Raw genomic sequence first — 57671 nt, forward strand, 5'->3', positions numbered from 1 at the left:
GCGTTTTTCACGCATGCCATGAGTCGAACGCATGCGGGTTTGCCTGCGCGCCCACTCGTGCGCGCATAGCCGATCGCGTATGCTGTGGGCTTGACGGGCAGGGCGGCGAGGGGCGCTGCCGCAGCCACGCAATGATTTTTTCTGATCCTGGACATCCGATGCGACGCCTACCGCCGCTCAACGCGCTGCAGATTTTCGAAACCGTCGCGCGCCATCGCAGCTTCACGCGTGCCGCCGACCATCTGTGCCTGACGCAAGGCGCGGTCAGCCGGCAGATCATCGCGCTCGAGGAGTACTACAAGTTTCCGCTGTTCAAGCGGCACGCAAAGGGGCTGACGCTGACCCCCGAGGGCGAAATGCTGCTGCCGGCGGTCAAGGAGAGCTTCGCGCGGATCGAGGAAATGTCGCTGCGCTTGACGAGGCAGCGCACCGATCTCGCGCTCAAGGTGCCGACCTGCGTGATGCGCTGGATGCTGCCGAAGATCATGCGCTTCCAGTCCGACTATCCCGATCTGCACGTGCAGATCACGACCACCTGGCAGCACGACGTCGATTTCCAGAGCGAGCCGTTCGACGCGGCGATCATCTACGGTTCGTCGCCCGGTGCGGACGTGCAGGCGGTGTCGCTGTTCGAGGAACGTCTGACGCCGGTCTGCACGCCCGAGCTGCTGAAGGACAAGCCGCTCGCGCAGGTGGCCGATCTCGGGCGCCACACGCTGCTGCATCCGACGCGCGATCACCGCGACTGGAAAATGTGGCTCGCGAAAGTCGCGGAAGCCGATTCGGCGGGTGCCGCGACGATCGACGCGGAGCTCGGCCCGAGCTTCGATACGCTCGACATGGCGACCAACGCCGCCGCGCAGGGCTTCGGTGTCGCGATCAGCGACCTCGCGCTAATCGACGAGGACGTCGCCGCCCGGCGCCTCGTGCGGCCGTTCGATACCGTGCTGAAGACCGGCTGGCGCTATTACTTCGTGTATCCGGATTCAGTCGCGCAACAGCAGAAGCTGAATCTGTTCCGCGACTGGATCGCCGAGCATTGGGAAGATTGAGGCTGCCGTCCGCCCGTGCCGGATAAGGCATCGCGTCACGGCGCGAACGACAGAAACAGATAAGCCGCGAACAGCGACAGATGCACGGCGCCTTGCAGAATCGTCGTGCGCCCGGTGCTGAGCGTCAGCGTGGCGACCACCAGCGTGAGCGCGAGCAGCACCATGTCCTTGCCATCGATGCCGAGCACGATGGGCTGACCGATGTACAGGAACACGCCGGCGACGGTGGGAATGGTCAGGCCGATACTCGCCAGTGACGAGCCGAGCGCGAGGTTCAGGCTGGTCTGCAGACGGTCGGCGCGCGCCGCGCGCAGCGCCGCGAGTCCTTCCGGCAACAGCACCAGCGACGCAATCACGATACCGACCACCGCCGGCGGCGCGCCCGCGCTCAGCACCGCGGACTCGACCACCGGCGACAGCACTTTCGCGAGCAGCACGACCGCGACGAGGCTCACGAGCAGCAGCACGCCGCTGATGGCGGCGAGGCGCGCGCCGGGCGGCTCGGCGTGGACGTCTTCGTCGGGCACGCCGGCGAGGAAGTAGTCGCGATGGCGCACCGTCTGCACGAACACGAACACGCAGTACAGCACCAGCGACGACACGCCGGCAAACGCGAGCTGCGACGGCGACAGGACAGGCCCGGGGCTGGTGGTCGTGAAATTCGGCATCACGAGCGTCAGTACCGACAGCGACGCGAGCACCGCCAGCGCGGCCGCCGCGCCGCGGCTCTGGAAGTCCTGTTCCAGATGGCGGATGCCGCCCACCAGCAGACACAGCCCGACGAGCCCGTTGCAGACGATCATCACGGCCGCGAATACCGTATCGCGCGCGAGGCCGGCTTTCTCGGGACCGGACGTCAGCATCACCGAGACGATCAGCGCCACCTCGATCACCGTGACGGCGACCGCGAGCACCAGCGTGCCAAACGGCTCGCCGACGCGATGCGCGACCACTTCGGCATGATGCACGGCGGCAAACACGGCCGCGCATAACGACATGCCGGCCAGTGCGAGCAGCAGCGTGTTGCCCGGCATCGCGTAGGCGGCGCCGAGCACGATCCAGCTAACGATCGGCGCGACGAGAGTCCAACGAGGCAAGACGGTCGCGGACGAAGTCATGCGGCCTTCCTTTCGGTACGTGTATGAACTTGAAGTAATATCTTAACAAGTGACGTTAAGCTATTAAATTATCGGGGATAACTCGTTACGAGAAGCCGTCGCCACGCGGTCGGGTCGTCATCGCGACGCGCGTAGCGCATTAAAAATATCGCGGTTTCGGGGGCGCGGGGAATCGCCGCGTCGGATGGTGCGATGGTGTCGAGCGCTGGATCGGAGGGGAATTGGCGTCGCGGCGGAGCTTTCCGCCGTCGACGCCAGCTTGCTGCTGTTACCGCAACTTCTTCGGCCGTTCGACCGGATTACTGGCCCATCGCGCGGATCGACAGCGCGCTCTTCACCGACGTCACGCCTGCCACGCCTTGAGCGGCGTTCGTCGCGAGTTCGATCTGAGCCTGTTCCGGCACCGAGCCTTCCAGCGTGACGGCGCCTTCGCGTGCGCGCACGGTGATGTTCCCGACGGTCAGGCCCTTCGTACGTGCGAGCGTCGCGCGGACCTTCTTCTGCAGCGCGCGATTAGCCGCGCGAGTCTGCTTGGCGGTCGGTGCCATTGCCGCCGGCGCTGCGCTCGCGGCCGCATCGCTGCTTTGCGCGTACGCGTTGAGGGAAGCGAGAACGACCAGCGCGCCGCCGATCATCTTGATTGCCGAGAATGCTTTCATTCAACCATCTCCTGTTGTCGTAGAACGTCGATCCCCGGATGGGATCGATTTTTTTACACCAGCGGGTACGGCGGGATTCCATGCCAATGGAACAGGTACAGCAGTCTGCGAACGCTTTCAGCCGACACGCGGTTTCAGCGAGCCGCGAAGCGCGCGCCGAAACATGCAAACGGCCGTGTGACCGGCCGGATGGACACAATACAACAATTGGTGCCATGTTGACTTCCATGGCGCAGAAAATGAGGCTTCGGTACAACGAATTTGTCGAGCGCAACCGGTCGATGACGTGGGAGTGGGGCGACTGCGCGCTTGCCGCGAGGCCGTAGGTTTCAGCACCGATTTCAGCACCGACTCAAGGACACCCAGCGCATGCGAAACGAAGCTCTTTCGATCCGACCGTTGCGCCGCGAGGATCTGCCGATCGATACCGTGGAACTCGCGCGCTTCATGGTCGGCAAATATCTCGTGCACGATCTGCCCGAAGGACGCCTGAGCGGACGCATCGTCGAGACCGAGGCGTATCCGCTCGGCGACTCGACGAGCCATGCGTTCATCGGACGTCGTCCGTACAACGGGTCGATGTTCCTCGCGCGCGGTCATGCTTATGTGCGGCTGACCTACGGCGTGTCTTACATGCTCAACATGTCGTCCGAAGCGGAGGAGGTCGGCGCCGGCATCCTGCTGCGCGCGATCGAACCGCTCGAAGGACTCGTGCTGATGGAAGCGCGCCGTCCCGGTGTGCCGCTGCGCGATCTCGCGCGCGGACCCGGACGGCTGACGGTGGCGTTCGACATCGGCCAGGCGTTCGACGGCTGCGATTTGTGTACGGGGCGGGGGTTATGGATCGGTGTGATCGAGACAGGCGACGCACCGATCGGCGTGACGACGCGCATCGGCCTGTCGCGCGAGATGCACCGTCCGTTGCGATTTTTCGAGCCGGGCAGCGCGTTCGTCAGCGGCCCGCGCAAGCTACTGACGATTCCGCATTCGGGCGCATGACGTCGCAGCTACGCGCGTACATCGATTCAGACGTTTCGGCGTGCGGGCGGGCGAATTTTTTCTTCGATCAGACGTATTTCGGAAACATCAGACGCAAAGGTGACGATCCGGGCAATTGTTACCCCGAAGATCATGCTCACGGAGGCGGTTCCACGATATTTCCCGAGATCGTTGCGAACTGAGCAATTTTCTATCTCGAAATTAAGGGTTTTCCCTTGGCAGTGCGGTGACTAGACTCAAGTGAATCGCTGGACACCGAGGTGTCGGCGATGCAGATAAAACCACATTGGAGGGAAGTCACCATGAAATCGCTGATCAAGGCAGTTGCCATTGCGGCCCTTGTCGCCGCGCCGGTCGTATCGTTCGCGCAGTCGAGCCAGCAGCCGGTCACCCGCGCGGAAGTCCGCAGCGAACTGATCCAGCTGGAGCACGCGGGCTACAACCCGTCGACCTCGAGCGACCCGAAGTATCCGGCCGACATCCAGGCCGCCGAGCAGCGTGTGCAAGCGCAAAATCCGGCCGTCGCGCAAACCCAGCCGAGCGCTGATACCAGCGGTTACGGCGCGCCGATGAGCGGATCGACCCAGGCGGGCGGCGTGAAGCAGCCGATGAGCGGCCCGAAGAGCGTCTATTTCGGTAACTAATTTCGGTAACTAAGCAGGCAGCAGAATCTGTGTGCGCGTCGTTTGACGGCGCACACAGCGTTTCATACCCGGTACTGTTTCAAACGAGCGCGCCGCACTCATGCGCCCGAGAGCGTGTCATCCGCGCGCGTTGCGTTCCTCTTTCCGAAGGAACCTCCGCTGCCGCAAGGTAGCTTGGCCCAAGCTCTTGGAGGTTTGGGCTTTTTTTGCGTCTGGTCCCACGCGGATGATCGATGCGGTGTCGCTCAGCGAAAACCGTGCTGCCTGTCAGAGCCGTTCGCCGTGAATATAGAACTCGAGTTGCTGAATCGTGAACTGCTGCTCCGCGATGATGTCCTTCACGAGGTCGCCAATCGACACCATGCCGACCAGCCTCTCGTTGTCGATGACAGGCAGGTGACGCATGCGCCGCTCGGTCATCAGCGCCATGCACTCTTCGGTCGTCTGGTCCGGACGAACGAAGCGCACCGCCTTGCTCATGATGTCGCGCACCGGCGTCGCCTTCGACGACCGGTCCATCAGCACGATCTTGCGCGCGTAGTCGCGCTCCGTGATGATGCCGGCGATGCTGTCGCCGTCCGTCACCACCAGCGCGCCGATGCTTTTCTCGGCCATCAACCGGATCGCCTCGTAGACGGAATCGTCGGCGCCGATCGTATAGACCTCGGAGGGGTTCGGTTTCGTTTTAAGAAGCTGTGCAACGCTTGTCATGGAGCGGCTCCGTTTCGCAATGCAGCACGCCGAAGTGGCGCACTGTCGTGAGGGACAGGCGATACCAGTATAGGCGCGACGTGCGCCCGCGGTACACCGGGAATACCTCGGGCGCGCCGGACGATGCTCGCTGGATTGACGCGGTCCGCGCGGGCTTGTTTCGGGTCTCGGGGTCGTGTTTCGCGTGATGCGCGTGTGCCGGGTGCGGCTTGTCGCGGGGCAGCGTCCCGTGCAAGCGAAGGGGCATCCACGTGCTGCATGCGGATTAGCGGTAAACTCGCAGTCCACACCTTATCCCCGGCTCGACCGGGTTCATGCCAGCACCATTGTTCAACGCCATGCTCACGTCTCAGGATCCATCGCCCGCAGCGGACGGCGCCGTCACCGGCGAATGCGTCGTGCTCGACGCCACCGCCACGCTGCCCACGCGCTACGGCACGTTCACTTCCTATGTGTTTCGCGTGGTCGACAGCGGCGCCGAACATCTCGCGCTCGTGATGGGCGATGTCGCCAACCAGTCGTCGGTGCTGACGCGCCTGCATTCGGAATGTCTGACGGGCGACGTGCTCGGCTCCTATCGCTGCGACTGCGGCGAGCAGCTCGATCTCGCGCTGCGCTATATCGCGGCAGAGGGTTGCGGCGTACTGCTGTATCTGCGCGGCCACGAAGGACGCGGCATCGGTCTGTCGAACAAGATCCGCGCGTATGCGCTGCAGGAGCAGGGGCGCGATACCGTCGAAGCCAACCTCGATCTCGGCCTGCCCGACGATTCACGCGAATACGATTCGGCCGCGGGCATCCTGCGCACGCTGAAGATCACGTCGGTGCGCCTGATGAGTAACAATCCCGAAAAATTCGACACGCTGTCGAAGCACGGCATTCCGGTGTGCGAGCGTGTCGCGCTCGCGATTCCGATGCGCGAGGAAAACGAGCGGTATATCCGCACGAAGCAGCTGAAGTTCGGGCATTACTTCGACGAGAACGAATAGCCATGTTTTCAGGCTTGTCTCGGTAAGCCCAAAGCCTTCCCAGGATATACCGCAAGTATCTGAATTTTAAGAAAAATATTAACGCTTCAGGCCCATCGGTTGGGGTGTCGATGCGTGTCTCCGCTTACCCAAACTTGTGATGCTGGCGTAGGTTTTTGTGCCGTTATGCAGAAAACCTGCGCCGGGTATGCTTGTCTCGGAAAAACCTGCGCCGAGGGAAGAATGCGCTTTGATGCACGTGCCGTGCCCAAGCTGCCGAGCGGCGAGCACATGACGTTTGAGGGATTTCCAGACCTACGCCTACCAGGCTTCAACGAGCCGCAAGTCATGGACGTATCGCTATAAGTCGCCGATCGACGGTCGCATGCGACAGGTGAAGCTCGTGAGTGGCCGTCGACCTCATTTGCCGCAGCGATCGCTGCGTGGCAAACGAAGCGCGTCGAACGCGATTCCGGTGCCGAACCTTCGACACTGCGGAGAACGGGAATCAGCGGCTGCGCACCCAGGCGATTACACCGTCAGACAGCCGTCCCGCGACTATCTGGAAGGGTATGTAGAAGTAAATCGGAAGACAAAGTGAGCGGTCGAGGTCGCACGTATATTCAAGGCGATGCTGGGGCCTATAGGGGATATGCGCGTCACAGCCGTCACACGCGCCCAGGCTTTCGATTTCCTCGAGTCGTATCCCCGTCTTAAGCATCCTTTCAGTTTCGTCTGCATACCATAAGATTATCCATTTCGTCCGGTGGCGCAGCCGATGTCCACGTGATTTGGTGGCGGTCGAGTTGATCACCAGGAAAAGAGTCCAGGGGCACTTTCATGACCTTCGGGGACTTTCGTGTTCCGCCTGACTCGCGGCGGTTCCCATGATCCATAAAAGTTCGACCGTTAGCGTACCGGCCGTGACCGATGTGCCGCGGCACATTGCAATCATTATGGACGGCAATGGCCGCTGGGCGGCGCAGCGCAAGCTGCCCCGAGTGGCCGGTCACGTGAAGGGTGTCGAAGCGGTCCGCGCAATCGTCGAGGGCTGCGCGCGGCGCGGCGTCGAATTCCTGACGCTGTTTGCATTCAGTTCGGAGAACTGGCGCCGGCCGGAGGACGAAGTGTCGTTCCTGATGCGTCTGTTCGGGGCGACGCTACAGCGTGAAACGGCACGGTTGCACAAGAATGGCATCCGCTTGCGCGTCGTTGGTGATCTATCGGCGTTCGATGCGCACCTTCGGGCGCTCGTGAAGCGAGGGGAAATCAGAACCGCCCACAATACACGTATGACGCTGACCATTGCGGCGAATTACGGCGGTCGCTGGGATATCCTTCACGCTATAAGCGAGCTACCCGCACGGAGTGCCGTCGATGGTCACGCCGTGCCGGTCGACGAAACCAGCTTCGCGCAATATCTGGCGATGGCGTACGCGCCGGAACCCGATCTGCTGATCCGGACCGGAGGTGAGCAGCGCATCAGCAACTTCCTGCTATGGCAGCTCGCGTACACTGAACTCTACTTCACCGACATATTCTGGCCAGATTTCGACGAAGCCGCGCTTGATGCCGCACTCGCATCATATCGGGCGCGCGAACGTCGTTTTGGGCGCGCAAATGCATGACAGAGGTGTGAAGTATTCACTCATGCTAGACGCCTACTTTATCGGGAGGAGATGGGTCACTCAGACAATCTCCTGCTGTACGAAATGGCCGGTGCCATTCTGTCAGCCGCGCCGCGATCGCGGCACGCCACTGGCGTTCATTCGGCGATCATCGCAGACCGCGTCATTTACCGGGAAGGCATTGTGACGTTGTTAGCAGGGTTAAGGGGGGCGGCGACAATGTCGTTCATGAAAGCAGCCGCCCAACAGCACGCCACTGCCGTCGACAACCCGCGCCCCTATGTTGGCTATCGATTTCCGCTTGACGTGATCAGCTACGCGGTGTGGTGATATTACAGTTTCCCGCATCCGGTCCACCCCATTGGCCCCAGGCGACAGGTGGCACCTCGACGAAGTGGTGGCCACGATCAACGGAGAGAAGCACTGGCTTTCCCCCAAGGGGACTTCATTCGGGGCGTGGCGCGCGATGGACCAGCATGACGGGGTGCCCGACGTGCTGGTGCAAAGCCGCCGCGACAGGCACGCAGCCAGGCGACTCATGCGCAAGCTGCTCAGCAGGCACGGCCGCGTTCCGCGCGTGCTGATCACCACCAGGTTCAAGAGCTACGCCGCGGCGTCGATTTCATGAACGCCTCCAGTTGGGTTGGTCAGTGCAATGAGAAGAACGTGAGAGAAGTCCAGGATGCGAAGCTTATCTGATGCTTGGCGAAGTCATGTTTGGGATGACTGAGCAAACCAGAGCGATGCTTCGAGCCGTGGAATTTCTCATGTGCATTGCGTTACGCGAACAGCCGCTACCGTGACCTCGATTGCGATAGTTCAAGTTTCAGTGGAGAAAAATGGCTAACTTGCTTCAATCGACGGTGCGCGTGTTGGTCGCGTAACGGTCGTTTGTGACCGGGGTAAGCGTCAGGAACAGGCCCAGCCGGCATCATTGTGACTGTGGAGTACAAAGCAGGCAAGAATTGGAAGCGGGCCCATGACAACGACATCCGGCAGCACGTCGCATTTGGGGCTGACCAGCGCGCAAGCCGCGCGTCTGCTGAGCGAGCGCGGCAGGAACGAGCACAACGAGCATCGCATCGGAGGGCCGACGCGTCTCGCGGCACGGATTTGGGCGCCCGTACCCCGGATGCTCGAGGCGGCGATCGCCCTTCAACTGATCAGCGGCGAACATGTCGTAGCGTGCATTGTCGGCGCGCTATTGGTGTTCAATGCCGCGCCCGGCCTCTTTCAGGAAGAGCAGGCAAATGGTGTCGTCGATGCATTGAGGCAGCGCAGAGTCGGCTCGGTGTCGATCCGGCTCCCGCGTTATCGTGATGATGTGGGCCGCCGGCCTTCAATGTTTCAGGCAAGTGTCGGCGTTCTTCCATGTGCAGACGTCGAGTCCGGTGTGAATGACCGGAGGTACCGACTTCCCTTCCGCGAGGTCACGCATGACCATCGCGGCGCGGTAGCCCATTTCCTCGGGCCGCTGGCCGACGAGCACATTCACCTTGTGGTCCTTGAGCGCTTGCAGTTCGGGCCCGAGCGTATCCGCCGAGACGATCACGAACTTGCCGTTCTTGATCTTGTCCATTATCGGCGCGACAACCTGCGAAAAGGCCTGCGGCGCAAAGAGAGGCCAGCCGCCCGCTAGCAGAAAGGCGTCGAGACCGGTAGGGTGGGCGGTCAGCGTGTCCTGCATCATCTGGTTCGCCTTGGCGGCGTCGTCGTTCACGTAGAGCGGACAGCCACTGATCTCATGCCAGCCGTTCTCGCCAGCGAGCTTCGTGATCCCTTTCTTCCCGGAGAGCACATCGCGCGCGCCCTGGGCCCGCTGGTTGATGTTCTCCGCTGCCGGATTGCCCATCACCAGGCAGACATTGCCGCCTTTCGGCATCAGCATCTTCAACTGCTCGCCAAGCTTGGCGCCCAGTTCGTAGTTGTCGGTGCCGACATAGCTCTTGCGCAGTGACGCATCCTTCGGCAGCAGATCGGCATCCGCGGTGATGATCGGGACCGATCCGCCGCGGCGGCGCAGCACCTCCGCCACAGCCGGCGCGTTCGCGGGCGAGATCGCCATGCTCGCGACGCCCTTGGTCAGCAGGTCGTCGATGATCTGCACTTGCGCGCTCTCGTCCGCGGCGGTCGCGGGACCGGTGTAGTAGCAGTTGTAGCCTTGCTTGTTGAGTTCCTTGTTCGCCCGTTCGCATCCTTGATGCATGAGGTCGAAGTACGGGTTGTCGAGACCCTTCACCACCAGCGCAAGGGTCTTATCGGCCGCGAAGCCCGAGGACGCCAGCATCGCAAGTCCTCCAGCCGCAGCAAGACACATCCACAGTTTCTTCATTGCTTCCTCCTGTTCGGCGCCGGCTCTACGGTGCCCATGTCGGCCTACACAGTCTTCATAACGATCCAACGTCAGGCCCGAAATCGGAACTCGGCCTTGGAGCGGATCCTCGCGGTCTTGTGAACCCATGCGTGCGGCAGTTCCGCGTCCGATCCGGCCGCACCCGCTTCCCGCGGCACCGGCCGGGAAGCGGCCGGTGCGTCCAACGACATTTCAATCTCCTTGCCGCTCGCCACCGAGCCTGTTAAAGAGCACCGCGACGACGATGAAGCTGCCGACGACCGTGCCCTGCCAGAACGCGTCGACGCCAAGCAGGATCAGGCTGTTGCGGATGACCTCGATGAGTGCCGCGCCGACGATCGTGCCGAAGGCGCTGCCAACCCCGCCGGCCAGATTGGTCCCGCCGACCACGGTAGCAGCGATCACGCGCAGTTCGTCGCCCGTGCCGAGGCCTGTCGTCACCGCGCCTAGCCAGCCGACTTCGAGAATCGCCGCGACGCCCGCCATGAGGCCGCAGAGCATGTAGACGGAACAAACGATGCGGCGCACCGGTACGCCGGTGAGAGTCGCCGCATGACGGTTGCCGCCGATCGCGAACACATAGCGGCCCCAGCGCGTCCAGCCGAACGCGAACCAGAACAACAGCCCAAGCAGGATCAGGAACCACACCGGATTGGCGACGCCGAGCGTCGCGCCGCCGCCGAGCGCGAGGAGCTTGCTCCCGTCGGGGCCGAAATCGAAAATGGTCCGGCTGCGGGAGATCACGAGTGCGAGGCTGCGGCCGACGCTCAGCATGGCGAGCGTCACGACGAAAGGCTGCATGCCGAGATACGCGATGAGCAAGCCGTTGACGAGGCCGACCAGCCCGGCGGTCAGTAGTCCCATGCCGATACCGGCCCAGATCGGGTAGCCCGCGTTCATGACGACCGAGAGCACGATACCGCTGATGCCGATCGTCGAGCCAACCGAAATGTCGATGCCGCCCGTGACGATCACCGCCATCATTCCCAGCGCCACGATGGCGACGAAGGCGAAGTTTCGCGTAACGTTGAAAAGATTCTCGGAGGTCGCGAAGGTCGAGGTCGCAAAAGACAGGGCGATACAGGCGACGGTCGTTGCCAGCACGACCCAGAACACCTGGCTTGCGAGCAATCCCGACCAGCGAGTATGCGTCCTCGCGGATTGTGGATCATCGAGCAATGGCGGCACTGTAGGGGGCCTTCGCGGCGCGTCGTTCAATGTGGTGGCTCCGATGCGAGGCAGGTTCAGGCAGCGGCGAGGGCGCCGGTGATCAGTCCGGTCACTTCTTCCGGGGAGGACTCTTCGGTCTTCTTGTCCGCGACCTTGCGCCCGCGCCGCATGACAACCACCCGGTGGGCGACGGCGAATACGTCAGGCATGCGGTGGCTGATGAGGATGACGGCGATACCGTGTTCGGACAGGCGTCTGATGAGATCGAGCACCTCGACGACCTGGCGCACACTGATCGAGGCGGTCGGCTCGTCCATGAGAACGAGCCTCGCTTCCGAGAGGCGCGTGCGGGCGATGGCCACCGCCTGCCGCTGTCCCCCCGACATTTGCCTGACGAGGTCGCGCGGGCGCGTCTCGGACTTCAGTGCATTGAACAGTTCACCCGCACGCCGATACATGGTCGCGTGATCGAGCACGCGGATAGGCCCGAACCCGACCCGCAGTTCGCGGCCAAGGAAAACGTTGGCGGCTGCCGTCAGGTTGTCGCAGAGCGCGAGATCCTGATAGACGACTTCGATGCCGCGCGCGCGCGCGTCGACCGGCTTGTTGAAATGCACGGGATTTCCATCGATGAGAATTTCGCCGTGCGAAGGTGGAAAGTTGCCGGCGACGACCTTCACCAAAGTCGATTTCCCGGCCCCGTTATCGCCCATGAGCCCCACGACCTGACCTGGCTCCAGACTGAGCGTCACGTCGGTCAGGGCCTGAATGGCGCCGAAATGCCTGGAAACGCCTCTGAGCTCAAGAAGACTCATGGACAGTCGTGCTCGCTGGGTGGGGGCGTCCATGGCATTGGCCGGACGGCCAGTAGACACGCGAAGGAAGTAAATGTTTTTTAGCGCACGATAGGGCATTTAGCAAGGCACTTTGGCCACCTGTCGAACGTGCCGCCGAATCGGAAGGCGCGTGCATTGCGGCTCCACACGAAGCGGCGAGCGGTGGCCGCTGAGGGGCGTCGAGCCACTCGCGTCCATCGGAAAATGTCATCCAGCGGACTTCGCGCCACAGGCGCCGCTCCTGGCATGACAAGTACGATCGCCCCAATTAAGGCAGGCCTGAAAGCTTCTGGCGCGTCCGTGCGAGGGTAATCACCCATTAGCCCAAGCGGTCTTGGATGTCTTGAGAATGGGTCGTACGGACACGGGCTAAAGGGCTGGCACGCGGAGATCGTCGCTGGCGCGCCGGCCGTCGACAAATGCTCATCCCTGGCGACGCTGCATGATCACCAATCCGGCGATTTGGCCGCTCCGCCAACCAGTGGTGTTTGTTGAACCTGAAACTGCCCCAGCGCCCAACCGAATGACTCGATTTCCCGCTTGTGCAGCATCGCGAGCTTCAACAGGGACCGCTCGCCTTTTTCCGTCAAATGGACCTGCACGAGTCGCCGGTCGGAAGCGTCGGGGCGACGCTCGACGAGCCCGGCGGCTTCGCAGCGGGACACGAGCGCCGCGGTGCCGTTGGGCGCTGCCTGCAACCGTTCAGCCAGTTCGCCGATACTGGCCCAGGAGCGGTCGGGAAATCCCCTGACGTGAAGGAGCATCTGATATTGCAGAGGCGTGACTCCTTCCGCGTGAGTAATTTCTTCCGAATACCGCAGGAACCTGCGTAACTGGTAACGGAATGCCGACATGGCTTCGAGATCCTGCTTGTTGGGCATGCCGACCCGGATGTGCGGTGATGTTTGCTTCACTTTGCTACCTGTCTCGTTCGGAACATGGACCAGGCGCCTGAAACCGGATTCTCTGCAGCCTTGCTGAAATCCTGTTGCTCTATCGCAAAGCGCACCGGCAATGCGGCGTGACGGGGTGACAGCGCAAAATCGTATCAGATGGATTGCGTGCCCGCGCCGGATCGAGATGCAGTGAGCGTTGGGTGTTCCGTATCGCCACGACCATCAAGGTTGGTGAACACGCGTTGATAGGACTATAGTGCATGGCACGGCATGACATGATTGCCGAGGCCTGTCTACCCGGTCGCACCGACCGATTCAGGCGGGCGGTGCGATGTTCGATCATCCCCCCCAAGACCGCTCGGCTTCTTTCTGCGTGGACCTTGTATTGCGTGCATGGGACCGCTCGAGGCTCCCGCGCCGAACGGTGACGCGGTGTTGTCATGCGAGGAGAGGCGGGATATGGCCCCCACGAAGCTCGACGGCAAGGAAGGAGATTCGGCGCCTCCTGAAAACGCCCAAGAAGTCGCGAAGCCGCTCGACCTCTATCGCATGAGCATGCTGGGGTTCTGCCTCGGGATCGTGACCGGTTTTGGCGCGGTCGTGTTCAGGTTGCTGATCGGCACTATCCATAATGCGGCGTTTCTCGGACGCCTTTCGCCGCTCTACGACGCGAGCCAGTTTACCCCGCCGTCGCCGTGGGGCGCATGGGTGATTCTCGTGCCGGTAGCAGGCGGCTTCGCGGTCACGTGGCTGGTAAGCCGCTTTGCACCGGAAGCAAAAGGGCATGGCGTGCCAGAAGTGATGGACGCGATCTATTTCGGGGGCGGCGTGATCCGTCCGGTCGTGGCGGTCGTCAAGTCGCTCGCATCGGCGATCGCGATCGGCACCGGTGCGGCGGTGGGCCGGGAAGGTCCGATCATCCAGATCGGTTCGGCACTGGGCTCGACGCTGGGTCAGTGGCTGCGGATGCCCGCCAGTCAGCGGATCATTCTCGTTGCGAGCGGCGCGGGGGCCGGCATTGCCGCGACGTTCAATACGCCGATCGGCGGCGTACTGTTCGCGACCGAGCTGATGATGCCGGAAATCAGCGTGGGGACTTTTCTGCCCGTCGCACTGGCAACGGGCACCGCCACGTTCGTGGGACGGCTGTTCTTTGGCGGAGCAGCGGCTTTCCTGGTTCCCCCTCAGCTCGGAGCGCTCGATAACCATCTCGCGAGCGGCTTCACGCTGCTGCTTTACGCGCTGCTCGGGGTCGTGGCCGGCGTGGCGGCCGCGTTGCTGATTCGCGTATTGCACTGGGCGGAGGACGCCTTCGAGCGCGTTCCGGGGCGTTTTGCGCGCCACGCGCTCGGCATGCTGTTCGTCGGCGCAATGATGTATCTGCTGATGCGCTACGCAGGCCACTACTACGTGGAAGGCGTGGGCTACGCAACGATCCAGGCGACGCTCAATGAACAGTTGCAAGGTGGCCTGTTCCTGCTGCTGCTTGCGCTGTGCAAGATCGCCGCGACGTCGGTTAGCCTCGGCTCCGGCTCGTCGGGCGGCGTGTTCTCGCCGTCGCTGTTCATCGGCGCGACGTTGGGCGCCGCGCTGGCGTCCCTGTTCCATCTGCTGGTGCCGGCCGCTCCGGTCAGCGTGCCTGCATTCGCGATGGTCGGCATGGGGGCGGTGGTCGCGGGCGGCACGGGTGCCGCGATGACGGCAGTGGCGATGATCTTCGAAATGACGCGCGATTACGACATCGTGCTGCCGATGATACTTGCGGTTGCGTTCAGCATCGGCACCCGCCGGCTCCTCTCGCGCGAGACGATCTACACGATGAAACTCGTCAGGCGCGGTCATGTCATTCCGGATGCGTTGCACGCCAATATGTTTCTCGTGCAGAACGCGGCGGCGATCATGGAGGCCGACATACTGGTGCTCGACGCGGACGTGCCGTTTCGCGATCTCCTCGATCGCATGGGCGTCGCGCCGTTCCGGCACATCGTCGTCACGAAGGCAGGCATGCTGTACGGCGTGCTGCGCATCAACACCGGCCTGCGCCGCGCGGTCAGCCATGACAATCCGACGGTCACGATCGGGCAGCTCGCGCATCGCAACTTCATCGTCGTGAAGCGATCCGATGCGGCGTTCGAAGTGATCAGCGAACTCCGGCAGCGCCGCGCGGTGATGGCGGTGGTCCTCGTCGATACCGCTGTCGATGGCGCGTTCGACGTGTCCGGCGTGATTGCGAAGGAGCATATTGCGGACGCCGTCGCGCGCAGTATCGATATTTTCCAGCCCCGGGCTCGCGCAAGGACCGCCACGTCGACGCAATCCGTGCGCGTCAACGACGCTTCGTATGCCGTGCACGGCAGGGGTCTCAAGGTGAGCGACCGTGAAGCTGAAAACTGAGTGGCGGACGTTGCGCGAGCGGCTCAAGGCCGCAGCGCACCTTGCGGATGCCGGGAGCACACGGGAAGACCGTTCGCCCGACGCAACCCCCGACCCGCGCGAGTGGGTGATCGTGTATCGCACCGAGCGCGGGTTCTGCTGCATGTACCGGGGCGAGCCGGTCGAATTCGACGAGATGCTGGACGTGCAGATATGGTCGGAGGAAGAGGACGTGCGGCTCTGGTACTTCGGGCTTTGAACTGGTCCGCGCGTCGTGCGCTGCGCAATTAGCGGTACACCAGGTCGGCGCGGCGATTCTGCGACCACGACGCCTCGTCGTGCCCCAGCGCCACCGGTTTTTCCTTGCCCAGGCTGACGGCTTCCAGTTGCGTCCCGGGCACGCCAAGCGTTTCCAGCTCACGCATGACGGCCTGCGAGCGCCGCTCGCCCAGGGCGAGATTGTATTCGGTGGTGCCGCGCTCGTCGGTGTTGCCCTGTATCAGCACATGCTGGGACGGATGCCGGCGCAGATAGTCCGCATGTGCCTGGAGTAGCGCCTGATAGTCATCCCTGACCGTATAGCTGTCGAAATCGAAATAGATGCTTCGCTTTGCAAGCGGACTGTTGGGATTGTTCAGTTCGTCGATCGTCGAGGGACCGGTACTGAGCGCCGACGCATTGGCAGCCTGGCCGCTCGATGTGACCGTTTGCGGCGTTTTCGTTTCCGAATGACATCCGGCGAGCAGCGCGAGCATCACGAACGTGAGCCGGATCGTGCATTTTTTCATTCTGTCTTCCAGAAAAGTGACGACGTGGAGCAGGACGGTACGTCGAGGGAAGCGACGTCTTGAAGTCTATGTGGCGTTTGCGTGGTGTGCCTCCGTATTTTCCCAGGCGATGCCGCCATCGGAGCAGCCGCCGTTATCTCGCGAAGGTCATCTGAATGAACTCCTGCCGTGTTCCCCCTTCCTGGTTTTACGAAAAAGGTGAAGGAGTCGCTTGAATAAATGTCACAACGTGCTTATCCTACGGGATAGTGGTGTGGGACCTGGCGTGCCGATATTGCATGTTATGGCGTATGGTCCGGCAGCAAGCCCACTCGTTTTCAGGCGACAGAAGGCGATTCCCCTCCGCCCAGCTTCACGGCTGGGCTTTTTTTGCGTTGATCCATATCTGACGTTGAAACCGTCTGCCACTTTCTTCCGCGTCCTGAACAGAAGAACGCTGCAACATGTTCGGCGGCTTTGGTTCCACTATGGAATCTTCTGGGTGAGCCCGTTGGTCACCGCTCTCGTCGCAGTGCTGGAAGCGCATCTGATTGACGCAGATCGTGACATATTACGGCGTACTACCACCGTCTACTGATGGCTGCCTCTGCTGCTCACGCCGGCTATCGGCGCAGCCGGAGTTTGGATCACAAGCCGGTTCATTCCCGGCGCGGAAGGCAGCGGCAATCCTCAGGTGATCGCCACGCTGTATGGTCGCGGCAGACTTGCGCCGCCGCTTTCGGGATCCTGATCGGCAAGATCGTGGCGTCATTCCTGCCCATTTTCGGCGGCATCATCCATCGGCCGCGGAGGGACGACGATCCACGTCGGCGCATCGCTGATGCTTAACCTGCGGCACTTCCATCCCGCGCGACTTCGGACCATCCGCGGCGTCGATCTCGAGCACAGGCTCGCGTTCGCCGGCGCCCCCACAGGCCTGTCGGCGGCGTTCAATGCGCCGCTTGTGAACGCGGTCTTTGCCATCAACGAATTGACCCGCAGCTTCGAGGCACGCATGAGCGGCGTGATCATTACGGCCATCGTTCTCCCCGGGGTCGTTTCGCTCAGTTTGCATGCTCAGTCTGCAGGGCAGCTACAACTACTTCGGCGCAATCGAAGTAGGCAATTACATGCCCGGTCTACTTGCCGTCGCGGTGCTGCTGATCAGCGTCATCTCCGGGTTGGCAAGGCCTTCGTGATTGTCATCGCGATGATCAATAGGGACGCACTGGTCATTCGCTGATGGCGACCGCGCTGATTGCCAGCCCAAACGCATTACGTGACGGCGTGTACGCCGCGTTGGCGCAATCTTTGACAACCGGATCGGTTGCGAGCGCGACCACTGCCGACGATGCTGCCAGATCTCCCAACACCCGGCGCGAGCATCGGAGTTGTTCCAGATGCCTCAATGGAGGAAGGGTTCTTCAGAGTGGAGGTTTTCCCGAGTCTCTTTCATGCGCATCCCGGGACATTTACTGAAGCGCTTTACCCGCGCACCGCGCCGGTGTGCGTTGAATCACCGCGATAGACCGGCTGGCACTCAGATGTTTCGTTACATCTCATGGAATTATGTCATATCGTGCACTAACATTTGATATGCGTTGGAAATCCGAAGCGTAGAAATCGGAACCAGCTTTCCCAGGAGGAGAGCGCGAGCATTGCTCGGACGTGTCCATTCTGTGGGAGACCGAAATGGGAAGACTATCGACCGCGGGCCGACGGCATCGCCGGCTCGTACTGAAGGCTGCTGCCGCAGCCGGAATTGCGCAGATCGGCGCACCCTTCATCATCAAGGCGCGCGGAGAGGTTCCAATCAAATTCGGGCTCGACGACCCGTTGACAGGTACGTACGCCGAACTCGGCAAGAACGAGCAAATGGGTTGCGAATACGCGATCGATCAGATCAATGCGCGCGGGGGCATATTGGGTCGTCCGGTTCAGCTCATCGTGGAGGATTCCACCAGCGCGGATACTGGCGCTGCTGTACAGAAGGCGCGCAAGCTGATCGAACGTGACAAGGTGGACTTCCTGCTTGGCAACGTCAACTCGGCTATGGCGCTTGCGATCGGGCAGGTTTCGAACGAATTGAAAACACTGCATATTGTGACGGGTGGGCATACCGACGCCGTGACCGGTACAGATTGTCACTGGAACGTCTTTCGGGTCTGCAATACGACGAGGATGGAAACCAACTCGGTATCGAAGGTCCTGTTCGACCGGTACGGAAAAAAATGGTTTTTCATCACCCCCGATTACGCATTTGGCCACACCTTGCAACTCGGCTTCGAGGCGAGCCTGAAGAAGTTCGGAGGGGTGGAGGCTGGAGCCGCGTTGGCGCCGCTTGGCACCACCGACTATTCGTCATATTTGATCAAGGCGCAGGCTGCCGATCCTGACGTCATCCTGTTTCTTACCGCAGGTCAGGATGCTGTCAATTCGCTTAAGCAGGCGGTGCAGTTCGGCCTTAACAAGCGTTTCCACATCGCCGGGGCGCAGCAGGAACTGGAGGTGCTCGAGGGCTTGCCGCCGGATGCGCGAATCGGTACGTGGGTATTCGAATGGTACTGGGACCAGCCCAACGTACCCCACGTAGCGGAGTACGTGGCCGGCATCCGTAAGAAGGCCGGGAGAGTGCCGACTGCCAGACACTGGTTCGGGCACGTCGCTGTCAATAGCGTTGCACTCGTCGCTAATCAGGAGAAGACGCTTGACGCAGTGAAACTGGCGCGGGCGCTCGAAGGCTTCAAGTTGCCGCCGGACGTAGGGCTGATGCCGGACACACCGTTCTATCGGGCCGGCAACCATCAGCTCATGCCGGATCTCTATGTGGGACATGCGGTAGCGCAGGGACCTAGACCTGATGATCTATTCCACGTCGATCAGCTGGTAAAGGGCATCGACGCGGCGCTGCCGGTCAGCGAAACCGGCTGCCATCTCACATGGGCATGACCGGTTCGGGAAGCCAGACAGGGGGCTGAGTGCCTAATGACGTCGCGCTGCCGCAACTGCCGCGCGACCGATGAGCCGGGACATCGGAAGCGGACGTCGGCAGCACAGGTAACGGTATGACGCAACTGATCCTGTTCAACGTATTCAACGGTATCGTCATTGGCGCGTTTTACGCGCTAATGGCGCTTGGCCTGTCGCTGATCCTGAATCTGAGCGGTGTCATCAACTTCGCGCACGGCGGATTCCTGGCAATTGGCGCTTACCTCGCCTACACGATCATGCCGTATGTCGGCTTTTGGGCGGCGCTTGTTATTGCACCCTTGCTGACGGCTGCTATCGGACTGCTGATCGAGCGGGTACTGATTCGCCCGCTGTATGGAAGAGATCCCCTATACAGTCTGCTGCTCACGTTCGGGCTCGCGTTTCTGCTGCAGGACGGTAGCCGCTATATCTGGGGGCCTCAGACATTGCCATACCAGATTCCGGACGCGCTGAACCAGCCATTGACGTCCTCGTTCTTCTTTCTAACGGGCTATCGTGTGTTCATGGTCGTACTGGTTGTGATCGTCGTGGCGGCGCTCTTCATGTTCCTGAAGTTCACTCGATCCGGCATTCGTATCCGCGCTGGTGTCGGAGACCTCGAAACGGTCGCGACACTGGGCGTGAATGTACGGTGGCTTCGCAGCATGAATTTCGGCCTCGGCATCTTTCTCGCGGGGCTGGCTGGCGTACTGGCAGCCGGCATGCTCGGACTGCAACCGACCATCGGTGATTCGCTCATCATGCCGAGTTTCGTTGCGATCATCGTCGGGGGACTGGGCAGCCTGCCGGGTACGCTGCTCGGCGGCATTCTCATTGGCGTCGCTTCTGGCCTGACTTCTGTCTTTTTCCCGTCCGCGACCGAAGCGGTGATTTACGTCCTGATGGGGCTAGTGCTGCTCGTACGTCCGCGCGGACTGCTGGGTGAGGAAGGGAGGGTCCAGTGAGATCATCACTGCAACTCGCGGGGAATGCGGCGGTCTGGCTGGCGCTCGCTGCCATGCCGTACTGGATCACCTGGCTCGGCGGCTATACGGCACTTGGTACACGCGTAGTAGTAATGGCATTGGCGGCGATGGCGCTCAATTTTCTACTCGGTTTTACTGGCGTGTTGTCGTTCGGTCACGCGGCATATTTTGGTCTCGGCGCGTATGGCGTTGGTATGACGATCCGTTATCTGGTGCCGAATACGCCGCTTGGTATCGTCATTGGGGTCGCGGCCGGCACGCTGGCGGCGGCGCTCATCGGCGCGCTGATTGTCAGGCTTCGGGGCGTCTATTTCGCGATGGCGACGATCGCATTCGGCCAGGTGTTCTACTTCGTCGCCTTTCGCTGGAACGCCGTGACTGGCGGCGACGATGGACTCTCCGGATGGCATCGCATGCCTCTCCACTTTGGCCAGCAGAGAATCGACATTCTTGGCAACAGCACCGTGTTTTACTATTTCGTTTTGCTTTGCTTTGCCGTGTCGGTTGGCGTCATGACTGCGCTGTTGCGCTCTCCGTTTGGCCGTACGCTTCTGGCGATACGCGAGAACGAAAAGCGGGCGCGCTTCCTCGGGCTGCCGGTGGAGCAGCATATCTGGCTGTCGTTCGTGATCTCCTGCTTTTTCGTGAGTTTTGCCGGTACCTTGTACGCGCTGCTCAATAACTTCGCCGATCCGCATGATCTGCGGTGGGACCAGTCAGGCGATTTTGTGATCATGGCCGTGCTGGGGGGAATGCGCTCGTTGTGGGGACCGCTGATCGGCGCGGCCGTCTTCGTGCTGGTTCAGGATTACATCTCCACACGGACTGAGAACTGGATGTCGTTTATCGGCCTGCTGTTCATCCTCGTCGTTCTGTTCTTTCCCCGTGGCGTGCTGGGCATCCGGACGGGCGGGGTGCGTTCATGAGCCTGCTCGTAGTCGATCACGTATCTCACCGGTTCGGCAATCTTCGCGCGGTTAGCGATGTTTGCCTGACTGTGGAAGCCGGTGAGCTTCGCGCGGTAATTGGGCCTAACGGTGCAGGAAAGACGACGTTCTTCAACCTGATCAGTGGGTTCTTTCCGCCTACGTCGGGGCGTATCGTGTTCGACGGACGCGACGTGACCCGGCTTGCGCCTCATCGCCGCGTTGCCATGGGAATGGCGCGGACTTTCCAGATTACGGAAGTTTTTCCTGAGTTGTCCGTTCGCGATAATCTGCGGATTCCGGTCGAACTTCGGGCCGGGCACAGGCTCTCGCCGTGGCTCTCGAGGGCGGCGCGCACGACCGTCAACCAGCGGCTGGAAGAATTGCTCGTGCTCGGCGGACTCGAGCAGCGTGCGCGCCGGTTGGTGGGTGAGCTGTCGCTTGGCGACCAGCGAGCCACGGAAATCATCATGTCGCTCGCACTCGAACCCAGGCTCCTGCTCCTCGACGAACCGACCGCGGGGATGGGAGATCAGGAAACCTACGACGTGACGCAACTGATACGACGCCTGCACCGCGATCGATCGCTGACGATGATTCTGATCGAGCACGACATGCGCGTCATCTTCCAGCTGGCACAGCGCATCATGGTGCTCGCCGAAGGCAGGATTCTGGCAGAAGGAACGCCCGAAGAAATCACCGGCAATCAAGCCGTGCAAGCAGCCTATCTGGGAACAGCAAAATGAGTGCCCTGGTTGCCGAGGGACTGCAGACCTGGTATGGCAAGAGCCACATTCTGCATGACGTATCGGTGGACGTTGACGACGGCCAGATTGTCGCCCTGGTAGGGCGCAACGGCGCCGGCAAGACGACAACCATGCGAAGCCTGATGGGATTGACCCGGCCACGCGCGGGAAGGGTGAACATTCTAGGCCGCGAAACGACCGGCTGGCCGCCAGACCGGGTCGCGTCGCTCGGTGTCGGATATGTGCCGGAGGGGAGGCGCATATTCGCGGGTCTCAGCGTGGAAGAAAATCTGCTTGTGCCCAACGGGCGCACCGGTCCTTGGACGATCGCACGTGTGTTTGAGCTTTTTCCCCGGTTACGCGAGCGTCGGAACAGCAAGGGCCGGCAACTCTCCGGAGGGGAGCAGGAAATGCTCGCGATCGCACGCGGCCTGCTGCTCAACCCACGCGTACTGCTTCTCGATGAGCCGTCTCAAGGTCTCGCACCGTTGATGGTGCAGGAAGTGTTTGAAGTTATCGTCAGAATGCGCGCCGAAGGCATGTCGGTGCTTCTGGTTGAGCAGAACGTTCGAGCGGCTGTCGAGATTGCCGACGCGGCTTGCGTGCTCGACGATGGTCGGGTCGTTTTTTCCGGATCCGCGCAAGAACTTGCGCGCGACGAAGCTCGTGTGCGTACTCTGGCCGGGGCCAGTGCGAGCGATTGGCGCATGCTCGACGATGCTTGAATCGCATGAAGCCATGCCACGAATCTGAAATGGCACAGTGTGAACTAACGCTCGTCGAAGCGCACAGGCATTTCCAAGCCCTTTAATTGTCGCTTCGGTTCACGGCGGGGATTTTATCGCCGTCTTTACGGTCGAAGCGTTCAGGGTGAGCCGTTCATGTATGACGGTGCGCGGATGCGCACCGCCTCTTTCGCGCAACGCCGGTTCAAAAACCGAACTTCGGGGCAGGCGCAAGGAGACCAGAAATGAGCACGATTTCCGACCTGACGCTATCGGGCAAACTGCGTCGCGATGCTGGGATAGTGGGGTTGCTGTTCGCAAGCACCACTAGCATGATTGGTTCAGGGTGGCTGTTCGGCGCCTACCATGCATCGAGAATAGCCGGTCCGTTGAGCATAGGCAGTTGGGCGCTTGGCGCTGTCATCATCATGCTGATTGCGCTATGTTTTGCGGAGCTTGCCGCCGTTTTTCCTCGTAGTGGGGCGCTGGTTCATATGAGCCACGCGAGCCATGGCGACGGACTTGGAAGGCTATGGTGCTGGCTGCTCTTCCTCGCCTATGTCCCGGTGCCTGCAGTCGAAGCCGAAGCAATCGTCACTTATGCAAGCAACTATCTGCCATGGCTAATCCGTCCTGGCTCCGCCGGGGTGCTGAGTTTGGCGGGCTTCTTCGTGTGCGCCGGTTTGCTCGGAATCACCGCGCTGCTGAATCTGATGGTGATCAGATGGCTGCTCAACGTCAATTCAACCATTACGTGGTGGAAAATTCTGGTGCCGATACTGACCATCGTCGGCTTGATGGCAGCGAGCACCCACTGGGATGTCGTGCGTGCGGCGCCTGACACCTACAAGCTCTCCGGCATGTTCACGGCACTTCCCGCAGCAGGTATCGTTTTCAGCTATTTGGGCTTCCGTACTGCGATCGACCTCGGTGGCGAAACGGCCAATCCACATCGCGACATTCCGCTAGCCGTGATTGGCTCGGTCGTGCTCGCTGCAGTGGTTTACATCATGTTGCAAGTGGCCTTTATCTGGGCGCTGTCGCCGGTCGATCTCACGCACGGATGGGCACACCTCAGCTTCAAGGGGGAAATGGGACCGTTCGCTGGACTTGCCGCGACGCTCGGGCTCGGCTGGATGGCGACGCTTCTATATATCGACGCCTATATATCGCCCGGCGGCACGGGGCTGATGTATGTAACCGGCGGATCGCGCGTCCTCTTTGCTACGGGCGAAATGGAGGCAGGTCCCCGCATGCTGACAAAGCTGAACCGCAACAAGGTGCCATGGCTGGCGGTTCTCGTGATGTGGGTGGTTGGCACCATTTTCCTGCTGCCGTTTCCTGCATGGCAGAAGATGGTCGACTACATTACGTCGGTTACGGTGCTGACATATGGTCTTGGTCCGGTCGCGTTGCTGGTGTTGCGCCGTAACCTTCCGGAACTGCATCGTCCATTTCGCATGTGGGCCGCGCCCGTGCTGGCGCCAGTCGCATTTATCTGCAGCAACCTCGTAATATATTGGACTGGCTTTGCAACGAACACCTTTCTGTTTGCGCTGGTGGCGATCGGTTTCGTACTCTACGCGGCGTATTACCACATCGTCTTGCGCAAAGCTGCGAAAGACTTCGGCTGGAACAACATTGCGTGGCTGTTGCCATGGTTTGGGGGCATCTGGTTATTGTCTTGGCTCGGCGGCATCGGTGGCGGACTCGGTGTGATCGGATTCGGTTGGGACATTCTTCTAGTGGCGCTCTGGAGCGTGATCGTGATGAGGCTCGCAATGCGCTGCGCGTTGGGCGTCGAGCAGACGCGAGCAATGATGGAGCGAATGGACGCGACGAGTTGACTGGCAACGCCATCGTTCAGCGAAGGAGGAGTCAACGGAAGCTCTATCCGTTAGCGGGGCGCTTGAAGGGACTACCCGAGTACCTGCCTGAACTGCAAGCCAGACTTCCAACGGTGAGATCTGGTCAGGGAGTCGCGCTCATGTAATGAGCGGGGATCGAGCAAGACTTGTCTAACCGGAAGCGAAGGGCAGAATGAGCGCCCTCTTCATGCATACCCCACCGTTGTCGAGCACGGCAGACCACCGCAGCAGAGGCGGCCAGCGTGCACACTCTCTTTGTTCGCCCTCCACGACAGTCGGACTCGGCGCCTCGGACGCGTGCGGTGGTTGGAACGCGATGCGCTGCAAGTAAGAAGGTTGTACGGGCTCATGCCTGACTATGCCTCGCCTTGTTCATCTTTCCCGATAGTAACGGTAGTGGGAAGACGCAAACATGTAGCGGGGCACATCAAGATTCTGGGGGGCGGGTTTGTCCCTGAACACACGGCCGGCCAGGTCATATGTCGAGCCGTGATGCGAACGCTAACTGGCGAGGTCCGGTTCTTCGCACTACCCAGTGCTGCCGCCTTGCGTCCGGATGGCTCCTTCTTAAGCGTCCTTTAAGCACCAAGGCCTAGCTTTAAAGCGTCAACTGTTCGAAGTTCAAGCCCTGTGAAAGTCTCGCATGCCATATGCGCCGCCGATGTGAGCGCGCAAGGCCGCATGGGACGTCTGGAACTGGACACTCGCTGAGGAGAATGAACCATGAAAAGGCATCAGGTTATCGCTGTCACGTGCGCGTTGCTCTCCGCCGCCTATTGTGGTGCGACCGTGCAGGCCGCCGAGTCCCCGCGGGCCGTCGCGTCGGACATGGGCAAAGTCTCGGGGAAAGGAAACGAGGCCTTCCAGCAGATCGAACTTGCGCGACTCGCAATCTTCAACGGTAACGGTTCGGAGGCCGCCACGCTTGTAAAAGCCGCCCAGAAATCACTGCAGGAAGCGCAGGCTGACAATACTGCTTTTACCAAGGCTGAAAAAGTCTTGAAACTTCCGCCCACGGCTTCCAGCGCGCCGCATGTCCAAGCGGACGTCGCTCGCGCTTCGCAGGAACTGATGTGGCTTCCAGTTGGCGCTGACGTAACTATCACCGACAATCTCGCCCAGTCTTCCGAGAAATCCAAAGCGGTGGCATCCGCGAATGAGCACATCAAGCAAGGTCAGCGGGATCAGGCGCTCAACGCCCTGAAGGTCGCGAATATCAACGTTGCCTACACCATGGAACTCGTTCCGCTAAAACTGGTGATCGCGGACGTCAATGACGCTGCGAGGCTGATCTCTCATCACCAGTACTATCAGGCAAATGACGTCCTCCGGCAGGCGGTGGCGAGCGTGCGGTATGGCTGGGTCGACCTGGACGCCATTCCTCAGCACGCACAAACCGCACAAATGGCTTCGAAGCCTGCCGAGCATCCCGCCTCGTCCGCGAGCGCACGATGAATCTGTCCGCGATGCCAAAGCGTCCCTGGCGGTACAGAGGGACAATTTAGCGTTAGCTTATTCTGAAGGGGCATCACGCCCCCAAAGAGCAGTCGATCATGGCATTTATTGCCTCCGCTTATGCCACAACAACGAGCGTCGTGCGCAGCTAATGAGCGCTGCCCGCGAGTTAGATTCATGTCGTCCTGCCTGTTCGCCGGTAGGGTATGGTCCCCGCATCTGATCTTTATATAGCACAATGTGCTACATTGGCCTCCACTTTGGATATCGGGATTCGCGCAAGCCTCGTTGCTGGTTATAAGCGTCGATTGCATCAGGCGGCCGTCTCGGCGGCCGTCGCAACGGCACAGTTGTCCTTCGCGGAGAGGTCTGTATGCTTGCTACGTTCAAGTGCCGTTCAACTCCGGACGTCGTCATGCTGCGGAACCTCGCGGAATATCTCCTCGCAGCCATTGGTAAGCAAGTCGCCACTCGTGGCGTCATCAGCCACGACGAACTGGGTACGGTGATAACGCGACTTGAACGCGCTATCGAAGATCAGGCACGCACTGAATTAGCCCTCAACGTCCTCCATCACGTGCCGAACGACCATAGTTCAAACAGTGCGGCCGCGACCGTCGAACATCGCGCCTGGCCATTGCTCGACATGATGCGCGAGGCCCATCGCCATGGCGACGATATTCTCTGGGGTATTTAGACCGTTGGAGCGCTGCGACGCAGGCGCATGTCTTCGTTATCGCGAGACAGCGCCGATGCCGTTGTCAGCGCAAGGGCGTTCCAGGGGATAGACGCGATAAGTCTGCAGATGCGACCTGACGTTCAAAGGATCATCGTCGCCACGCGCATCGAACCCGGCGCCGACGCATCATTTATTAGCGACCTGCCGCATCGGACCAATAATTCTCGACATGTCGCGAAGCTAGATGATTGCGATCCGACGTAATCTGCGCGAGCGGTAAATCGCGCGTGCCCTTCGTCGTGCGGCCGTAGGACGAGAGGTCTGGCCGCATCCGAACCGCTTCCGGGAGCGGGAGCCCTCGCGGCGCTCAGGGTTCCAATGACCGTCTGGGGATCGTTGAAGGCCGCATAAAAGAGCGCGCGGTCCCAGATCACCAGGGTCTCAAGCAGCACGCCGGCGGCGGTGCCGCGCGCGACGCGAGCGAGGGCTCACGGGCCGGGTTTTAAGTTTCGTTTAAGTTTTCGCGTCTAAATTCCGACAAATGTCATGTCGTGCCATAATATTGCGCCAGGCTTTCAGCGGGTGCGCCGCGGAATCGCGTGACTTCGACGTGTCCTCAGCTTGCCGGTCAAGCACGTCCGACTGCAGCATCGGCAGCTATCTTCACCCAGCGACTGCTGGGTTTTTTTTTGATTACACGATATGAGCGCAACTTCCACATCGGCCACTTCCCGCTCGCGCATGAGTGCGCTCGAGCTGCGAGCGACGCTGTCGCTCGCAGCGATCTTTGCACTGCGCATGCTCGGTCTCTTCATGATCATGCCGGTGTTTTCGGTGTATGCGAAAACCATTCCCGGCGGCGACAATCTCCTGCTGGTCGGCATCGCGCTGGGGGCGTACGGCGTCACTCAATCGCTTTTCTATATCTTTTACGGCTGGGTTTCCGACAAGGTTGGCCGCAAGCCAGTTATCGCGACGGGTCTCGTAATATTTGCGATCGGCAGCTTCGTCGCCGCGGGGGCGCACGATATTGTGTGGATAATCGTCGGTCGCGTGATCCAGGGAATGGGCGCCGTTTCCTCCGCGGTGCTCGCTTTTATTGCCGACCTCACTACCGAGCAGCACCGCACAAAAGCAATGGCGATGGTGGGTGCCTCGATCGGCATTTCTTTTGCGGTGGCGATCGTGGGTGCGCCTCTGGTGTTCCACTGGCTCGGGATGAGCGGCCTGTTCTCGCTGGTCGGCGCGCTCTCGATTCTCGCGGTGGGCGTGGTGATCTGGGTCGTGCCGGATTCGCCGAACCGGCCCGTCCACTTGCGGGCGCCATTTGCCGAAGTGCTCCACAACGTCGAGCTGCTGCGCCTGAACTTCGGCGTGCTCGTACTGCACGCCACGCAAACGGCGCTGTTCCTTGTGGTGCCTCGCCTGCTCGTCGACGCAGGGCTGCCGGTCTCGTTGCACTGGAAGGTCTATCTGCCGGTCATGGGTATTGCATTCGTCATGATGGTGCCGGCCATCATTGCCGCGGAGAAGCGGGGGAAAATGAAGGCCGTGGTCGTTTCTGCAGTCGGTCTGATCCTCATTGGCCAGCTATTGCTTGGCTCGCTCCAACATACACTCGTTATCGTGCCCGCCGTGCTGTTCGTGTATTTCCTCGGCTTTAACATCCTCGAAGCGTCGCAGCCCTCGCTCGTCTCGAAGCTCGCGCCGGGCGATCGGAAGGGTGCGGCCACGGGCGTGTACAACACCACGCAGTCGATCGGCCTTGCCCTCGGCGGCGTGGTTGGCGGCTGGCTTCTAAAACACAATGGCGCGAACGCGGTGTTTTACGCGTGCTCCGGGCTCGTATTGTGCTGGCTCGCAATCGCGTTCAATATGAAGGTTCCGTCACCGCGGAAAGTCTGAGTCGCGCTTCCGGCGCGAAATGCAGCGGGTGAGGGCGTCGCCGGAAAAAACCCAGAAGAAAAACAGGGGAACAGATCGTGCGCATTCTCGCGCTGATGGACCGTCGAAAGCTGCAGCGCATCAACCGGTTATGGCTCCACTATGGCGTGTTCTGGTTGGGGGCGATCGCCGTAGGCCTGGTCGCGGTGCTTTACGCGAAGCTGATCGATTTCGGCTACGCTGTGTTCCTTCGCTATGCGGCTGACCGGTTCTGGCTGCCTCTGATTGTGGCGCCCGCAACAGGCGCCGTTACGGTGTGGCTTACACGGCGCTTCTTTGACGGTTCCGAGGGCAGCGGTATCCCCCAGGTGATCGCCATGCTGCACGGGCCGAACGAACTCGGGCCACGGCTGCTCACACTGCGTATTCTCGTTGGGAAGATTCTGGTCTCGTTCCTGGCCCTGCTCGGTGGCTTTACCATCGGCCGCGAAGGTCCGACCATTCATGTTGGCGCCGCCCTGATGTTCAGCCTGAGGCGCTTTTACCCGAGGCGTTTTCTGGCGATCCGGCCGGGCGTGCTGGAGCGCAGACTCGCGCTCGCGGGTGCGGCCGCCGGTTTGTCGGCGGCGTTCAATGCTCCGCTCGCAGGCGTGGTGTTCGCCATTGAGGAACTCATGCGCAGCTTCGAGGAGCGCGCGAGCGGCGTGCTGATCACGGCAATCATCTTCGCTGGCGTCGTTTCACTTGGGCTTCAGGGAAACTATGTATATTTCGGCACGATCGATATCGGGTCGGGATTGCCCCGATGGATCAGCCTCGCCGTGGTGCTGATCGGTGTCCTTGCGGGCGCGCTAGGGGGATGCTTCTGCTGGCTGTTGCTCAACACGAAGCGCTGGATGCCCGAAGTTCTGCTCGAACTGCGCGTGAAGCGGCCTGTGCTATTCGGCGCGCTATGCGGCCTGGTCATTGCGGTCGTCGGCGTGAGCGCAAATGGCCATACATTTGGCAGCGGCTATGCCGAAGCGCGGAGCATGCTGGAAGGCAGCGCGCATGTCAGCGCGGCATACCCGCTCCTGAAGATGGTCTCGATGGTGGGATCGTATCTGCCAGGCGCGCCCGGAGGCCTGTTCGCCCCGTCGCTCGCGATCGGGGCTGGCATCGGCAACACGGTTCACATGGCGTTCTCGCAGATCCAGCTTCCGATGCTCATCGCGCTCGGCATGGTCGGCTATCTGGCGGCGGTCACCCAGAGCCCAATCACGGCGTTCGTGATCGTCATCGAGATGATCAACGGGCACGCGCTCGTTATCTCGCTGATGGCCACGGCGCTCATCGCGAGTCGCGTCTCGCGCTTGTTTGCGCCACCGCTGTACGAGGCGCTCTCGGAGCGTTATCTGCGCAAGCCGTGAGGCAAAGGCGACGGTAGGTCGAACAGACATCGACGGAGTTCATATGGGGATCGCAGACAGAATCGAAAAGCGTCTATTGGGCATGGCGCGCGTGCTATGTCTCATCGCGCTAGTTGGCGCCATCCTGGCGATGATCGCATTAATGTTTGCGCTTGGCGTTCCGAGGACGGCAGCTGTTATCACAGATCCGCCCGTCAGCGCGAGCGAGGTACTCTCTTCGATAGCGGGTTCGGAGGCGGCCAATGACGGTCTGAAGATCGGCAGCGCGAACGGCAACGCCATGGCGGATGTCGCTGGCGCCGCGGGATTAACTATCCCCGCTCCGCTTAATGCCCTGTTGAACCAGAATAATGCAAGCCAACCGCTGCTCAAGGCGTGGCTCGAGCGTATTCCCCAAGCCGACCGACAGCAGTTCCTGGATGAACTGTCCGACGTTGTTGCGGCTGCCGGGCAGCACGCTGCTACGTGGGAATGGGACAACCGCGAGCGGTATGTCGCAGCGGCCATGGATCAGTATGCCCGTGTCAAGATTGGGCGGATTGATGCGGCCCAAAGCGCCGTTCAGGCGGCAGAGGGCAAAAACGTTCAGTTCGGTTCGTCGCTGGGAATTCTTCTCGCGTTGACAGGTTTCCTGACTTTGCTGCTACTGCTCACAGCGATCGAACGCAATACGCGTAATAGCGCGGTGAAAAGACAGGAATGACCTGGCGCGACTTGAGATGGGATGCCGATGTAAGGTGTTTTCTGTTGCACCAGCTGTTCTGAACCGGCGCCGGCGCGAACCGAAGCTTGCCGGCGGAATGTCACAGCAGACCGATCGTAGCTAGCGCGGCTACGTAGCGGCGCTGCATTAAGACCTCAGCTCGTGGTTGTACCTTAAAAGTCGTCGTTGTGGTCAGAGAAGCTCGAACCCTGGTTCAGGGTTGATCGCGTTGAAAAAGGCCGTGACCCGACTGTATCGCTGACAGTATCAACCTCTCAGTGGTCCGGCGTAAGCGTTGGCGTAGGGTTGTACGAGAAGGCTCGCCCGCGTCACCATTTCGACGAGAACGAGTAAACCGGCTCGATAAGCGGGTTGGTGGCGGCTTGCGGCGCGGTGCTTGCCACCAGGCCGGCACCGTCAGCGCCGCTTGACCCGCCCGCGGCTCATGACTGAGAAGCTAGAACACGCCGAAATCGTCATTGCTGTTGGGAAGCGCCACGAGCAGGTTGGCAAGCGCACGCCAGCCCATGAAGCTCGATAGCCTTATCGCTATGCGCAGCCAGCGCTCGGCGCGTGAGCTCGGGTGCGTTGACGGTGTTGACGCTACGCACTGCATCCGTCGCAGTGCATTTTTCGTTGATCTGGCGTCGATCGATGCGCGAAGCAACGGGCAGGTCTGCATGCTATCTCTCCAGTGTTGAACGCCTTCGACGCTGTTCGCGCCGCGCCGCGCCACGCCGTCCGCTTGCCCTACATCCACGCGGATCACCGCGCCGCCGCTGCCGTACCGGCCACGCCCGATAGCAGCGCCCTCAACACCTGTCGCAACGTGGTGGCGCCGAAGCGTCGCTCGCTGATATTCGCCTCGACGTCGATGCGTCCAGCGTTGTGCGCGTCGTACAGATCGACGATCAGTTGGGCGTGCCGCTCGCCGAGCCCGGCGCCGCGCAGCACGGCACTCCATTCGTCGCGCGGCACCCGGTGGGCGATAACCGGCCGCCCGGACAGTTCCGCCAAGGTACGCGCGACGTCGAGCGCGCTTACCCGCTCTTTCCCTTCGATACTGACCACCCGTGGCGTCGCGCGCGAAGGCCCTTCATCGAGCAGCAACTGCGCGGCAAGCTCGCCGACGTCCTGCGCCGCGACGGTCGGAAACAGCTTGTCGAGCGGATCATGCAGACTCGGCAGCGCGCCCCGGCCGAGCGCGACCGGCAGCACGCGTGCCCAGTTCTGCATGTGCTCGGCGGCGCGCAACAAGATCAGCGACGACGCGACGGTGCGCAACTGCGTTTCGAGGCAGTGGAACAGCGTCGTGATGCCGGTGCCATCCGCGTGCTCGGCGCCATAGTCGGACAGCGCGAGGAGCCGCGGTGGCGCGCTCAAGCGCAAAGCCGCGACGCCCGCGTCGATGATGCGCCGCATGGCGGCCGCGGGATCGTCATGCGCTCGCGGCACCGGACAGAGCCATTGCACTGCCTGCGCGCCGTCGATCGCGCGCGCGACCAGCTGTGCGTCGTTCAGGTCGGCGATCGCGATCTCGCAGCCGATTGCCGCGAGCGCTTCGGCTTGCGTGGCGTCGCGCACCACCGCGCGTACCTGGTGGCCCGCGCGACGCAAGGCGGTTGCGCTCGCGTGTCCCACGTGACCGGTCGCTCCGAAAATGACGAACACGTTGTGCTCCTTTTGAGGATCGCTATGACGTGATGGTAGGGACGCGGTGCTCGCGAGGCGCTCAGATCTGGATGACTTTGCGCAGATCTGGATGATTTTTTACGCCGATGCCGCGCAGGTCGCGCGAGTCGCGTTGGCTGTTCGCGAGCTACGAAATTCCGTCACGCCGGCGAACCTGCCAAAAGCGCCGCACAATGCAGGCATCTCGCGGTCATTCAGCTCACTCAGGAGACAAGCGATGAACGCCGTCACCCCGATTCCCGCGCCTGCGCCGCACAGCGGCTCGCGCATCGCCGTGCGCACGAGCACGGCGCTTGGCTGGCAAGGCTTCGGTGCGGAGCTGGTCAACGTGTCGGCCGGTTTGCATCGGATGCCCGCGTTTCGCCATCATCGCGTGGGCGTGCACGTTGGTGCGCCGGTGACTGCGCGCTGTCTGTGCGATGCGCGCCGCCATACGCGGATTCAGGCGCACGGCGACGCCGACGTGATCCCCGCGGGGCTCGAAGGTCAGTGGAACGATGACGCCGCCTGCACGATTTTCAGCGTCTGGTTTGCCGAGGACTTCGCGCGACGGACCGTCGAGCAACTCGCGTTGAACTCGGCCGACGCGCAGCTGCGCCCGCGCTTCCAGATGCGCGATCCGCGCTTTCAGCATCTCGCCTGGGCGCTGCGCGCGGAGCTCGAAGCGGACGATGCGTCCGATCCGCTCTACGCCGAAAGTCTGTGTACGGCGATGCTGGTGCGTCTGATCGGCGTCGAACCCATGCCGGGCAACCGGCGGCGTACGCTCGCGCCGCGCACGGCCGCACGTATGATCGAGTTTATCGACGCGCATCTCGATCAGCGTCTGACGCTCGACGAGCTCGCCGCGCAGGCGCAACTGAGCGTGCCGCATTTCAAGGCGCTGTTTCGCGACACGCTCGGTGTGCCCGTGCATCAGTACGTGGTACAGCGCAGGGTCGAGCGCGCGCGAACGCTGCTGCTGCAAGGACGCCTCAGCGCAAGCCAGATCGCGCTCGAAACGGGCTTTGCGCATCAGAGCCATATGGCGCACTGGATGTCGCGTTTGCTCGGTGCAACGCCGCGTGAACTGCGCGGCGCCGCGCGCGATGACACGGCCATGTCGGGGCAGGAGAGGACACGACGTTGATGCGCGAACCGCGGCGCGGAACCCATCCGCTTCAACCGGGCGCGGCCCCCGTCAACTGCGCATAGACATCATGCGCGAGCTGCAGCAGCTCCTTGCGATCGATCCCACCCGACACCGCATAGCCAAAATCGCCGTCGACCCAATAGAACACGTTGACGGGCCCCGCCTGATACAGCTTGAACGCGGTCGTATTCGCGTTCTCGCGACGATGCGCGATGCACAGCGTGACGCGCTCGCCGTTCGGTCCGCGATACATGAACTGCGCGGTCGGACCGTCGTCGCCGGGCAGCAGGCGGCCGCCTGACAGCATGAATCCGCTCTTCGACAGCATCGGCGGATGGACCTCGGTGCCGAGCCGGTTCGCGAGCCATTGCACGAAGTCCTGCTCGCGATCGGCGCTCATGTCGCCCGGCCGGTCGATCGCCGGCATGTAGACGACGTGCGCGAGCGCCGCCTGGCGCGCGAAGCCCTCGGCGCTGTCCGCGCTGACCGGACGATTTCCGGCTTGCGCTTCGGCCCCTGGGTCGGTTCGATCGATCGCAACCGGTGGAATCAGATCGTTCCTGTGCATGCCGATGCCCACGCCGAGCACGAGCGCCGCGGCCATGCCCGCGAACTGCGCGGCAAAACGCGGCCAGTTCGCGGCCGCTCGCGCGCGGCGCGGCACACCGGTCTGCAGACGCTTCGGCACGGGCTCGCTGAGCACGCGGTCGTAGCGCTCGTGAAGCAGACCATTGAGCGAAAAGTAATCGCTGACGCGCGCGGCCAGCTCCGGATTCTGTTCGAGCGCGCGCTCCACCTCGTCGCGCCGCTCGCCGGACAGCGTGCCGTCCACGTATGCGTGCAAGTCTTCTTCGCCGATCGGCATTTGCGGCTCGCTCATCGCACCACCTGTAATTTCGCACCGGGCTGGGCGCCCGCCATCAAAGCCCGCAGCCGTTCGCGTCCGCGCGAGAGCCGCGACATCACCGTGCCGATCGGAACGTTCAGCGCGAGCGCGACATCGGCATAGCTCATCTCCTCGAGACCGACCAGCAGCACCACCTCGCGCTGTTCGACCGGCAGCCGCTGCAACGCGTAGTCGAGGTCGCGCATTTCGAGCGAACGCGTCTGGCCCGACGGCACCGCGAGCTCGCTTTCGGCGATGCTGTCGTCGTCGACCGCGACGTGGACCGCGCGTGCCGACGCCTTGCGCGCCTGATTCGCGAAGACGTTGTGCATGATCGTGAACAGCCACGCGCGCAGATCGGTGCCCGGCTGGAACAGACGGGTGCGGCCGAGCGCGCGCTCGAGCGTGTCCTGCACGAGGTCGTCGGCGAGCTCCCGATTGTTGATCAGCGCCCGCGCATAGCGCCGCAGACGCGGCACGTGCTCGATCAGCTCGTCACGGACATCCATGGTTGCTCCCGGTCCCAAGGGGCGTGGGGGTGGCATCGGCTTCACTCGCGTCGGTATCGATACGCGCCGGGCCGGTCGCGGAGGCTTCCGTCGCACGATGCGTTCGAACTGCAAACACCTGTCAGCGCATTTTATTCCGCGAGGGCCGCGTGCACCGGCGTCAGCGCGCGCTCATCACGTCGGCGGCGCGCATCAGGCCGTGGGTGCGCGCATTGCCCGCGACGACGAAACGCTGCCGCTGCGCGGTCCACGTCAACAGCCGCAGCTCGCCGATGCGGCGCGCGGCCCACTGCGGCTCTTCCCGCGCAAACGGCGCCGCGGCCGACAGCACGACCACCGGTTGCTGATCGCCGTTCAGATAGACGAGTTCGTCCGCGCGCTGCAATGGCCCGAGCCGCAGCACGCGTTGCTCGACGAGGCGCAGGCCGATCGCGCCGAGATCCGGCGCGGCTGGATCGACGCGCGTCGGCGATGCCGAGGAAAAGGGCCGTGCGGTGGCTTCGGCGAGCGCCATCACGGCGGCATTATCGAGCGCTCGTGCCGACACCTGAGTCGCCAGGAGCCAACCGCTGATGGCGCTCAGCATCAGCGCGAGCGCGACGAGCGCGACGAGCGCGACGAGCGTTCGGCGTACGCGACCACCCGGTTGCGGGCGCATGCGCAGCGGGCGCGATCCGCCGAGGTGCCCAGGCGCGGGCTCCTCGGCGGTCTGAAACGTGGCCTGGATCTGTGCGTTCAAGCGGTCGTAAAAGGCGACACGCCGTGCTTCCGCCGGATGCTTGCCGAGATAGTCGCGCAGCGACGCGGCGCGCTCGGGCGTCAGCGTGCCGTCCGCATAGGCCTGGATGTCGTCTTCGGAGGGCGGAGCGCCGGAGGGGCGGTGAGTCGAGGTCATGATGATGCGCGGTCTTGATTGCTGCTATCGGATGGCAAACACGGCGGCGGGGACATTTATTCCCCGCGCCGGCGATGTTTTTTTCACGCCGCGAATACAGGAATAAACGCTGCCCACCCGTGGTTCTCCCTGGTGCGAACCCGCACAACTCTCCAAGGAGTCGATCATGAAAAAGTTTTCGTTCGTTGCTTTGTCGTTCGTCGTTCTCGCCGCTTCGTCGAGCGCGTTTGCGCAGGGCAAGACACGCGCTCAGGTGTACCAGGAACTGATCGAGGCGCAGCAGAACGGTCTCGACTACATCACCGACGCGTCGTATCCCGATGTCAGTCCCGTGTTCGCACGTCAGGTCGAGCAGCGCAAGCAGGCGCTCGCCGCGCAAGCGGCGCTCGCCGCGAGCCACGTCGCGAACTCGGGAGCGCCGGCCGTTGGCACCCATTGAAGCAGCATCGGCCACTGGCGCGCGAATGGGTTTGAATGTGCGCGCCAGGGCCGGATGGAATAGACCGTAGCGAGGCGTGTTCGCCCGTACGTTGGTCGATGAGTCGATCGACCCATCGATCGAATCATCGATCCATCCGGCAAGGAGTTTCCGTGACACCACCCTTCGCACCCAAGCCCAACCCCGCCGGCTCCGACCCGCGGCCGATCTGCGTGCCATGCCGGCTCGCCGCGATCGGCGCGGTCGCGCTCGCGCTCGCGGGCGGCTTCGCCTACACCGCGGGGTGGCTGACGCCCGCGCGTCTGACCGCCCCGCGCATCATCGATACGTTCGAGGCGGTCGCGGGCCCGCATCCCGGCTATCGACGCAATCACGCCAAGGGCCTGTGCGTCGACGGCTATTTCGACAGCAACGGCAATGGCGCGGCGCTGTCGCACGCGGCAGTGTTCGCGCCGGGCCGCACGCCGGTGTCGGGTCGCTTCGCGGTGCCTGGCGGCAATCCGTCCGCGCCCGATACGAGCTCGCCGGTGCGCAGTCTCGCGCTGCAGTTCCGGCTTCGCGATGGCGAACAGTGGCGTACCGGCATGAACTCGACGCCGGTGTTCGCGGTGCATACGCCTGCGCAGTTCTATCAGCAATTGCTGGCCGCGAAGCCCGACCCTGCGACCGGCAAACCGGACCCCGCGAAGCTGAAGGCGTTCTACGCGGCCAATCCCGAGACGCAGCCGTTCCAGCGCTGGGTCAAGTCGCACGCGCCGTCGTCGAGCCTCGCGAACGCCGCATACTACGGCATCGACGCGTTTCTGTTTACCGATGCCCGCGGCACGACGCGCGCCGTGCGCTGGGCCGTCGTGCCCGACACGCCTTACGCGCCGATCACCGCGGCGCAGCAGGCCGAAAAGAACTTCCTCGCCGCCGAGCTCGACGAGCGTCTGCAACACGGACCCTTGCGCTGGCATCTGCTGTTGACCGTCGCGCAACCGGGCGACCCGATCAGCGACGCGACGCTGCAGTGGCCCGACGACCGCCAGCGCGTCGACGCGGGGACGCTCGTGATCGAACGCACCACGTCGCAGGAGGACGGCGCCTGCCGCGACATCAACTTCGATCCGACGATCGTGCCCGCCGGCATCGCGCCATCGGACGATCCGCTGCTCGCCGCGCGCTCTGCGGCCTACGCACGGTCGTTCCAACGCCGCACGCGCGAGGAGGCGCTGCATCCCGAGATCCATCGAACCCAGCCAAACGGAGAGCCTTCATGACGCGCACCCGCACTCACTTCAGTCCGCTCGCGCGGCTGCTGCACTGGACGATGGCGCCGCTGATCGTCGCGATGCTGTTTATCGGCGTGGGCATGGTGGCGACGGTATCGCGTGCCCATGATGCGTTGGTCGCGCTGCATCGGCCGCTCGGCATCGCGTTGCTGCTGCTCGTGCTGGTGCGGCTCGCGGTGCGCGTGATGCGCGGCAGTCCGCCATTGCCCGCGCGCATGTCGAAGCCGCAACGAATCGCGGCGCATGCGTCGCACCTCGTGCTGTACGGGCTGATGCTCGCGATGCCGCTGATCGGCTGGGCGATGCTATCGGCGGCCGGCTATCCGATCACGCTGTTCGGTCCGCTGCATCTGCCGCCGATCGCACCGCACGACGTCGCGCTGTTCGCGCTGCTGCGCGCGCTACATACGTGGCTCGCGTTCGCGTTGTTCGCGACGGTGCTGCTGCATCTGGCGGCGGCGTTGTTGCATGGGCTGATCCTGCGCGACGGGGTGTGGGGCAGCATGGCCCGCGGCGAACGCTAATATGGGTCGAACCGCGGCTTGACCGGGTTGCTCCCGAACTGTCCAGATCGCCCGCCCTGGCGATTTTCGTCCAACGCGTAAAATGGCCGGTTATCACTGGCAAATCGCAACTGGACAGAATCGGCCGGGCGTCGCGCGGCGCCCCGTCATGGTCCACGCGCGCTTGCCTTCGCCGGTTTGAACAGGAATGCACGCGGATGTCATCAGTTTTCTTCGATCGGGAAAGGATTGCGGAATGGCTCGGTGAGCGCACCGTCGCCAAGGCGCGCTCGGTGGGCGCGGTCAGCAACGTCAAATGGCAGGGAGACACGCTGTCGGGCGACGTGCAGGGCTCGCAGCCGCGGCCGTACCTGACACGGGTTCGCTTTCGTACCGATGGCGGGTCGCCGTGGGCCGAAGGCAAATGCACGTGCCCGGTCGGCCGCAATTGCAAGCACGTCGCGGCGCTGCTGCTCGCGGAACTCGACTACCACGACGAGATGGATCACATCACGCAGGTCGAGGACGACAGTGACCCGGCGACGTCGGAGGTGTTCATCGCGCGACGGATTACGGCGCCGGGCGCGCCGCCGGCGCCATCACCGTCTCCCTCTTCATCTCAAGGTGTGCGACCCGAACTGGTCAGCTGGCTCGAGCGTTTTCGCGCGCGCGCCCGCGCGGCCGACGCCGCCGAAAAAGACGCCGCCCGGAAGGTCGTCGCCACGCGCAAGGAAACGCTCGCCTACCGGCTCAACTGGTCGCGTCTTCATATGCGCCACGAAGTCGTGCTGCATCGCGCGCGTTGCGACGCGGACGGCGTGATCGTCGAAGTCGGCGACAGCTGGGGCGACGTCGAAGGCGCGCTGCTCAGGCAGCCGCGCTTCGTGTCCGACGAAGACCTGTCGATCCTCCGCGGCCTATGGCTCGGTCGCTCGCGCGAGGACCTGGGCCAGTTCGTGCTGCGAGGCACGAGTGGCGCGGAAACGCTGCAGAAGCTGATCGCGACCGGGCGCCTGTTCTTCGACTTCGGGATCGCGCCGGGCCAGGCCGGACCGACGCCGCTCGCGCGCGCCGCCGACCGCCTCGGGCGCATCGAATGGGAGCCGCTCGCCGACGAGCGCCTGCGCCCGGTACTGCGCACCGAGCCGCGCGCGAGCATGGTGCTGCCGACCGAGCCGGTCTGGTACGTGGACGGCGTCGCCAACGAGGCGGGCGTCGTGCCACTGTCGCTGCCGTTCCAGCAACTGCCCGACTACCTCGCGATGCCGCCGATCTCGCTCGCCGAGGCGCCGCTCGTCGCGTCGGTGCTGCGCGAGATCGCGCCCGAGTTGCCGCTGCCGCCGACCCACGACGCGCCCGCGATTCGGGTGATCGACGTCGAACCGGTGCCGGTGCTGACGCTGAACAGCCATGCGCTGCCCGGCGCGGGGAAGGGCATCAAAACGGCGAAAACCGCGAAGGCCGCGAAGGCCGCGGAGCGCAAGTCCGCCGCGGTAGAACTGGCGGCCGCGAGCTTCGACTACGACGGTGTCAGCATCAACGCCGACAGCAGCGTGACGCTGGTGCCGCTGCCGGGCGGCGACGTGATTCACATCCGCCGGCGCTACGACGCCGAGAAAAAGCGTCTGCTGGAATTGCGCAAGACCGGTCTGCAAAAGGTGCCGACGCGCAACCTGCATGCGTCGCGTCTGTTGCCCGACACGATGCTCGGTCTGCCCGACACCGACGCGTGGTCCGGGTTCGTCAACGACGCGGTGCCGGATCTGGTCGCGAAGGGCTGGCGCGTGACGATGGCGCCCGAGTTCCGCTACAACGTGATCGAGATCGACGCGATCGACGGCACCGCGCAGCAGGCCGGCGACGGCTGGTTCGATCTGGAGATGGGCATTCGCGTCGGCGAGCGCAACGTGCGGCTCGAACCGCTGCTGGCCGATCTGTTCCGGCGCGACCGGCGCTGGCTCTCTGGCGCGCTGGAGCGTATTCGAGACGACGAGCCGATCGAGCTGAAGACCGAGGAGAACAAGCGCCTGCGGTTGCGCGCCGATCGTCTGAAGCCGGTGGTGCGCGTGCTGGTCGATCTGTTCGATTCGCTCGGCGGCGCGCTTGCCGAAGGCGCGCCTCTGCGCGTGCCCGCGGTCGATGCGGGTCGCCTCGATGCGCTGCACGACACCGGCCGCTGGCAGTTCAGCGGCGACGATTCGATCCGCGAGCTCGCACGCCGTCTGCAAGCCGGTCCGGGCCTGCGCGAAGTGCCGGTGCCGCGCGGGCTGAAGGCCGAGCTGCGCGGGTACCAGCACCAGGGCCTGAACTGGATGCAGTTCCTGCGCGAGCAGGATCTGGCCGGCGTGCTCGCCGACGACATGGGCCTCGGCAAAACCGTGCAGACGCTCGCGCACGTTCTCGCCGAGAAGGAAGCGGGGCGGCTCACGCATCCCGCGCTGATCGTCGTGCCGACCACGCTCGTGCACAACTGGCGCGAGGAAGCGCGCCGCTTTGCGCCGGAGCTGAAAGTGCTGGTGCTGAACGGGCCGCAGAGAAAGGAACGTTTCCAGCAGATCGGCGAAGCCGAGCTGATCCTGACCACTTATGCGCTGTTGTGGCGCGATCAGAAGGTGCTCGCCGAGCACGACTATCATCTGCTGATTCTCGATGAGGCGCAGTACGTGAAGAACGCGACCACCAAAGCCGCCCAGGCGATTCGCGGCTTGCGGGCGCGGCATCGGCTGGGCCTGACGGGCACACCGCTCGAGAATCATCTCGGCGAGCTGTGGTCGCAATTCGATTTTCTGCTGCCGGGCTTTCTCGGCAGCCAGAAGGACTTCACGCGACGCTGGCGCAATCCGATCGAAAAGAACGGCGACGACGTGCGCCGCGCGTTGCTCGCGCGCCGCATCCGGCCGTTCATGCTGCGCCGTCGCAAGGACGAGGTCGCGAAGGAGCTGCCGCCGAAGACGACGATCGTGTGTCCGGTCGATCTCGAAGGCGCGCAGCGCGACCTGTACGAAACCGTGCGCACCGCGATGCAGCAGAAGGTGCGCGCGGCGGTCAGCGCGCAGGGGCTCGCGCGCAGCCACATCATCGTGCTCGATGCGTTGCTGAAGCTGCGCCAGGTGTGCTGCGATCCACGGCTCGTGCGCACCGCCAGCGGTATCGCGGACGGCGTTGCCACGGGCGGCAGCGAGCGCGCGATGCGCTCGGCCAAGCTCGATCTGCTGCTGTCGATGCTGCCCGAGCTGATCGAGGAGGGACGCCGCGTGCTGCTGTTCTCGCAGTTCACCGGCATGCTCGCGTTGATCGCCGAGGCGCTCGACGAAGCCGCGATCCCGTACGTCATGCTGACGGGCGACACGGCCGATCGCGTGAGCCCGGTCGAGCGGTTCCAGCAGGGCGAGGTGCCGCTGTTCCTGATCAGCCTGAAGGCCGGCGGCGTGGGGCTGAACCTGACCGCCGCCGACACGGTGATCCACTACGACCCGTGGTGGAACCCGGCCGCCGAGAACCAGGCGACCGACCGCGCGCATCGGCTGGGACAGGACAAGCCGGTATTCGTGTACAAGTTGATCGCGGCCGGCAGCATCGAGGAAAAGATCGTCGCGTTGCAGGAGCACAAGGCCGGGCTCGCCGACAGCATTCTCGCGGAAGATGCGGCCGGCGCCGCAAAGTTCTCGGACGACGACCTCGACGCGCTGTTCGCGCCGATGCCGGACATCGAAGGCGCGCGTTGAACGCGCGGGCAAGCGACCGAACGAGGCAACGCAGACGGGCCACGCAGACACGCAAGGGGGAAATCTGACGCGCCGCAGCAACGCCAATGGGGGCCGCACTGTAACAAAGCGTCTGTGTATGTAAATTGCCGTCGATGGGGACTTCAACTCATACCAATTTCGAAGTCGCGCTGTGTAAGACTTGCGCGTCGCACGCGCTGGTGCGGCGCGTAATAACTACTTCGCCAACGGTTACAAAGGAAGTTCTTTCATCTTGAGCATGGCTTTTTCCCGGGCTAACTTGACGTTACTCGTGCGGTTAGACCCCGGCGAGCGTGTGTAGTGTTTGTGGCGGCGTTGCTTCGACAGGGGCAGCGCCGCATTTTTTTGCCGGCGGCCCTAACGCTGCGCATCACCCGCTGACGGTCCGTCTCGCGGCGCGTCATCGCTCGGCCAACAATGTGAAGCAGTCAAGCCGACTGCCTCGAATGACAACTCGACCGGGACAAAATCTAACAATGTTTAAACGATTTCTTTTGAGATTATTCTTATACTGAACACGCAATTGTTAAATAAGAGTACCTGAAAGGAATCTTAAAGCCGATAAGCGAGCGTGGTCAAAAAGCCGCTCCAGCAAGGATCTTCCGTCCGCAGTGTCACTTCCTTCCGGCGCCGGCTGGTGTTGGCAGACCAGAAAAACCTGAAAAGCGCGTCAGCCGTTTCTGATTAGGGTTTTTCGCGACGGATTGCCGGTACACGGCAAACGGGAAGAAAGAAGGTTTTCGATTATCATGATCTGCCCTGCATAATCGCTATGGAAATTACATTTATGCGCTAATTTCCGTTTCATGAAAGCAGCGTCATGGCGGGTACGGCGAGGGACCATTAATCAGAAAGTAACAGCCGGAATTTTTTGGGAAGCCGGATCGGCGGTGCTGCGCCGTCATCCCGGTCGTCAGCCGGTATACCGGCCGTCAGCCATGAAGGCGCTGTTGCGTTGTGGGGTGTTATGAGAATTGCAGTCCTCGATGATGATTCGGCTCAGGCCGACCTTGTATGTCAAACGCTGTCCGCCGCTGGACACGTCTGTCACGCGTATGGCGCGGGGCGCGAACTCGTGCGCCAGTTGCGTCGTCAGACGTTCGATCTGCTCGTGCTCGACTGGAATGTTCCCGACATGTCCGGCGAAGAAGTGCTTCGCTGGGTGCGCGAAAGCCTGTCCGAGCGCCTGCCGGTGCTGTTCATGACGAGCCGCGGCCGCGAAACCGACATCACTTCGATTCTGAATACCGGTGCCGACGACTATCTCGTCAAGCCCGTCTCGGGCGCCGTGCTGCTCGCGCGGGTTGGTTCGCTGCTGCGGCGCGCGTATTACCTGAAGCCGCCGGCAACGAGGGAAGTATTCGGCGACTTCGAGTTCGACCTGAGCGTCAAGCACGTCGTGGTCCGCGGCACCCCGGTCTCCGTCACGCAGAAAGAGTTCGAACTCGCGCTGCTGCTGTTCCAGCATATGAGCCGGCCGTTGTCGCGCGCACACATTCTCGACGTGATCTGGAAGCAGGCCACGGACATCCCGTCGCGCACGATGGATACTCATGTGTCGATGTTGCGCAGCAAGCTCGGTCTGCGCCCCGAGCGCGGTTATCGGCTCACGCCGATCTACGGCTATGGCTACCGCCTCGAGCGGATCGAAGCCGACACCCCACCGGCCGCCGACGACGAACCCACTGAAGACGCGGGGGAAGCGTGACGGTCTGCGTGGATGGGGCGGCATCGGGCAGCGCCGCCATGCCCGGCCGCCGCGCCGCCGCGTGGCTTGCCGCGGCCTGTCTGATTGCAACGGGCGCGACCGGCTGGAGCGCGCTCGCGCATGCGCAGCCCGCGCGCGGCAAGACCGGAGCGAAGGCGTCGCCGGTCTACGCTTCGTACACGACGCACGAGGGCGACACGCTGTATGACATCGCCGCCCGCTACATGGCCGATCCGACCGACTGGGCGCTGTTGAGCAGCCTCAATCACGTGCCCGCGCCGCGCCGCATGGCGGCCGGCATCGTGCTGCGTTTGCCGTCCCGAAGGCTGCGCCAGGATCGGGACACGGCTCGCGTGGTCGCGACCAGCGGTCCGGTCGAGCACGCGTTCGACTCGAGCCCCTATCTGCCGCTGAAAACCGGTGAAACGCTGGCCGAAGGCGATCGCTTGCGCACCGGCGCGAACGGGTTCGCGACGCTCGAACTGCCCGGCGGCTCATACGTGACGGTCGCGCAGAACGGCGAACTCAATATCGAGAGACTGCGGCACGTCACGCTGACCGGCGTCGCCGATCGCGTCTTTGAACTGCGCGCCGGCGAGGTCGAGAGCCAGGTCACGCATGCGAAGCGACGCGATGATCGCTTCCAGATCCGTTCGCCTTCGGTCGTCGCCGGGGTGCGCGGCACGCGTTTCCGCGTCGATTACGACGGCGACACGCAAACCACCGCGGTGGCGGTGCTCGACGGCGCGGTCGGCGTCGATCCGGCCGCGCAGCATGGCCAGAGCGCCGCGCCGGCGCCAGGCAGGCCGTTGCAGGCGTCCGAGCAGCTGGTCGAGGCAAGCTTCGGCAACGTCACGCACTCGGGCGGCGCGGTCGGCAGTCCGGTCCAGCTGTTGCCCGCACCCGCGCTCGCGCGGCCGGCGCGCGTGCAGGACGGCAAGAGCGTCGCGTTCGACGTCGACCCGGCCGAGCGCGCGGTCGGCTATCGGCTGCAGATTTCGCGCGACGCCGATCAACTGGACCTGGTGCGAGACCTGCGCGTGAGCGCGCCGCATGCCGACTTCGGCGATCTGCCCGACGGCACGTACTTCGTGCGCGTCGCGTCGACCGATAGCCACGGTCTCGACGGCCTGCCGAACGTGTACGCGTTCGAGCGCCGCCAGCTAGGGCTGGACGCTTCGGCCGCGCAGCGCGCGGGTAGCCGCGACTACGAGTTCCGCTGGTTCGTCAGCCGCAGCAACGTGCCGACCCGTTTCCGCTTCCTGCTCGCGAACACGGCCGAACTGAGCCATCCGGTAATCGATCGCCCCGATCTGCCGGGCGGCGAACTCGTGATCAGCGATCTGCCTCCGGGCGTCTACTACTGGACGATCGTCGCCGAGCAGTTCGACAACGGCCGCTTCTACGAAAAGAGCAGTCCGGTCCGCTCCTTTACGCTTGCGCGCTGACGCTGGTAGATTCTCGGGGCCGGCCTGCTGGCCGGTCCGTCCTCCCGTTCCCGACTACATCGTCCCGTGCCCGCCACTTCTACGCGAATGAGCCTCGATCCGCGCGCCCGTCTCGGACGGCGGGCGGGCCGGCGCTTTCTGATCGAGTGGGTCAGCGTTGGCTGTCTCGGTCTCGTGGTGATCCTGCTGACGTCGTTCGGGCGCGTCGGCGCCGGCATCGATCTGCTGGTGTACGACCAGTTTCTGAAGCTGCGCGAGCAGCCGCTGCTGTCCGACATCGTCGTCGTCGAGATCGACAACGCGAGCATCGACGCACTCGGCCGCTGGCCATGGCCGCGCAGCGTGCACGCGCGGCTGCTCGAGCAGATCGCCGCGGCCAGACCTGCCGCGGTGATCTACGACGTACTGTTCACCGAGCCCAATGTCGACGACGTCCAGCTCGCCCACGCAATTGCGCTGAGCTCGACCTATCTGCCCGTGCTGCTGACGCCGCCCGATGCGAGCGGCAAGCGCACCGTCGATGAACCCGTCGCGCCGCTCGCGCAGGCTGCTGCCGGGCTCGGTCACATCAATTTCGAAGTGGACAGCGACGGCATCGTGCGCAGCGTCGCGCGCTTCCAGGGCGACGAGCGCTCGCGCTGGCCGCAACTGACGGTGCTCGTCGCCGACGCGGTCGAACACGGCAAGCTGCATCTGCGCGGCGGCCTGCCGCCGCGCCCCTCGAACGAGCCCGCACGCGGCAGCGACGACGGCGGCGAAGAGCGCTTCCTGATTCCGTTCGGCCCGAACGCCGCGAACTACCCAAAGCTCAGTTTCACCGACGTGCTCGCCGGCAAGGTGCCGGCCGATCAGTTGCGCGGGCGCATCGTCGTGATCGGCGTGACGGCGTCGGGTCTGTACGACCGCTTCGCGACACCGGTATCGGGCGAGCTCGGTCCGCTGCCCGGCGTCTACATCCACGCGAACGTGCTCGACACGCTGCTGAGCGGCCGCGAGATCCAGCCGGTCGCGCTGTGGGTCGTGTTCGCGGCGGCGCTCGGGCCGCTCGCCGCGCTGCTCGCCGGCTTCCTCGTGCTGTCGCCGCGCCGCTCGTTGTTGCTGACCGGCGCGCTGGTACTGCTCGCCGCGACCGGCAGCGCGCTGCTGCTGTACGGCGGCAGGCTGTGGATCTCGCCGGTGCCGGCGATCCTCGGCGTCGTGATCGTCTATCCGATCTGGAACTGGCGACGCCTCGAAATGACGATGGCGTATCTGCGCGGCGAACTGCAACGTCTCGCCGACGAGCCGCATCTGCTGCCCGAGACGCCGAAGCGCCGCCGCGAATTCGGCGGCGACGTGCTCGCGCAGCACATGGCGCTGATGGCGCAGGCCGCGCAACGGGTGCAGGACATGAAGCGCTTCGTGTGGGACAGCCTCGATAGCGTGCCGGAGCCGATTCTAGTCAGCGACGTGGCCGGCGTCGTGCTGATCGCGAATCACGCGGCGAAAGCGCATTTCGCTCGGCTAGGCGCGCCGATGCCCGAAGGCCAGCCGATGCAGAGCGTGCTCGGCGGCCTCACGCTCGTGAAGACGATCGACACCCGCGCGGCCACGGACCACGAGCGCAATCTGTCCGCGCACGCGCACTGGCCGGCGCTTCTCGATCCGACGCGCGGCGAGTTCGCGGCGCTGATGGCGCAGGGCGTCGAGGTGCGCGACGCGAACGAGCGCGACCATCTGCTGCGCTATGCGACCTGCACCAACGCGCAGGGCGAGACGACCGGCTGGATCGCCGGTCTCGTCGACGTGTCGGCGCTCCATGCGGCCGAGCGTCAGCGCGAAGACGCGCTGCGGCTGCTGTCGCACGACATGCGCTCGCCGCAGGCGTCGATCATTGCGCTGGTCGAGATCGAGCGCGCGCGGACCGAGCCTGCGCTCGCGCGCAGCGTGCTGGAGCGCATCGAACGCTACGCGCAACGCGCGCTCACGCTTGCCGACGACTTCGTGCAACTGGCGCGCGCCGAATCGCAGGCCTATGTGCTCGAGCCGCTGAGTCTGACCGAACTCGTCATCGATGCGAGCGACGAGGTCTGGCCGCAGGCGCATGCGAAGCGCATCGCGCTGCATGCGGAATCCGGCGACGCCGCCAACGACGATCCCTGGATCTGCGCCGACCGCTCGCTGATGACACGCGCGCTCGTCAATATCCTGAACAACGCGGTCAAGTACAGTCCGCCCGACACGCGCATCGTGTGCAGCTTCACTGGCCAGCCGGCGGCAAAGCGCGCGGGCAGCGAGGCGCCGCGCGTGTCGTGCACGATCCGCGACCAGGGCTATGGCATTCCTGAGGAGCAGCAAGCGGGATTGTTCGAGCGCTTTCGCCGTTTTCACGAGGCGGAGCGGCCGGAAGTGGGTGGGGCGGGACTCGGCATGGCGTTCGTCAAAACCGTCGTCACGCGCCATGGTGGCAGCGTCGAAGTCGTCAGCGCGCCCGGCGAGGGGACGGCCTTCACGATCTGGCTGCCCGCGCTCGACGACGCGCCCCTCGACGAATCGATCGCACCGCGCGTCTGATGCGCCTTTGATGTATTCGATGTACTAGAGAGAAAACAAAAAATGGCAAAGATCGCTCACCTCTGTGCCGCGCTGGCCGCGGCGAGCCTCGCCGCTTGCGCGGGCCTGAGCGCCGACGTGCACACCGTCTCCGCTAACGGCGCCGACCGCGCCGTTGCGCTGCAAGGCGAGCAGACCTATTCGCTCGCGCGCACGCAGCCGCAGGACGACAGCGTCGACCATCCTCAAGTCGAAAAGCTGTTGCGCGACGAGTTGGCGAAACACGGGTTCGTCGATACGGCGGGCAAGCCCGCGCATTATCTGCTGTCGATCGCGTACAGCACGCGGCCGGCGTCGATCGGCATCGGCGGTGAGGATTGCGCGCCCGCCGATTGCGGCGCGGGCAGCGACGGTCCAGGCGCGCTGCTGTTTGGGCGCAAGTATCAGCACGCGCTGACGCTGCGCTTTTTCGACTACGCGAGCGGCGCCGAGCGCTACAAGGTCGGCGCGGTGTTCGTGGATCGCGACGCGGACCCGCTGCATGCACTGCCGTTGCTCGTGAAAACCGCGCTCGCGAAGCTGCCGTTCGATGCGCCGGCCGACTGGCGTGTGAAGCTCAGCATCGACAAGACGAGCGGTGTGCCGAACGTCGACTCGATGGAGCCGCTGCAGCGTTAAAACGCAGCCTCGGATCGCCGGGGCCGCGAGTATCAGTTATTCCTGCGCCGGCTCGTCTTGCGGCCAGCGGTTTTCGAACACGCAATCGGCGAGCGGCAGACGGCTCGCCCAGCGCTCCGTTTCGAGCATCGGCTCGCTATAGAAGGCAGCGACGTGGCCCAGGCACAGAATCGCGACCGGCCGCGCGCCTTCCGGCATCGCCAGTAGCTGGTGCACCGCGTCGACATCGAATAGCGACACCCAACCAAGCCCGAGTCCTTCCGCGCGCGCGGCGAGCCACATGTTCTGGATCGCGCACGCGACCGACGCGAGATCCATCTCCGGCAGCGTTCGGCGGCCGAAGACGTGTCGCTCGCGCCCGTCCATCAACGCGATCACCAGCAGCTCCGCGCATTCGCGCATGCCTTCCACCTTCAGCTTCATGAACTCGTCGCGGCGCTTGCCGAGCGCGTCGGCGGTGGCGAGCCGTTCGCGCTCGACGATGTCGCGCAAGCCCGTGCGCAGCGCCGCGTCGGTGATGCGCACGATCCGCCACGGCTGCATGTAGCCGACGCTAGGCGCGTGATGCGCCGCGTCGAGCAGACGCCGCAGCACCGCCGGATCGACCGGATCGGGCACGAAGTGGCGCATGTCGCGGCGTTCGTAAATCGCGCGATAGACCGCATCGCGCTCGGAGTCGTCAAAAGGTTTCGCCATGAAAGAGGGCGGCCGTGAAAGCCGGGTTGGAGGGCCAGTAAGCGTGCATATAGGTTGCCACAATCGGGCCCACGCGGAACACCGCTTCGCCGCGCGCGTCGCTGTGCGCGCGCGTGGCGAAGCGCTGCGGCGCTAGCGGCGTCGCGAGCTTCGAGTAGTGGAACGTGTGCCCGGTCAGCGTGCCGTGGACGCCGTCGATCTGCTGCATGCCGAGCGACGTGAAGCGCGTTTGCATCGTCGCGTGACCGGGCAGCAGGCCCAGCATCGGCGTGCTAGTGCCTTGCGCGTCGGTCAGCGTGTCGAGCAGATAGAGCATGCCGCCGCATTCGGCGACCAGCGGTTTGTCCGCCTCGACGTGCGCTCGGATCGATGCGGCGCTGTTCACGTTGCCCGCGAGCGTCGCCATATGCAACTCGGGATAGCCGCCCGGCAGATAGAGCGCGTGCGTGCCGGCGGGCAACGCTTCGTCGGCGAGCGGCGAGAAATAGCTGAGCCGCGCGCCGAGCGCTTCGAGCAGCGCGACGTTGGCCGGATAGATGAACGAGAACGCGGCGTCGCGCGCGATCGCGATGTGCTTGCCTTCGAGCAGACGCGGCAGCACTTCGGGCGCGGGCACGCCGAAATCGACCGGGCGCGGCAGTTCGGCGAGCGCGGTCGACGCGAGCGAATCCGCCGCGCGTTCGAGGCGCGCTTCGAGATCGTCGATTTCATCGGCCTGGTGTAGGCCGAGGTGGCGGTCGGGCAGCGTGATCTCGTCGCTCGCGGCGAGGTGGCCGCACCAGCGCAACCGGGGCGGCAGCGCTTCCTGCAGCATCTGCGCGTGCCGGGCGGAGCCGACGCGATTCGCGAGCACGCCGTGGAACGGCAGTTGTGGTCTGAAGCGCGCAAGGCCGAATGCGAGCGCGCCGAAGGTCTGCGCCATCGCCTGCGCGGAAATCACCGCGAGCACCGGCACGCCGAACGTGGTCGCCAGATCGGCGCTGCTCGGCGTGCCGTCGAACAGGCCCATCACGCCTTCGATCAGGATCAGATCGGCTTCTTGCGCCGCCCGCGCGAGCAGGTTGCGGCATGCGCTTTCGCCGACCATCCACAGATCGAGCGACAGCACCGGCGCGCCGCTCGCGCGCGCGAGGATCATCGGATCGAGAAAATCCGGTCCGGTCTTGAACACGCGCACGCGACGTCCGAGCCGCCGGTGATAGCGCGCGAGACCGGCGGTGATCGTGGTTTTGCCTTGTCCCGACGCGGGCGCGCTGATGAACAGCGCGGGGCACGCCGCGGAGCAACTCCCCTGGGGGGACGCCCCGGACCAAGCCCCGTTGGGGGACGCCGACATCGCTCAGAACTCCACGCCGCGCTGCGCCTTCACACCTTGCTCGCGATATGGATGCTTGATCGCGCGCATTTCGGTGACGAGGTCGGCGGCTTCGATCAGCGCGTCCGGCGCATGGCGTCCGGTCACGACGACGTGCAACATCGGCGCACGCGCGTTGATCACCGCGAGCACTTCGTCGAGCGGCAGGTATTCGTACTTCAGCACGGTGTTCAGCTCGTCGAGGATCACCATCTGGTAGTCGCCGCTTTCGATCATCCGCCGCGCTTCGATCCAGCCTTTGCGCGCGGTCGCCATGTCGGCCTCGCGGTTCTGCGTGTTCCACGTGTAGCCGTCGCCCATCGTGACGAAATCGCATTGCGCGATCGCGCCGAGGAAATCGCGCTCCGACGTATGCAGCGCGCCTTTGATGAACTGCACGACGCCGAGCCGCATGCCGTGGCCGAGCACCCGCACGGCCATGCCGAACGCGGCCGTGCTCTTGCCCTTGCCGGTGCCGGTGTTGACGATCAGCAGGCCTTTTTCGACGGTCGCGCCGGCCTGCTTCTTTTCGTGGCCTTCGCGGCGGCGTTCGGTCATGCGTTGATGCGATTCCGGATCGGTTTTCATCGGGGGTCCTGGTTTTGAGAGGCGGGATGGGATGGGGTCGCGTCGCTAAGGGCAGCGTCGTTCGCCGCTGCGATCGCCACCGTGATGCCGGCGTGCGCGGTCTTGCGTACGATCAGACGCGCGTTTTGCGCGGTTGTGGTGGAGTCCGGCGCCGTTGCCGCTAGCAGCGCGCACGGCTCGCACACACCATCGACGCCGAGATGCGCGTGTGCCGCCGCCGACGGCGACGCGACCGGTACCGCGGCGATCTGCTCGCGGCTGAACAGTTGCAGCGGCAGCTGATGACGTGAGCAGAATTCGAGCAGACCGGCTTCGTTGGCTTTGGTGTCGATCGTCGCGATCGCGCGGATCTGCTCGAAGGCATTCGATCCGAGCGCTGCGCGGACGGCGGCTTCGATCTCAGCGGCTTCGCTGTGCAAGCGGCAACCGATGCCGACGCTCAGCGTTCTGATCGCGCGTCCGAGTCCGTGTCGTGTCGCGCTCGCTGCCAGTTCGTGAGCAACGCCGGCGTCGCGTTTGGCCGCATCACGCGCCAGTGCGAGCGACGCCACACCGCCGATCACGACGATCGCCGGCGAGCCGAGCCCCGCGCGCGCCACCGCCTCGGCGAACTCGCGAAGCGGCGCGAGCACATGGCGCTGCTCAGGCCGCGTCGCCGACTCGATCGCCGCGCACGGCGTGTCGGCGGACATGCCGGCCGCGAGCAATGCGCGGGCGATCTCGCCGAGCCGGCGCATGCCCATGTAGATCACCAGCGTCATGCGCGTCGCGGCGAGCGCGGCCCAGTCCGGTTCGCCACTGCCGGCGCCGTGGCCGGTGACGAACACGACGCCCTGCGCGTGATCACGATGCGTGACTGCGATACCGAGCGCCGCGGGCGCCGCGATGCCGGCCGTGATGCCGTTGATCACGTCGACTTCAATACCCGCGGCCTGTAGCGCCTGCAACTCTTCGCCGCCGCGGCCGAACACGAACGGATCGCCGCCCTTGAGCCGCGCGACGCTGCGCCCCGCGCGCAGATGCCCGAGCATTTGCGCGACGATGTCGGCTTGCGGCGTCGACGGATGGCCGCCGCGTTTGCCGACGTACACGACTTGCGCGTCGGTGCGCGCGAACTGCAGCACGTCGGGATTCACCAGATCGTCGACGAGCACGACATCGGCCTGCGCGAGCGCACGGGTGGCCTTCAGCGTGATCAGTTCGACGTCGCCGGGACCGGCGCCGATCAGCCAGGCGCGCGTCATCGCGGCGTGGATGGCGCGCGCCATGCGGTGATGGAAGAAGAGAAGCGGCGTGCGACAGCGCGCGCCGCGGTGAATATAGAGGTCATGCGGAACTGCGAATCCGGGCACGCGCGATGCCGCGCTGCTACGCCTTCACATCCGTTCCCCGCGGATTCCGGCGGCCGGCGGCGCCACGTGATGCACGGATGCAATGCGGCACCGCCTCCGCGTCTGGCCGGTATCCGGGCTGGCGGCCTCATGCGCTTCGCCTTCCCGTCCCGGTTTGTGGATTCGCGGGACAGTGGCATCAAAAAACGCATGCGCGGCACGTCGGAATCGAAGGCGAATCGAATCGCGCGCCGCAGGTCGCTTACCGTTGCGGGGACAGCACAGGTTGAACGCGCGAGGCGCTGCCTGTTTCCCGTTTAACTGCACACGCGAGCGCATGTGCGGGCACCAAACGCGCGCATACGATAGCACATGGCGCCTTGCCGGATAAGCCTCGGCGGCGCTTTCCGGCTCGGTGCGTTGCTTGACTGCGCAAGTCGCCGGGCCTACACTCGCACGCACTTTGGGTGCTCGCGTGCGCGCTCGTGCGCATGCAGTTAAACGGGAAACAGGGAGCCACCTGCTCTGGAGCGGCTAACCTGTGCTGTCCCCGCAACGGTAAGCGAAAAGCGGTTCCGGCTTGATAGCCGGGCACCGCAGTGCCGGCTTCGATGTCCTCGCGCAAGGTCGCGTGGACATTTCACCACTGGACGAGAAACCACTCGGCCGGGAAGGGGAAGCGGCGCTTTCGCCAGCCCGGATACCGGCCCAAAGAAGCAGAACGACCGCCGCGGGGATGCGGCGGCGCGTTCATGACCTCAGTTCCGCTTTCTGTATTTCCGTTGTCGCGACCATGCCGTCGTTCGTCCCCGTGTCTGGTGATCGCTGGTACTGCTGCGCGTGCTCCATTCGCCAGCCGACGCGGACCCACGCGCGGACTTTCCGGCATACCGATCAACGCCAAGGGATGGACCTCACGATGCAAACTCAATTGCGCAAGATCCCCGTCACGATCATCACGGGCTTTCTCGGCAGCGGCAAAACCACGCTGCTGCGGCACATTCTTCAGCATGCGGGCGGCAAGCGCATCGCGGTGATCGTCAACGAGTTCGGCGAGCTCGGCATCGACGGCGAAATCCTCAAGGGCTGCGGCATCGGTTGCGATGAAAACGGCGTCGAGACCGAAGGGCAATTGTATGAACTCGCGAACGGTTGTTTGTGCTGCACCGTGCAGGAAGAATTTTTCCCGGTGATGGAAAAGCTCGCGGAGCGCCGCGATGAACTCGATCACGTGCTGATCGAAACGTCGGGCCTGGCGTTGCCGAAGCCGCTCGTGCAGGCGTTCAACTGGCCGCAGATCCGCAATGGCTTCACGGTCGACGCGGTGGTGACGGTGGTGGACGGCCCGGCCGCCGCGAGCGGCCAGTTCGCCGATAACCCGCTCGCCGTCGATGCACAGCGCAAGGCCGATCCGAATCTCGATCACGAGTCGCCGCTGCACGAGCTGTTCGAAGACCAGTTGTCGGCGGCCGATCTGGTGATTCTGAACAAGACCGATCTGATCGACGAGTCGCGGCAGCACGAGGTCGAAGCCGCGATCCGCGCGGAGATTCCGCCGCAGGTGAAGATCGTGCGTGCGCAGCAGGGGCGGCTCGACCTGCATACGCTGCTGGGCCTCGAAGCGGCGTCGGAAGAGACGATCCACCTGCGTCATGACCACCACGGTTCCGCCGACGACCCCGATCATCACCACGATGAATTCGATTCGGTCGTCGTGCAGGCATCCGTACCGTCGCGCGACGCGGCGCTCGCCGCCTTGCAGACGCTCGTCGAAACCCACACGATTTACCGTGTCAAAGGCTTCGCGGCACTGCAGGGCGCGGCGATGCGTCTCGTGATCCAGGGCGTGGGCCGGCGCTTCGACAGCTACTTCGACCGGCGCTGGCAAGCGGGTGAAAATGGCGACGGCGCGTTGAGCCGCTTCGTGCTGATCGGCGCAGACCTCGACCAACACGCGCTGCAACAGGCGTTCGACGCGGCGCTCGGCGCGACGTCGAACGCGACGGCATAAACGGGCGCACCAGCATGCATCTGCTGCGCACGACGCCGGGCGGCTTCGTCGACGATACGCAGGGCGTGATCCGCATCGATCAGCAGCCCGCCGAGATCGTCGTGCTCAGTTCCGCCGACACCACGCTGTCGCTGCTCGCGAGCGTCGTGCCGCGTCTCGGCGACGGCTTTCCGAGCGTGCGGCTCGCGAACGTCACGTATCTGCGTCAGCCTGCCTCGGTCGATTTCTATCTGGACGACGTGTTGCAGCATGCGCGCGTGGTCGTCGTCGATCATCTCGGCGGCGAAACGTATTGGCCGTACGGCATCGAGCAGGTGGTCGCGCTCGCGCAGCGCAAACAGCAAACACTCGCGATGTTTTCCGGCGATCTGCAGGAAGACCCGAACCTGCTAGCGCGCAGCACCGCGAGCGCCGAGTTGTGCCAGCAGCTGTGGCGCTATCTGCGCGAGGGCGGTCCGCAGAACGCCGAGGCGTTTTTGCGCTGCATCGCGTATCGCGCGCTCGACTGGGGGCGCGAACCCGATCCGCCGCGCGCGTTGCCGGCCGCGTCGTTGTATCACCCCGAGCGCGATACCCCCATCGTCGCCGACTGGCAGGCGCGTTGGCGGCAAGACGCGCCGGTCGTCGCGATTCTGTTCTACAAGGCGCATCTGCAGGCCGCCAATACCGCGGTGTTCGATGCGCTGATCGACGCGCTCGAAGCGCAAGGGCTCAATCCGCTGCCGCTCGCGATCACGTCGCTGAAGGATGCGGTGAGCCGCGATGTCGTGCAGTCGCTGTGCGCGCAACATGGTGTCGCGCTCGTGCTGAACACGACCGCGTTCGCCGCTTCCGCGCTCGACGATCCGGAGCCGCTCGCGCTCGCCGGCGACGCGCCGGTGTTCCAGGTAATCCTGAGCGGCGGCAATCGCGAAGACTGGCTGAAGGACAACCACGGCCTCAATTCGCGCGACATCGCCATGCATATCGCGCTGCCCGAAGTGGACGGGCGCATCATCACGCGCGCGATCAGCTTCAAGGGGCTCGCGTATCGCTGTGCGCATACGCAGGTCGACGTGGTCCGCTATCAGCCCGACCTCGAACGGGTGCGCTTTCTCGCCGAGCTGAGCCGGCGCTGGTGCCGTTTGCGTTCGCTCGATAACGCCGACAAGAAAGTCGCGTTGATTCTCGCCAACTATCCGATGAGCGAAGGGCGCATCGGCAATGGCGTCGGGCTCGATACGCCGGCGTCGGTGGTCGGCATTCTGTCGATGCTGCGCGATGAAGGTTATCGTGTCGGCGAATTACCCGAAAACGGCGACGCGTTGTTGAACAGGCTGACCGAAGGCGTGACCAACGATCCGGTCGTACGCGATCTGCGTCCGGCCCTGCAAAGCCTCGCACTCGACGACTACCTCGCGCAGTTCAACGCGTTGCCGGCGAGCGTGCGCGACGCGTTGAACGCTCGCTGGGGCAAGCCCGAGCAGGACCCCACGCTACGGCGCGGCCGCTTCATGATCGCCGGCTGGCGCTGCGGCCAGGTGTTCATCGGCATTCAGCCTGCGCGTTCGCGCGAGCACGGCGACTACGCGAGCTATCACGATGCGGAGCTCGTACCGCCGCACGCATACCTCGCGTTCTATTTCTGGCTGCGCCATCAGTTCGGCATCGACGCGGTCGTGCACGTCGGCAAGCACGGCAACCTGGAATGGCTGCCGGGCAAAAGCGTCGCCTTGAGCGACGCATGCTGGCCCGATCTGATTCTCGGACCGATGCCGCATCTGTATCCGTTCATCGTCAACGATCCGGGCGAGGGCAGCCAGGCGAAGCGGCGCGCGCAGGCGGTGATCATCGATCATCTGATGCCACCGCTTACACGCGCCGAAAACTATGGGCCGCTGCAGGACCTCGAACGCCAGGTCGACGAATACTACGAGGCATTGATGGTCGATTCGCGTCGCGCGAAGCTCTTGCGTCGCACGATTCTGACGACGATCGTCGAGCATCGGTTGCACGAAGAGCTGAGTCTCGCGGCGCCGAACGGACAGGACGATGAAGACGCGCTGCTCACACGCGTCGATGCGTGGCTGTGCGAGCTGAAGGAAGCGCAGATTCGCGATGGCCTGCATACGTTCGGGCAGTCGCCGCGCGGCGTGCAGCGGCGCGACACGCTGCTCGCGCTCGGGCGCTTTCCGGTCGGCGATGGGCAGGGCGGCAAGGCGGGGCTCGTCGACGCGTTGGCGCGCGATCTGCGCATCGATCATCGGTTCGGCCCGTTGACGGTGGATTGGGCCGCCGCATGGGACGGCCCGCGACCCGAGGTATTGCAGCGGGTCAGCGATGCGCCGTGGCGACATTACGGCGATACGCGCGAGCGGTTGGAATTGCTCGCGGGCGAGCTGTTGCGCGGCGTCTGCGGTGTCGATTGCGATGTCGCGGATCGTTCGCAGGCCGTCCCCGTAGCCGACGAAAATCTGCCGCAAGCGGCACAGGTGATCGCACGCCTGTGCGACGACGTGCTGCCGCGTCTCGACGCCTGCGGCCCGCAGGAAATGACGCAGCTGAAGCGCGGCCTCGAAGGACGTTTCGTGCCGCCAGGTCCGAGCGGTTCGCCGTCGCGCGGTCGGCCCGACGTGCTGCCCACCGGCCGCAACTTCTATTCGGTCGACACGCGCGCGGTGCCGACGCAAGCCGCGTGGGCACTCGGCCTGAAATCGGCGCAGCAACTGATCGAGCGGCATCTGCAGGAGCACGGCGATTATCCCCGCGCGATCGGCCTGTCGGTCTGGGGCACCGCGACGATGCGCACCGGCGGCGACGATGTCGCGCAGGCGCTCGCGCTGCTCGGCGTGCGGCCGAAATGGGCGCCGGGCAGCCACCGTGTGACGGACTTCGAGATCATGCCGATCGACGCGTTCGATCGGCCGCGTATCGACGTCACGTTGCGCGTATCCGGTTTCTTTCGCGATGCGTTCGCGAACGTGATGCATCTGTTCGATGCGGCCGTGCAAGCGGTTGCCGAACTCGACGAGCCCGCGGAGCTGAATCCGATTCGCGCGCGCGTGCAGCGCGAACGCGATGCGTTGATCGCGCGCGGCATGGACCCGGTCGAAGCGCGCAAGCGCGCGGGCTGGCGCGTGTTCAGCGCGCGGCCGGGCACGTACGGCGCGGGTCTGCAGCAGATGATCGACTCGCGCCAATGGCAGACCGACGCCGATCTCGCGAACGCGTATCAGGCGTGGGGCGGATATGCGTACGCGCAGAAGAGCGCGGGCGAGGAAGCGCATCAAGTGTTTGGCACGCGCCTAGCAGCGATGGACCTCGTGCTGCAGAACCAGGACAACCGCGAGCACGACGTGCTCGATTCGAACGATTACTACCAGTTTCAGGGCGGCATGGTCGCGGCGGTGCGGCATCTGGCAGGTCAGCAGCCGCGCGTCTATCACGCGGATCACAGCAATCCGGCCGCGCCGCGCGTGCGGACGTTGCACGAGGAGATCGCGCGCGTGATCCGCTCGCGCGTGGTCAATCCGAAATGGCTCGACGGCGTGAAGCGCCACGGCTACAAGGGCGCGGCCGAGATCGCCGCGACCGTCGATTATCTGTATGGCTACGACGCGACCGCGCGCGTGATCGCGGATCATCAATACGCGCTCGTCGCCGATGCTTATCTGAATGACGCCGATACGCGCGCGTTCATGCAACGGCACAATCCCCATGCGCTGCATTCGATCTGCGAGCGTTT

The 57671-nt window shown here is 63.8% G+C and carries 49 protein-coding genes, 2 pseudogenes and 2 riboswitches (1 of these 53 running past the window's edge); of the genes and pseudogenes, 32 read left to right on the top strand and 19 right to left on the bottom strand.

Features of this window, described 5'->3' with window-relative positions; all coding sequences use genetic code 11:
* The first annotated feature begins 158 nt into the window (after positions 1–158).
* A complete protein-coding gene (locus tag HDG32_RS17540) occupies positions 159–1052 on the top strand; it encodes a LysR substrate-binding domain-containing protein (protein ID WP_184069343.1) in 894 nt (297 codons plus the stop codon).
* Between the two features lie 35 nt (positions 1053–1087).
* Here the strand turns inward: HDG32_RS17540 and HDG32_RS17545 are convergent, their stop codons facing one another.
* Both HDG32_RS17545 and HDG32_RS17550 read right to left on the bottom strand, forming a co-directional pair.
* Positions 1088–2170, bottom strand: coding sequence for a calcium:proton antiporter (locus tag HDG32_RS17545; RefSeq protein ID WP_184069344.1), 1083 nt, complete (start codon positions 2168–2170; stop codon positions 1088–1090).
* A 299-nt stretch (positions 2171–2469) separates the two neighbouring features.
* Complete coding sequence (locus HDG32_RS17550) at positions 2470–2829, bottom strand: BON domain-containing protein (RefSeq protein ID WP_184069346.1); 360 nt, start codon at positions 2827–2829, stop codon at positions 2470–2472.
* Positions 2830–3198: 369 nt separating this feature from the next.
* Between HDG32_RS17550 and HDG32_RS17555 the strand changes: the two genes are divergently transcribed.
* Entirely contained in the window at positions 3199–3828 is a 630-nt protein-coding gene (locus HDG32_RS17555) for a DNA-3-methyladenine glycosylase (protein WP_184069348.1), read from the top strand.
* Between the two features lie 302 nt (positions 3829–4130).
* A complete protein-coding gene (locus tag HDG32_RS17560; protein ID WP_184033979.1) occupies positions 4131–4472 on the top strand; it encodes a DUF4148 domain-containing protein in 342 nt (113 codons plus the stop codon).
* Positions 4473–4739: 267 nt separating this feature from the next.
* On the opposite strand, the gene HDG32_RS17565 is transcribed toward HDG32_RS17560, so the two are convergent.
* Positions 4740–5183 (bottom strand): CBS domain-containing protein, encoded by a 444-nt coding sequence (locus HDG32_RS17565; protein WP_184069350.1) that lies wholly within the window; start codon positions 5181–5183, stop codon positions 4740–4742.
* 338 nt (positions 5184–5521) lie between these two features.
* Between HDG32_RS17565 and ribA the strand changes: the two genes are divergently transcribed.
* The 4 genes from ribA to HDG32_RS17585 all read left to right on the top strand — a co-directional run bounded on the left by ribA (position 5522) and on the right by HDG32_RS17585 (position 8407).
* The gene (gene ribA / locus HDG32_RS17570) at positions 5522–6172 is read left to right on the top strand and encodes a GTP cyclohydrolase II (protein WP_184069438.1); all 651 of its coding nucleotides are present in this window, start codon (positions 5522–5524) and stop codon (positions 6170–6172) included.
* A gap of 866 nt (positions 6173–7038) precedes the next feature.
* Positions 7039–7779 carry a polyprenyl diphosphate synthase gene (gene uppS / locus HDG32_RS17575; RefSeq protein WP_184069352.1) on the top strand — a complete coding sequence of 247 codons (741 nt, stop codon included), beginning with the start codon at positions 7039–7041 and terminating at the stop codon, positions 7777–7779.
* A gap of 51 nt (positions 7780–7830) precedes the next feature.
* A complete protein-coding gene (locus HDG32_RS17580) occupies positions 7831–8109 on the top strand; it encodes a hypothetical protein (RefSeq protein ID WP_184069354.1) in 279 nt (92 codons plus the stop codon).
* A gap of 67 nt (positions 8110–8176) precedes the next feature.
* Positions 8177–8407, top strand: coding sequence for a DDE-type integrase/transposase/recombinase (locus tag HDG32_RS17585; protein WP_311540078.1), 231 nt, complete (start codon positions 8177–8179; stop codon positions 8405–8407).
* A 711-nt stretch (positions 8408–9118) separates the two neighbouring features.
* Here the strand turns inward: HDG32_RS17585 and HDG32_RS17590 are convergent.
* The 4 genes from HDG32_RS17590 to HDG32_RS17605 form a co-directional block, all read right to left on the bottom strand.
* Positions 9119–10111, bottom strand: coding sequence for a sugar-binding protein (locus HDG32_RS17590; RefSeq protein ID WP_184069356.1), 993 nt, complete (start codon positions 10109–10111; stop codon positions 9119–9121).
* A 213-nt stretch (positions 10112–10324) separates the two neighbouring features.
* Positions 10325–11236 (bottom strand): ABC transporter permease, encoded by a 912-nt coding sequence (locus tag HDG32_RS17595; RefSeq protein WP_311540079.1) that lies wholly within the window; start codon positions 11234–11236, stop codon positions 10325–10327.
* A gap of 140 nt (positions 11237–11376) precedes the next feature.
* On the bottom strand, positions 11377–12117 hold the full coding sequence (locus HDG32_RS17600; protein WP_184069360.1) for an ATP-binding cassette domain-containing protein: 741 nt from the start codon (positions 12115–12117) through the stop codon (positions 11377–11379).
* Positions 12118–12584: 467 nt separating this feature from the next.
* Positions 12585–13019 carry a MarR family winged helix-turn-helix transcriptional regulator gene (locus HDG32_RS17605; RefSeq protein ID WP_184069440.1) on the bottom strand — a complete coding sequence of 145 codons (435 nt, stop codon included), beginning with the start codon at positions 13017–13019 and terminating at the stop codon, positions 12585–12587.
* Between the two features lie 474 nt (positions 13020–13493).
* Here HDG32_RS17605 and HDG32_RS17610 point away from each other — a divergent pair, with 474 nt between their 5' ends.
* Together HDG32_RS17610 and HDG32_RS17615 are read left to right on the top strand one after the other, a co-directional pair.
* Positions 13494–15428 carry a chloride channel protein gene (locus HDG32_RS17610; protein WP_184069362.1) on the top strand — a complete coding sequence of 645 codons (1935 nt, stop codon included), beginning with the start codon at positions 13494–13496 and terminating at the stop codon, positions 15426–15428.
* Positions 15412–15666: a hypothetical protein gene (locus HDG32_RS17615; protein ID WP_184069364.1), complete on the top strand. Its 255-nt coding sequence runs from the start codon at positions 15412–15414 to the stop codon at positions 15664–15666. The genes HDG32_RS17610 and HDG32_RS17615 overlap by 17 nt, the downstream gene beginning before the upstream one ends.
* 28 nt (positions 15667–15694) lie before the next feature.
* On the opposite strand, the gene pal is transcribed toward HDG32_RS17615, so the two are convergent.
* Complete coding sequence (pal, locus tag HDG32_RS17620; protein WP_184069367.1) at positions 15695–16195, bottom strand: peptidoglycan-associated lipoprotein Pal; 501 nt, start codon at positions 16193–16195, stop codon at positions 15695–15697.
* 820 nt (positions 16196–17015) lie between these two features.
* Here pal and HDG32_RS36450 point away from each other — a divergent pair.
* The 7 genes from HDG32_RS36450 to HDG32_RS17655 all read left to right on the top strand — a co-directional run bounded on the left by HDG32_RS36450 (position 17016) and on the right by HDG32_RS17655 (position 24374).
* Complete coding sequence (locus tag HDG32_RS36450; RefSeq protein WP_260336504.1) at positions 17016–17417, top strand: chloride channel protein; 402 nt, start codon at positions 17016–17018, stop codon at positions 17415–17417.
* 449 nt (positions 17418–17866) lie between these two features.
* Positions 17867–19123: an ABC transporter substrate-binding protein gene (locus HDG32_RS17630; protein ID WP_184069369.1), complete on the top strand. Its 1257-nt coding sequence runs from the start codon at positions 17867–17869 to the stop codon at positions 19121–19123.
* Between the two features lie 116 nt (positions 19124–19239).
* A complete protein-coding gene (locus HDG32_RS17635; RefSeq protein WP_184033934.1) occupies positions 19240–20109 on the top strand; it encodes a branched-chain amino acid ABC transporter permease in 870 nt (289 codons plus the stop codon).
* A 53-nt stretch (positions 20110–20162) separates the two neighbouring features.
* On the top strand, positions 20163–21056 hold the full coding sequence (locus HDG32_RS17640; protein ID WP_260330577.1) for a branched-chain amino acid ABC transporter permease: 894 nt from the start codon (positions 20163–20165) through the stop codon (positions 21054–21056).
* Positions 21053–21802, top strand: a complete 750-nt coding sequence (locus tag HDG32_RS17645; protein WP_184069373.1) for an ABC transporter ATP-binding protein — start codon at positions 21053–21055, stop codon at positions 21800–21802. The genes HDG32_RS17640 and HDG32_RS17645 overlap by 4 nt, the downstream gene beginning before the upstream one ends.
* Positions 21799–22527 (top strand): ABC transporter ATP-binding protein, encoded by a 729-nt coding sequence (locus HDG32_RS17650; RefSeq protein WP_184069375.1) that lies wholly within the window; start codon positions 21799–21801, stop codon positions 22525–22527. The genes HDG32_RS17645 and HDG32_RS17650 overlap by 4 nt, the downstream gene beginning before the upstream one ends.
* 245 nt (positions 22528–22772) lie before the next feature.
* The gene (locus HDG32_RS17655; protein ID WP_184069377.1) at positions 22773–24374 is read left to right on the top strand and encodes an APC family permease; all 1602 of its coding nucleotides are present in this window, start codon (positions 22773–22775) and stop codon (positions 24372–24374) included.
* Positions 24375–24751: 377 nt separating this feature from the next.
* On the opposite strand, the pseudogene HDG32_RS17660 reads toward HDG32_RS17655, so the two are convergent.
* Positions 24752–24887: pseudogene (locus HDG32_RS17660) on the bottom strand (ubiquinol-cytochrome c reductase iron-sulfur subunit); the annotation flags it as partial.
* A 231-nt stretch (positions 24888–25118) separates the two neighbouring features.
* Here HDG32_RS17660 and HDG32_RS17665 point away from each other — a divergent pair.
* The 5 genes from HDG32_RS17665 (at position 25119) to HDG32_RS17685 (ending at position 30525) form a co-directional block, all read left to right on the top strand.
* Positions 25119–25850, top strand: coding sequence for a YfdX family protein (locus HDG32_RS17665; protein ID WP_184069379.1), 732 nt, complete (start codon positions 25119–25121; stop codon positions 25848–25850).
* Positions 25851–26223: 373 nt separating this feature from the next.
* Positions 26224–26547, top strand: a complete 324-nt coding sequence (locus HDG32_RS17670; RefSeq protein WP_184069381.1) for a DUF1840 domain-containing protein — start codon at positions 26224–26226, stop codon at positions 26545–26547.
* 723 nt (positions 26548–27270) lie between these two features.
* The gene (locus HDG32_RS17675) at positions 27271–28434 is read left to right on the top strand and encodes an MFS transporter (RefSeq protein WP_184069383.1); all 1164 of its coding nucleotides are present in this window, start codon (positions 27271–27273) and stop codon (positions 28432–28434) included.
* A gap of 95 nt (positions 28435–28529) precedes the next feature.
* Positions 28530–29822 carry a chloride channel protein gene (locus HDG32_RS17680; RefSeq protein WP_184069442.1) on the top strand — a complete coding sequence of 431 codons (1293 nt, stop codon included), beginning with the start codon at positions 28530–28532 and terminating at the stop codon, positions 29820–29822.
* A 43-nt stretch (positions 29823–29865) separates the two neighbouring features.
* Entirely contained in the window at positions 29866–30525 is a 660-nt protein-coding gene (locus HDG32_RS17685) for a hypothetical protein (protein WP_184069385.1), read from the top strand.
* A 457-nt stretch (positions 30526–30982) separates the two neighbouring features.
* Here HDG32_RS17685 and HDG32_RS17690 read toward each other — a convergent pair whose 3' ends face one another.
* Both HDG32_RS17690 and HDG32_RS17695 read right to left on the bottom strand, forming a co-directional pair.
* Positions 30983–31207, bottom strand: coding sequence for a hypothetical protein (locus tag HDG32_RS17690; RefSeq protein ID WP_184069448.1), 225 nt, complete (start codon positions 31205–31207; stop codon positions 30983–30985).
* 83 nt (positions 31208–31290) lie between these two features.
* On the bottom strand, positions 31291–32196 hold the full coding sequence (locus HDG32_RS17695) for an NmrA family NAD(P)-binding protein (RefSeq protein WP_184069387.1): 906 nt from the start codon (positions 32194–32196) through the stop codon (positions 31291–31293).
* A gap of 238 nt (positions 32197–32434) precedes the next feature.
* Here HDG32_RS17695 and HDG32_RS17700 point away from each other — a divergent pair, with 238 nt between their 5' ends.
* Complete coding sequence (locus tag HDG32_RS17700; RefSeq protein ID WP_184069389.1) at positions 32435–33346, top strand: AraC family transcriptional regulator; 912 nt, start codon at positions 32435–32437, stop codon at positions 33344–33346.
* Between the two features lie 31 nt (positions 33347–33377).
* Here the strand turns inward: HDG32_RS17700 and HDG32_RS17705 are convergent, their stop codons facing one another.
* The 3 genes from HDG32_RS17705 to HDG32_RS17715 all read right to left on the bottom strand — a co-directional run bounded on the left by HDG32_RS17705 (position 33378) and on the right by HDG32_RS17715 (position 35639).
* A complete protein-coding gene (locus HDG32_RS17705) occupies positions 33378–34229 on the bottom strand; it encodes an anti-sigma factor (RefSeq protein ID WP_184069391.1) in 852 nt (283 codons plus the stop codon).
* Positions 34226–34744, bottom strand: coding sequence for a sigma-70 family RNA polymerase sigma factor (locus HDG32_RS17710; RefSeq protein ID WP_018421072.1), 519 nt, complete (start codon positions 34742–34744; stop codon positions 34226–34228). The genes HDG32_RS17705 and HDG32_RS17710 overlap by 4 nt, the downstream gene beginning before the upstream one ends.
* 160 nt (positions 34745–34904) lie before the next feature.
* Positions 34905–35639: an anti-sigma factor gene (locus tag HDG32_RS17715; protein WP_184069393.1), complete on the bottom strand. Its 735-nt coding sequence runs from the start codon at positions 35637–35639 to the stop codon at positions 34905–34907.
* A gap of 166 nt (positions 35640–35805) precedes the next feature.
* Here HDG32_RS17715 and HDG32_RS17720 point away from each other — a divergent pair, with 166 nt between their 5' ends.
* The 8 genes from HDG32_RS17720 to HDG32_RS17755 all read left to right on the top strand — a co-directional run bounded on the left by HDG32_RS17720 (position 35806) and on the right by HDG32_RS17755 (position 47967).
* On the top strand, positions 35806–36078 hold the full coding sequence (locus HDG32_RS17720) for a DUF4148 domain-containing protein (RefSeq protein ID WP_184069395.1): 273 nt from the start codon (positions 35806–35808) through the stop codon (positions 36076–36078).
* Between the two features lie 206 nt (positions 36079–36284).
* Positions 36285–37340, top strand: a complete 1056-nt coding sequence (locus HDG32_RS17725; RefSeq protein WP_409340038.1) for a catalase family peroxidase — start codon at positions 36285–36287, stop codon at positions 37338–37340.
* Positions 37337–37876, top strand: coding sequence for a cytochrome b (locus HDG32_RS17730; RefSeq protein ID WP_184069397.1), 540 nt, complete (start codon positions 37337–37339; stop codon positions 37874–37876). The genes HDG32_RS17725 and HDG32_RS17730 overlap by 4 nt, the downstream gene beginning before the upstream one ends.
* A 197-nt stretch (positions 37877–38073) precedes the next feature.
* Positions 38074–41580, top strand: a complete 3507-nt coding sequence (locus tag HDG32_RS17735) for a DEAD/DEAH box helicase (RefSeq protein WP_184069398.1) — start codon at positions 38074–38076, stop codon at positions 41578–41580.
* 988 nt (positions 41581–42568) lie between these two features.
* Positions 42569–43309, top strand: coding sequence for a response regulator transcription factor (locus HDG32_RS17740; protein ID WP_184069400.1), 741 nt, complete (start codon positions 42569–42571; stop codon positions 43307–43309).
* A complete protein-coding gene (locus tag HDG32_RS17745; RefSeq protein WP_184069402.1) occupies positions 43306–44757 on the top strand; it encodes a FecR domain-containing protein in 1452 nt (483 codons plus the stop codon). The genes HDG32_RS17740 and HDG32_RS17745 overlap by 4 nt, the downstream gene beginning before the upstream one ends.
* 66 nt (positions 44758–44823) lie before the next feature.
* The gene (locus HDG32_RS17750; RefSeq protein ID WP_184069404.1) at positions 44824–47310 is read left to right on the top strand and encodes a CHASE2 domain-containing protein; all 2487 of its coding nucleotides are present in this window, start codon (positions 44824–44826) and stop codon (positions 47308–47310) included.
* Between the two features lie 42 nt (positions 47311–47352).
* Positions 47353–47967, top strand: a complete 615-nt coding sequence (locus HDG32_RS17755) for a DUF4136 domain-containing protein (RefSeq protein ID WP_184069406.1) — start codon at positions 47353–47355, stop codon at positions 47965–47967.
* Between the two features lie 36 nt (positions 47968–48003).
* Here HDG32_RS17755 and bluB read toward each other — a convergent pair whose 3' ends face one another.
* From bluB to cobA, 5 genes and pseudogenes are all read right to left on the bottom strand, one after another.
* A complete protein-coding gene (bluB, locus tag HDG32_RS17760; protein WP_184069408.1) occupies positions 48004–48663 on the bottom strand; it encodes a 5,6-dimethylbenzimidazole synthase in 660 nt (219 codons plus the stop codon).
* A complete protein-coding gene (locus tag HDG32_RS17765) occupies positions 48647–49999 on the bottom strand; it encodes a cobyrinate a,c-diamide synthase (RefSeq protein ID WP_184069410.1) in 1353 nt (450 codons plus the stop codon). The genes bluB and HDG32_RS17765 overlap by 17 nt, the downstream gene beginning before the upstream one ends.
* A gap of 3 nt (positions 50000–50002) precedes the next feature.
* Positions 50003–50605, bottom strand: coding sequence for a cob(I)yrinic acid a,c-diamide adenosyltransferase (cobO, locus tag HDG32_RS17770; RefSeq protein ID WP_184069412.1), 603 nt, complete (start codon positions 50603–50605; stop codon positions 50003–50005).
* Entirely contained in the window at positions 50602–51096 is a 495-nt protein-coding gene (locus tag HDG32_RS37035) for a cobalamin biosynthesis protein (RefSeq protein WP_409340039.1), read from the bottom strand. Before HDG32_RS37035 ends, cobO begins: the two co-directional genes overlap by 4 nt.
* 15 nt (positions 51097–51111) lie before the next feature.
* Positions 51112–51849: pseudogene (gene cobA / locus HDG32_RS37040) on the bottom strand (uroporphyrinogen-III C-methyltransferase); the annotation flags it as partial.
* A 194-nt stretch (positions 51850–52043) separates the two neighbouring features.
* Positions 52044–52304, bottom strand: a riboswitch (cobalamin riboswitch).
* A gap of 80 nt (positions 52305–52384) precedes the next feature.
* Positions 52385–52663, top strand: a riboswitch (cobalamin riboswitch).
* A gap of 192 nt (positions 52664–52855) precedes the next feature.
* Here cobA and cobW point away from each other — a divergent pair.
* Both cobW and cobN read left to right on the top strand, forming a co-directional pair.
* Positions 52856–53947, top strand: coding sequence for a cobalamin biosynthesis protein CobW (gene cobW, locus HDG32_RS17780; protein ID WP_311540083.1), 1092 nt, complete (start codon positions 52856–52858; stop codon positions 53945–53947).
* A gap of 14 nt (positions 53948–53961) precedes the next feature.
* Positions 53962–57671, top strand: partial view of a cobaltochelatase subunit CobN gene (gene cobN, locus HDG32_RS17785; RefSeq protein WP_184069418.1) — the 5' portion only. The gene runs 109 nt beyond the window's last position; 3710 of the gene's 3819 nt are visible here — the first part of the coding sequence; its start codon is at positions 53962–53964; its stop codon lies off the right edge, out of view.

The organism is Paraburkholderia sp. CI2 (assembly GCF_014201055.1).
GTDB classification, from domain to species: domain Bacteria; phylum Pseudomonadota; class Gammaproteobacteria; order Burkholderiales; family Burkholderiaceae; genus Paraburkholderia; species Paraburkholderia tuberum.

Excerpts from the sequence above, each read along its gene's own strand:
- HDG32_RS17540 (WP_184069343.1), top strand. The coding sequence starts at position 159 with ATGCGACGCCTACCGCCGCTCAACGCGCTGCAGATTTTCGAAACCGTC.
- HDG32_RS17545 (WP_184069344.1), bottom strand. The coding sequence starts at position 2,170 with ATGACTTCGTCCGCGACCGTCTTGCCTCGTTGGACTCTCGTCGCGCCG.
- HDG32_RS17550 (WP_184069346.1), bottom strand. The coding sequence starts at position 2,829 with ATGAAAGCATTCTCGGCAATCAAGATGATCGGCGGCGCGCTGGTCGTT.
- HDG32_RS17555 (WP_184069348.1), top strand. The coding sequence starts at position 3,199 with ATGCGAAACGAAGCTCTTTCGATCCGACCGTTGCGCCGCGAGGATCTG.
- HDG32_RS17560 (WP_184033979.1), top strand. The coding sequence starts at position 4,131 with ATGAAATCGCTGATCAAGGCAGTTGCCATTGCGGCCCTTGTCGCCGCG.
- HDG32_RS17565 (WP_184069350.1), bottom strand. The coding sequence starts at position 5,183 with ATGACAAGCGTTGCACAGCTTCTTAAAACGAAACCGAACCCCTCCGAG.
- ribA (WP_184069438.1), top strand. The coding sequence starts at position 5,522 with ATGCTCACGTCTCAGGATCCATCGCCCGCAGCGGACGGCGCCGTCACC.
- uppS (WP_184069352.1), top strand. The coding sequence starts at position 7,039 with ATGATCCATAAAAGTTCGACCGTTAGCGTACCGGCCGTGACCGATGTG.
- HDG32_RS17580 (WP_184069354.1), top strand. The coding sequence starts at position 7,831 with ATGGGTCACTCAGACAATCTCCTGCTGTACGAAATGGCCGGTGCCATT.
- HDG32_RS17590 (WP_184069356.1), bottom strand. The coding sequence starts at position 10,111 with ATGAAGAAACTGTGGATGTGTCTTGCTGCGGCTGGAGGACTTGCGATG.
- HDG32_RS17600 (WP_184069360.1), bottom strand. The coding sequence starts at position 12,117 with ATGAGTCTTCTTGAGCTCAGAGGCGTTTCCAGGCATTTCGGCGCCATT.
- HDG32_RS17605 (WP_184069440.1), bottom strand. The coding sequence starts at position 13,019 with ATGCCCAACAAGCAGGATCTCGAAGCCATGTCGGCATTCCGTTACCAG.
- HDG32_RS17610 (WP_184069362.1), top strand. The coding sequence starts at position 13,494 with ATGGCCCCCACGAAGCTCGACGGCAAGGAAGGAGATTCGGCGCCTCCT.
- pal (WP_184069367.1), bottom strand. The coding sequence starts at position 16,195 with ATGAAAAAATGCACGATCCGGCTCACGTTCGTGATGCTCGCGCTGCTC.
- HDG32_RS36450 (WP_260336504.1), top strand. The coding sequence starts at position 17,016 with ATGCTTAACCTGCGGCACTTCCATCCCGCGCGACTTCGGACCATCCGC.
- HDG32_RS17630 (WP_184069369.1), top strand. The coding sequence starts at position 17,867 with ATGGGAAGACTATCGACCGCGGGCCGACGGCATCGCCGGCTCGTACTG.
- HDG32_RS17635 (WP_184033934.1), top strand. The coding sequence starts at position 19,240 with ATGACGCAACTGATCCTGTTCAACGTATTCAACGGTATCGTCATTGGC.
- HDG32_RS17640 (WP_260330577.1), top strand. The coding sequence starts at position 20,163 with ATGCCGTACTGGATCACCTGGCTCGGCGGCTATACGGCACTTGGTACA.
- HDG32_RS17645 (WP_184069373.1), top strand. The coding sequence starts at position 21,053 with ATGAGCCTGCTCGTAGTCGATCACGTATCTCACCGGTTCGGCAATCTT.
- HDG32_RS17650 (WP_184069375.1), top strand. The coding sequence starts at position 21,799 with ATGAGTGCCCTGGTTGCCGAGGGACTGCAGACCTGGTATGGCAAGAGC.
- HDG32_RS17655 (WP_184069377.1), top strand. The coding sequence starts at position 22,773 with ATGAGCACGATTTCCGACCTGACGCTATCGGGCAAACTGCGTCGCGAT.
- HDG32_RS17665 (WP_184069379.1), top strand. The coding sequence starts at position 25,119 with ATGAAAAGGCATCAGGTTATCGCTGTCACGTGCGCGTTGCTCTCCGCC.
- HDG32_RS17670 (WP_184069381.1), top strand. The coding sequence starts at position 26,224 with ATGCTTGCTACGTTCAAGTGCCGTTCAACTCCGGACGTCGTCATGCTG.
- HDG32_RS17675 (WP_184069383.1), top strand. The coding sequence starts at position 27,271 with ATGAGTGCGCTCGAGCTGCGAGCGACGCTGTCGCTCGCAGCGATCTTT.
- HDG32_RS17680 (WP_184069442.1), top strand. The coding sequence starts at position 28,530 with ATGGACCGTCGAAAGCTGCAGCGCATCAACCGGTTATGGCTCCACTAT.
- HDG32_RS17685 (WP_184069385.1), top strand. The coding sequence starts at position 29,866 with ATGGGGATCGCAGACAGAATCGAAAAGCGTCTATTGGGCATGGCGCGC.
- HDG32_RS17690 (WP_184069448.1), bottom strand. The coding sequence starts at position 31,207 with ATGCAGACCTGCCCGTTGCTTCGCGCATCGATCGACGCCAGATCAACG.
- HDG32_RS17700 (WP_184069389.1), top strand. The coding sequence starts at position 32,435 with ATGAACGCCGTCACCCCGATTCCCGCGCCTGCGCCGCACAGCGGCTCG.
- HDG32_RS17705 (WP_184069391.1), bottom strand. The coding sequence starts at position 34,229 with ATGAGCGAGCCGCAAATGCCGATCGGCGAAGAAGACTTGCACGCATAC.
- HDG32_RS17710 (WP_018421072.1), bottom strand. The coding sequence starts at position 34,744 with ATGGATGTCCGTGACGAGCTGATCGAGCACGTGCCGCGTCTGCGGCGC.
- HDG32_RS17715 (WP_184069393.1), bottom strand. The coding sequence starts at position 35,639 with ATGACCTCGACTCACCGCCCCTCCGGCGCTCCGCCCTCCGAAGACGAC.
- HDG32_RS17720 (WP_184069395.1), top strand. The coding sequence starts at position 35,806 with ATGAAAAAGTTTTCGTTCGTTGCTTTGTCGTTCGTCGTTCTCGCCGCT.
- HDG32_RS17730 (WP_184069397.1), top strand. The coding sequence starts at position 37,337 with ATGACGCGCACCCGCACTCACTTCAGTCCGCTCGCGCGGCTGCTGCAC.
- HDG32_RS17735 (WP_184069398.1), top strand. The coding sequence starts at position 38,074 with ATGTCATCAGTTTTCTTCGATCGGGAAAGGATTGCGGAATGGCTCGGT.
- HDG32_RS17740 (WP_184069400.1), top strand. The coding sequence starts at position 42,569 with ATGAGAATTGCAGTCCTCGATGATGATTCGGCTCAGGCCGACCTTGTA.
- HDG32_RS17755 (WP_184069406.1), top strand. The coding sequence starts at position 47,353 with ATGGCAAAGATCGCTCACCTCTGTGCCGCGCTGGCCGCGGCGAGCCTC.
- bluB (WP_184069408.1), bottom strand. The coding sequence starts at position 48,663 with ATGGCGAAACCTTTTGACGACTCCGAGCGCGATGCGGTCTATCGCGCG.
- HDG32_RS17765 (WP_184069410.1), bottom strand. The coding sequence starts at position 49,999 with ATGTCGGCGTCCCCCAACGGGGCTTGGTCCGGGGCGTCCCCCCAGGGG.
- cobO (WP_184069412.1), bottom strand. The coding sequence starts at position 50,605 with ATGAAAACCGATCCGGAATCGCATCAACGCATGACCGAACGCCGCCGC.
- cobW (WP_311540083.1), top strand. The coding sequence starts at position 52,856 with ATGCAAACTCAATTGCGCAAGATCCCCGTCACGATCATCACGGGCTTT.